The following is a 57,671-nucleotide window of genomic DNA, read 5'->3' as shown; positions in this document are numbered from 1 at the left end:
AAGGGGCTGATAGCTGTATTATGTAGATGTTTAAAACTGGCATTGTTTTCGCTTAAGCAATGCTAGTAATGAAAGATTAAACCAATAGTCGAGGTTTTTTTGACTATTGTACAAATCACAAATGGAATAAAATTATGCGTATTAAAAGAGTCTCAGAACCGTTCAAGCACTTGTCTGGTAAGTCTTTTAAGTTAATTTGTATAGATCTGAATAGGGAAAGTTCGAACCAAAAAACCACAAAATCACTCAATAATGTGGTTAAGTTTCCAGTCTCCAGTGAGTGTAAAAATTACAGACAAGAAAAGTAGATTTTTTAATCTATATCTAAAATATTGAAAAGGGAGCGAATGCTCCCTTTTTATTTTTTAAGTTTTATTCGTGTGCCTCAACAAACTATAAACCGTATTGCTTCTTCAGACTGTTAGCTCGAGAAACAATCTCTTCATCGGTGAACTTACGTTCTGCGAGCTTGCGTCTGCCTAGTGTATTGTTACCACTAGCAAGCAACACTTCCACGTAATTTAGATAAATTTCATTATTTGTCATCGAATCATTAATGACACGATCATAGTATCTCAACGCATCATCATATTTTTCTTGCTTCATTAACGCTTGTGCTAACGTATCTACAGCGTCGGGATTATTTGGATGTTGATCGACTGCTTGCTTCGCATATTTCTCTGCTTCTTTTAGACGTCCATTCTGTGTATAGAGATAGGCTAAATTGTTCAGCACAACAAAGTTATTAGGGTTAAGCTCCAAGGTTTTTTCGTAGGTTGCAATCGCATTTTGCTCATCACCGCTAATTTGACGTTCAGCGATCATCATTTTGACTGCAATATCATTAGGATAGGCTTCTGCGTGCTTTTGCAGTAAGGCCAAAGCTTCTTCTTTTTTATCCAACCTTTCTAAATTAACCGCTAACAACACTGCATTTCGACTGTTCGGAATTGCCTCATACACCGCCTTAGAATTATCTATAGCAGTCGAAAACTCACCATTAGCTACCTGCATTCTAGCTTTAAAACCTTTTGCTACAGGTAGCTCTTGTGTTTTCTCTGGAAGTGCTGCAAATGCTTTTTCGGCTTCTTCAAATTGACGAGACATGACCAGAAAATGCGTTCTTAACACTTCAACACTTAAATCATCTCTAGCTTCAAGAAAACGACTACTCAATTCAGCGCCTTCGACAAACTCACCTTTTGCATCGAGTAACAGCATTTTCCCCATATTGGCATCTTTACTATTTGGATACTTGGCCAACCATTTATCATAGTGTTGATTAGCATCTGCAATACCGCCTTTACCTAATAACGCTTTACCTTTTAAATTCCAGTATGAGGGTGGCGTATTGTCATCCTCCGGAATCACCTCAACGGTTGATAACACTTTATTCCAATTTTGTTCCGTTAAGTACATACGGCCGACTAATAGACTCAATTCAGGGCTTTGTGGTTGATTTTTCAGAGCAGCCAACGCAGGCTCCATGCCCTTAGCGTTTTCTTTTAATTGACGATGAGACAAATAATAGGAAGCAAGCGCAGGAATAAAGTCAGGCTTTTTATCTAAAATCGCCAACAACTTTTTATGCCCAGAATCCGTATCGCCTTTCATCAAATCTAAATTGGCGATAGCTAGTTTAACCAAGCCATTTTCGGCGTCTTTTGATTCCGCTTTTTGATACTGCTCTATGGCGGTATCAAAATCCCCTTGTTTGCTAGCAACTTCACCGGCCAGCATGTAACCCTTAAAATCTTCGGGGTTATTAGCAATCCACTCATCTGCCAACTCTTGGGCTTTATCATACTGACGAGTAACCAAATAAGCATTCGCTAGAGTGGCACGAGTCACATCCATATCTGGACTTTGTTCTAACGCATTCTCTAAATCGATAATCCCGCTGACATCATTTAGCGAAAGTCTTAATACACCTAAACGGGTCAAGTCTTCTGCAGAGCGACTAATTTCAGCTGAACGCGCCACCACTTCTTTGGCTTCGTTTAAATTACCCGCTCGAATTAATTCATAACCCGCTTTAGAAAACAGTTTAGCGTCGTCTTCAGTAACTTCACCAAACATATTTAAAACATCAGTGGCTTGATCAGACAACCCTAGTTCTAGTTGGCTAGCGGCTAACATTTTTAAGGCTGGATGATTAGGCGGCAATGAACTAGCAATGTAAGATAGATGGGTATTCGCCGCTTCAAAATCATTAAGCACATATGCTGCATAACCGGCAATTAATCGTAAAACTGGGTCTCCTCGACCACTTTGAATGGCTTTTTCCGCGTATTTTTGCGCATCTTCGTGTTTGTTATTAGCCGCGCTCACGACACTTTTTAATTGATTTAATAGCGGGTTTTCTTGGCTAATAGCCAGAAGTTGATCGATATAAGGTTCGGCTTCTTGAATCTTGCCTGAATCAACTAGTAATTTGGCCAATACAAAAACAATTTGCGTGTCTTCTGGATATACTTCCAAATAATTGACATAAACTTCTGCGGCTTTATCTGCTTGTTGCGTGCGCAGATACAATTGCCCTTGCAGTTTTAGCACATCCGCATTTTCGGGATATTGCTTCGCAAGTAACTCCGTTTTACTCAGCGCGCCATCAACATCTTGATTGAGCACATAACCGAACACTTCAACTAATCCGGTATAAACACTGTCAGCATTAATTGTACTGAGTTGTTCCAAAAGTAATTTAGCTTCAGCTTCTTTACCTAGTTGAGCCAGAGATTGGAGCTTGAAGAAACCTACTTCAATTTCTTGTTCTGGTGTCATGCCGGCTTCGGAGTGATCAATTTCACTCAATTCGGCATAAGCTCCAGTATTTTGATAAGCCTGAGATAATAAGGGAATAACATCAGATGCAGGTTGTCCATATTCAAGTGCGCGATTAAGTTCTTTTTCTGCACTTTCATATTGCTTCTGTTTTAGGTAAACCTTTCCTAATTCAAATCTGGCAGTTGGATTTTTGGGATCTGCCTGAACTGCACTTTTTAGCTCAATAACAGCTGATGTAAGTTTGTTTTGAGCGATAAATTCTTGAGCGGACGTTAGGTGCTCTTCACTGGTTTTCTGTGTACATCCTAGAATGAGGCTAACGCTTACTGCTATTAGTAACTTTCTCATAATATTAACTCTTCCTTAATCTCTATTGAGCTCTATGCTACAAGGCTTGATATTTTTTTAATAGAGGTTTTTTCGTTTAAAAACATGTAGATTAACATCGTTTTTATTAAATTTAATCTGTTAATGTTAAGTCGTGGTTAATGAGTCGTTAAATATCAATATTTTATTGCCAGAATTGAGTCCTTTGTTGGCTTAAAATAAGGTTATCTAATATACTACGGCTTTAAACAATACCGGCCTTTGGGCACTTTTCAAGATTGCCTGTTTAGCTGTAGTTAGCTGATGTCAGTTAATTACTTATCCGGTAACCAGGGATCATGAATGACCAGCACTACAGATATAACATTTAAAGAACTTAATCTACCCGAAGCGCTCTTGCAAGCTATTGAAAAAGTCGGATATGAGAAACCGTCTCCAATTCAGGCTGAGAGTATACCGCTAATATTACAAGGCCATGACCTGCTTGGTCAGGCGCAAACCGGAACAGGTAAAACCGGCGCGTTTGCATTACCGATGTTAGCTAACTTAGATATCGACGCTGACTATACTCAACTATTAGTATTGGCTCCAACGCGTGAATTAGCAATACAAGTCGCTGAAGCGTTTCAGGTATACGCAAGCTTTTCGAAAAAAATCCGCGTGTTACCTATTTACGGTGGTCAATCCTATGACAACCAGATTCGTCAGTTAAAGCGAGGCGTGCAAGTAGTAGTGGGTACACCTGGCCGGGTAATAGACCATATTAAACGTGGCACTCTTAAACTCGACAAGTTACGTTTTCTAGTATTAGACGAAGCAGATGAAATGTTGCGTATGGGCTTCATTGATGACGTTGAATGGATTTTGAGTCATGCACCTGAAACTCGTCAAACAGCGTTGTTCTCAGCGACGATGCCAGCGCCGATTAAAAAAATAACTGAACGTTATTTGAATAATCCAAAACATGTAAAAATCGCGTCAAAAGTGAGTACCGCAAGCACTATCAGACAACGTTTTTGTCAGGTAGCCGGACATCACAAGTTGGAAGCGTTAACTCGCATTATGGAAGTAGAAGAATTTGATGGCGTCATCATTTTCGTACGGACTAAAACCGCCACAGTCGAGCTAGCAGATAAATTATCTGCGCGTGGTTATGATGTTGAACCGCTAAACGGTGACATTGCACAGAATGCCAGAGAAAGAACCGTAGATCGTCTTAAGCAAGGTAAAATCGATATCTTAGTTGCGACCGATGTTGTTGCACGCGGATTGGATGTTGAGCGTGTCAGCCACGTTATCAACTATGATGTACCATATGATACTGAATCTTATGTACATAGAATTGGTCGAACTGGACGTGCTGGTCGTCAAGGTGATGCAATATTATTTATCTCGCATCGCGAAAAACGTATGTTATTTTCAATTGAAAAAGCAACCAAGCAAAACATTGAACAAATGCCGATTCCGTCGATTTCTGAAATCAATCAGACACGTCTTTCACGCTTCAAAACCAGCGTTATCGAAGCCATTCAAGACGACTCGATAGAAAGCTTGATACCCATTGTCGAATCGATTCAAAAAGAAACCGAAGCTGCGCCTGAGAAAATCATGGCGGCTCTAGCTAAAATCGCTCAGGGTGACGAACCTTTGATACTCAAAGAAGGAGACCGTCCTGACTTGAACGCAAAACCTTCGTATAATGAGCGTGAACGCGCACCTCGCAGCGGTAGAGAACGTGATCGCGGTCCTAGAGATGGTTCAAAAGGTCGTAGCAGAAGTAGCAAACCAGATGAAGGTATGCAACGTTATAGAATTGATGTTGGTCATACTCATGGCGCAAAACCAGGTAACATCGTCGGCGCGATTGCAAACGAAGCAAATATTAGCAGCAAAAATATTGGTGCAATTGAAATCTTTGACAGCTTTAGTACGGTTGACTTACCAAAGGGCATGCCTGCCGATACATTTGGGGTTCTTCAGAAAACGCGAGTTGCTGGGCAACGTTTAGCAATACGTGAGTGGAGTGAAGAGCCACCAAAACGTAAAGCACGCAAGTTCGACAAACGTTAAAATAATAAACCCGCTGTTAAGGCGGGTTTTTTGATTTAATTTCTAAATAACCAAAAGAACTATCATCTGTTTTTTAATACTTTTGTTATATAAGGAATTTCAAGCAGAATCTAGCTGTAAATAATTTTAGTAGGTAAACCAGATGCGTTATTTCCCCATTTTTATTGATACTCAAGAACTAAATTGTTTGGTGGTAGGCGCTGGGGAAGTTGCCGCGCGTAAAATTGAATTGCTACTCAAAAGTGAGGCCAACATTACAGTTGTTGCTCCATGGGTATGTGGTACGGTTTCTCAGTTTGCCGAACAAGGGTTAATCACCGTTCAAAACCGAGAGTTTGAAAACGCCGATATCGAAGATCGCGATATTGTTTTTGTAGCTACAGATGATAGCGAACTAAATAAAGATATTCATCGCTTAGCAACAGCTAAAAAGATTCTGGTCAACGTTGTTGATAATACGCCTTTGTGCAAATTTATTACGCCATCTATCATCGACCGTTCCCCCATCGTTATCGCCATTAGTAGTGGCGGTGTAGCGCCGGTCTTATTGCGTTATTTACGTCAGAAATTAGAATCTTACATTCCGCAAAAAATTGCTTTGCTTGGGCAGTTTTCAGAAAAATTCAGAGAAACGGTTAAACAGAAACTATCAACCGTCACTTCACGCAGATATTTTTGGGAAGAGGTTTTAGATGGCACTATCGCTGAGCAAGTGCTAAATGGCAATTCACAAAAAGCTGAGCAAATGTTTGCAGAGACGCTAGCCAACCATGAGCAGCAAAAAACTCATGGTGAGGTATATCTGGTTGGTGCAGGCCCCGGCGATCCAGACCTACTGACATTTAAAGCTTTACGTTTAATGCAAAAAGCGGATGTTGTCGTTTATGACCGCTTGGTCTCCAAAGAAGTACTTGAGTTGGTGCGCAGAGATGCTGAAAAAATTTATGTGGGTAAAGCTAAAAGCCAACATACTCTGCCACAACAAGATATCAATGTGCTGTTGGCTGATCTGGCCACGGAAGGAAAGCGTGTGGTGCGCCTAAAAGGCGGAGACCCTTTTATTTTTGGCCGTGGTGGAGAAGAAATTGAAACGCTGGTTAGCCGAAATGTAGCATTTCAAGTCGTGCCTGGAATAACAGCAGCGACTGGCGCGGCAAGTTATGCAGGGATTCCGTTAACCCATCGAGATCATGCCCAATCTGTGGTATTTGCTACAGGTCATTTAAAAGACAACACTATCGATTTGGATTGGCCTGCATTAGTACAAAAAAATCAAACCATCGTGTTTTACATGGGGATCACCGGCTTGGCTATTATCCGCAGTAAATTAATTGAACACGGTATGCCCAAAGATATGCCAATCGCCATGGTTCAATCTGCGACAACCGATAAACAAAAAGTCGTCACCGGTAATTTGGACACTATTCAAGAATTAGCGGAAAGCGCTGATATAAAACCGCCCTCACTTATCATTATTGGTACTGTAGTAAGATTACGCGAAAAACTAAACTGGTTTAAAACTGAATAATCGAAAGTCATCATCAGAATTTAACTTCACGCGTAATTTTAGCTACTATGGCTTATCCCGAATCTAGGTTATTTACGCATGATAAAAAGATTGGCTATTGTATTCTTGTTAATTTGTACAGGGTGGCACTTTCAACTTCATGCGCAACAGTTGCATTTTAATCAGTTTGCCGATGGTTCAAACCTGCAATTTAGTTACCAATGGATTGATCAATTCCAGCAAGCCAAAACGCTACAGTTTTCGATAGACAAAGACGCTGCTCACACCCAGTACAAAAACCAAACTGCCTTTAAACCAGATATTGCTCAGCGATACGTATATGTTGAACTGATGAAACAAGCTCAAAAAGTACATCCTAAAGAAGCGCGCATCAATATTCACCAACGTGGTGACCGCATTGAAATGCAAGTGACAAGCCGCTCTCAAGAGATGTTAGAAAAGTGGCAGTTATTAATGTCTCAAAAGCAACAAAGTGCATTTGATGAATATTTACAAGACCATCACTTTACGCGTTTTACCAATCATGTCGGCGAAGAAGGGGTCATACCCGACCACATTCGTTATATTCAGGAAAGTATCCAAATCGTACTACCCGCTGCACAGGCGATATATGAACAACTAGAGGAAGGTAGTGACACCCGTGGTTATGTAAATCTTCTACTGAGTTGGATTCAAACCATCCCATACAATCAATTAAATAATCGCGTGGATTCAAATGGTGCCGGCTTTTTCACTCCAATTGAAGTACTAACCAATAACAAGGGCGATTGCGACAGTAAAGCCACTCTAACGGCCTCATTAATGCGTTCTTTGCTGCCTGACTTAAGTATGGCTATGGTTTATTTACCCAATCATGCATTGATTGCAGTCAACTTAGGTATTCGTGAAAACGAGCACACCATAGATATCCGTGGTGCAGAGCATGTTTTAATCGAACCTACAGGCCCTGCATTGGTTACTATTGGCCAAGTATCCGACGAGACATTAAGACATATCGTTAACGGAACCTACAGTGTAGTAATGATTCCGTAATGATATATCCGCTTTGGCTCCAGTTAAAAACCACTGTAAGTTTGAGCTAACTCAGACAACTCTTTCGCCGCACCTTTAATGAAAGCTTCGGTTTTCGTCAAGGTTAACGAAATACCTTTTTCTTTAATATAGGGTACCGTAAGACATGCGATAGCATTTTCGCTGTTTCCCATATAAATAGGAAAAGATAGATCGACTAAACCGGGAACAATCGCACTATTCACTCTTGCATGCCCTTTCTCGCGCACATCTTGTATTGATTTAAGGCAAGAAGATTGATCAAACTTCGGATCTTTGTCGGCAATAATCGAAAACGCAGTATCACGCCGAACGTCGGTCATCCAAGCGAGTAACACGTGACCTGAACCAGTTTGATGTAAATCCAAATGATGGCCCACCCTAACAGATAATCCGACCGACGCTGGACTATCGACACGCGCAATTACCACCATACGCTCTTGATTTGCCACAGCGATATGACAAGACTGCATGATATCTGCTGACAATTGATGCATTACTGGAAAAGCAGCTTCGATTAACGTACCTACCGGCGGAACTTTCATGCCTAGATCAAATAACTTATTGGTAATATGGAAAAAATCACCACCTTCGTTTCTGGCCAAATAGCCCCGCTTTTCTAGTGCCGCAATCATGCGATAAATCTCACTTTTGGATCTGTCCAAAGTGGCTGATATTTGCGTCAACGACATAGGTTTTTGTAGTTCTGCAAGTAGCTCTAAAATTTCAAACCCTTTTTCCAGTGCAGGTGCTGAATAACTACGTTTCTTTTTATCTTCCATTTACTCACCCTTAATTGATGCTTTTATATCGCCACTGATTAGCGAGCTATTTTCTACTTTAAATAGTATCAAACTGCAAAACATATTTAACATACAAAATTTCAGCATTTTTGCTTCAATCCCTCTAGTTACATGCTGCTAGCGTAAAATACCCATTGAAAAGTAATTTAAATAAATTGTAAATCTATTGATCTATATTAGATAAACTGCCTATAATTGAAACACTGTTTTATATATAAATCCTCGTTAAATTGATTTTCAACTGTGCCTGGGTATTAAAGTGAAGTGTGCTAATGATGAATTACATCAAATTGGAGGCTAAAAAATGAAGGGATTTCTTCGAAGTGATGGCCGTAAAGGAATTAGAAACGTCATTGTTGTTGCTTATCTAGTTGAGTGCGCGCATCACGTAGCGCGCCGTATAGTTGATCAAAGTGCTAATAGTGATGTGCAATTAATCGGCTTCCCTGGTTGTTACCCCAATCAATATGCGTTAGAAATGCTGCAACAATTAGGGACTCACCCAAATGTTGCTGGCGTCGTTTTACTATCTTTAGGTTGCGAAGGTTTTAATCGCGAAGCGCTCAGCCAAACGATTAAAGATAGCGGAAGACCTGTGGAAACCATTGTCATTCAAGAAAATCACGGTACACAAAAAAGCATCGAAAAAGGCGTGGCGTGTATTCAGCAAATGCTCAAACAAGTTGAAACCGTCGAAGTTGTCGATATGAACGTTGATGAACTCATTATCGGCACGATTTGTGGTGGTTCTGATGGCACGAGTGGTATTAGTGCCAATCCAGCGGTTGGCCATTGTTTTGATAAATTAATTGCTGCCAAAGCAACTTGCATTTTTGAAGAAACAGGTGAACTGATTGGTTGTGAACAAGTTATGGCTAGCCGCGCAGTGACACCTGAACTGGGTGAGCTAATCACTCAATCTGTTGAAAAAGCCGAAAGCTATTATACCGCAATGGGCTATGGTTCATTTGCTCCTGGCAACGCCGAGGGTGGACTGACGACACAAGAAGAAAAATCCATGGGGGCTTACGCTAAATCTGGGGCATCAAAAATTCACGGACTGATAAAACCCGGCGATATACCACCAAGCCCTGGGCTGTATTTAATGGATGTTGTGCCAGACGGTGGGCCTAAATATGGATTTCCTAACATTTCTGATAACGCTGAAATCGTCGAGATGATAGCCTCAGGATCACACATTATTTTATTCACAACAGGCCGTGGCTCAGTTGTTGGATCAGCTATTTCACCCGTCATTAAAATTTGTGCGAATCCAGAAACGTATCAAAACTTGGCCGATGACATGGATATCAACGCAGGGTAAATTATTGAGGGCAATGCGTCAGTTGAAGAGGTGGGCAACGATATTTTTGATTTAACACTGGCGGTTGCCAATGGTGCTCAATCGAAATCTGAAGCGTTAGGTCATCAAGAATTTATTCTGACTTATAAACAATTTGAAGCAATTGGCCCAGCATGTTTACCCGTGGCCCAGCGTTAAGCTAATCACATCATTTACATAATTGAAACAGGATCTAAAGATGGCAATTGATAGTCAAGTAAAGCGAACAATTGGAACGACATCCTTACAAGTAAGTAAGCTTGGTTTTGGCGCTGCTACTTTGGGAAATTTGTATCATAAAATTAGCGATGAAGACGCTCAAGAAGCAGTTGAAAAAGCAGTTTCGGTAGGAATTAACCATTTTGACACAGCTCCTTTTTACGGCTTTGGTTTAAGTGAACGTCGAGTTGGTGACGCACTGCGTGAAGTTGATGCCAATAGCTATGTGTTATCCACCAAAGTTGGCCGCTTACTAACTCCGTGCGCTTCAGCAAGTGACAAATTTGGATTTTGTTCACCGATGCCATTCGATCCTGTATATGACTACTCTTATGACGGCGTAATGCGATCTTTTGAACACAGTATTCAGCGTTTAGGTTTGTCGAAAATAGACATTATTTATATGCACGACATTGGCGAAGTAACTCACGGTGAGCAACATCCAGAACTGTTTAAAATAGCCATGGAAGGGGGCTATAAAGCAATGGACGAACTGCGCTCTCAAGGATTAGTTTCAGCCATCGGCCTTGGCGTAAATGAATATCAGGTGTGTGAACAAGCTATGGATCATGGCCGATTTGATTGTTTTCTACTAGCTGGGCGATATAGTTTATTGGAGCAAGAAGCGCTACGAAGTTTTTTACCGCGCTGCGAAAAAGAAAACGTATCTATTATTCTCGGTGGCCCATACAACTCAGGTATTTTGGCCACTGGCGTGAAAAATAAAGATAAGATTGCGCATTATAATTATGCTCCTGCGCCACAGGAGATTATTGAAAGAGTTAGTCGCATTGAACAAGTCTGTGATGAATTTGGCGTACCCTTGGCATCCGCCGCGCTACAATTTCCGTTAGGCCACCCGGCTGTAGTCAGTGTCATTCCGGGGTTAAGCTCTGCTAAACGTGTGGCCTCCACACAAGACTCTATGCATATGTCGATTCCAGACAGTCTTTGGACAACCTTGCAAGAACAGCAGTTGTTGCACCCAGAAGCCCCTTTACCGACTAATGCAGACTTATAATGAACACTCAACGTATTGATTCTCATCAACATTTCTGGTTGTTGTCGCGAGGTGATTATCAATGGTTAACACCGCAACTCGACACCTTGTACCGGGATTATTTACCGACTCATTTAATCGATTTAATGCACCAAGCAAATGTACATAAAACGATTGTCGTGCAAGCGGCTGATAGCGTTGCAGAAACACATTATATGTTGGAGTTAGCAGGACAGCATGACTTTATTGCAGGTGTGGTTGGCTGGATAGATATGCTCGCCGATGAAGCCGTTCCCCAACTACAACAACTTGCTGGCAATGCAAAATTTAAAGGCATCAGACCAATGCTTCAGGATATTGAAGATCCTGCTTGGATCTTAAATAAAAAGTTAGATCCTGTATTCAAAGCGTTGATAGCAAACGGCTTACGTTTTGACGCTTTGGTTAAACCCGTACATTTACCTTATTTAGTGACGTTACTAGAACGTTACCCTGAGTTAAAAGTCGTCATAAATCACGGAGCTAAACCAGATATAGCCAGCGGAGATACGACACTATGGTATCAATCGATACGCACGATATCTGAATTTAAAAATGTGTATTGCAAATTATCTGGGTTAATAACAGAAGCAGGCGAGCATACCGAATACAAGCGCATTTCTCCTTTTATGCAACACCTCTATGACTGTTTCGGTGCATCACACTTAATGTATGGGAGCGATTGGCCAGTGCTAAATTTGGCAGCTGATTATCTAACTTGGTCTGCCTATGTTGAACGTTTTATTCAAGACTTTGATAGCACAGAACAACAGGCAATTTGGCATGACAGTGCCGCGAAATTTTACGACATAACAAAATAACTGAATATGCGATGGAGTACTCTATGCAACGATTAAAAAACAAAGCTGCCATAGTCACCGGCGGAGGCAGTGGCATCGGTGAAGCCACCTGCTTGCGACTAGCAGAAGAAGGTGCGCTAGTTTGGGTACTCGATCTCAATCAACAGGCTGTCGAAACCGTTGTCGCAAAAATAAAAGATGCTGGCGGACAGGCGCAAGCCGCAGTTTGTGATATTGCAGACAATCAAAAAGTAAAGGCGGTATTTGACGATATTCTGAGTCAATCAAGCATTGAGATTCTAGTCAACAGTGCAGGTATTGCACATGTGGGTAATCTTGAAGGGACGACTGAACAAGACCTAGACAGGCTCTATCAAGTCAATGTTAAAGGTGTATACAATTGTATGGCGGCTATTGTACCTGCCATGAAAAAACAGAAACAAGGTGCCATCGTAAACCTTGCATCAATTGCTTCTTCTGTTGGGATTTCTGATCGCTTTGCATATTCGATGACCAAAGGCGCAGTGTTAACCATGACCTATTCAGTAGCTAAGGATTACATTCATGACGGCATTCGATGCAATGCCATTGCTCCGGGCCGCGTGCATACGCCTTTTGTAGACAATTTTATCGCTAATAATTATCCAGACAACCAAGCCGAAATGTTTGCAAAGTTATCTCAAACACAGCCTATAGGGCGAATGGGTAAACCATCTGAAATGGCGGCTCTAATTGCTTACTTGTGTTCAGATGAATCGGCATTTATTACTGGGGTGAATTTTCCCATAGATGGCGGTTTCGTCACACTTAATAATTAACCCAGGAGTAATTATCATGGGAACTAAAGCAACGACCATCACCCCTGAACTGAGTGCCGAGGTATATCAAACCAAGCAAGACAAAGTTGTCTCATCAGCAATTTTACTGCCGTTTATTTTGATAACCTGTTGCTTCGCCTTGTGGGGATTTGCCAATGATATAACCAATCCCATGGTGGCAGCATTTCAAAAAATATTTATGACCGGAGCGACAGAAGCGACTTGGGTACAAGTGGCTTTCTACGGCGGCTATGGTGCGATGGCAATTCCCGCCGCTCTTTTTATTCGCCGATTTTCATATAAAGCCGGTATTTTGGTGGGTTTGGCGTTATATGCCATAGGTGGGTTATTGTTTATTCCCGCCAGTGGTATTGGCGAGTTTTTCCCATTTTTGATTGCTTATTTTGTGATCACCTGTGGTTTGTCGTTTTTAGAAACCACTGCAAACCCCTACATTCTCTCAATGGGATCAGAAGCCACTGCAACAAGGCGATTAAACTTAGCACAAGCCTTTAATCCGATAGGCTCGTTGATTGGAATGTTCACCGCCTCACAGTTTATTTTGGCGCAATTAGATGAGCGCAGCAAAGCTGAGAGAGCGTTGTTATCTGCAGAACAATTTGACGCCGTAAAATCAAGTGACTTGAGCATCATCAGTCAACCTTACATCATAATTGCAGTGGTAATTGCGATTATTTTTATCAGTATCGCGTTACTCAAAATGCCTGAACAAAAACAAGTCGCCGTGGATGACGCTAGTGTAGGTGGTATTTTCAAGCGTCTAGTTGCTAACAAACGATATCGAGAAGGTGTCATTGCGCAGGTCTTTTATGTGGGCGCACAAATAATGTGCTGGACCTTCATTATTCATTACGGCACTGAAGTATTTATGGGAGAAGGAATGTCTGAAAAAGACGCTCAGATTTTATCTCAGCAATACAATATTGTAGCCATGATTATTTTTTGTTTAAGCCGTTTTATTTGTACTTTTTTAATGAAGTTTATCAATCCGGGACGGCTTTTGATGATACTCGCCTTTTGCGGGATTCTGTTGTCGGCAGGTACAATTTTTATAGGTGAACGCACCGGAATTTACTGCCTCGTTGCTATCTCTGCATGTATGTCTCTGATGTTTCCGACTATCTATGGAATCGCGTTGCAAAAAATCCAAGGCGACGATGCCAAGTTCGCCGCGGCGGGTTTAATTATGGCAATTGTCGGCGGAACCTTCTTACCTATGTTGCAAGCGAGCGTGATTGACAATTGGAGCGCAGCAAGTATTAGCGCAGTAGAAGCCTCGTTTGCTTTGCCGTTAATTTGCTTTGTCATTATCGCCATTTTTGGCTATCGAACCTACAAGGTGCACAATGTCTGATAAACCAAATCGTTATTGTTTTGCGTTGGATCTTAAAGATGACCCAGAGCTTATCGCGCGCTATAAACAATACCATCAACCAGACAATATCTGGCCTGAAATTACTGACAGCATTCGTCGTTCAGGTATTACTGCCATGGACATATTCTTAACCGGCAATCGGCTGTTTATGATTATGCAAGTGAATGACGATTTCAGCTTTGAATTGATGGAACAGGTTAACAACAGCACACCTCGAAGTGGCGAGTGGGAAGAGCTTATGTGGACCTTCCAACAAGCCTTACCTTGGGCCAAACCAAATGAAAAATGGCTACTAATGGAGCAGATCTTTAGCTTGCCAAGTACCTCTTAGCATAACCGAATTTTAACTTTTATAAGGAGCACACATGAAACTTCTCAGATACGGACAGGTCGGACACGAAAAACCAGGCTTGTTGGATAATGACGGACAGATCCGCGATCTAAGTCAACACATTGATGATATCCATGGCACGACACTTAGCCCCCAAAGTCTGCAAAAACTAAAGAACATAGACATTAACAGCTTGCCAATTGTGCAAGGTGAACAACGTTTTGCTGAACCTGTCAGTCGGGTTGGTAAGTTTATCTGTGTGGGACTAAACTATGCTGATCATGCGGCTGAAACTGGTGTCAGCGTCCCTTCTGAGCCTGTATTGTTTATGAAGGCCACCTCATCAATTACGGGTCCCAACGACGATGTAATGTTACCTAAAGGTTCGCAAAAAAGTGATTGGGAAGTTGAGTTGGGCGTTGTTATTGGTAAAGAAGCCAAATACGTCAGTGAGGAAGACGCATTAGATTATGTTGCCGGTTTCTGCGTGATCAATGACTTGTCAGAACGCGAATATCAAATTGAACGTCAAGGACAATGGTGTAAAGGCAAAGGCTGTGACACGTTTGGTCCATTTGGCCCTTATTTGGTAACACCAGATGAAGCAGGAGATGTAGACAATCTGTCTATGTGGCTTGAAGTGAACGGCCAACGCATGCAAACAGGTAACACCAAAACCATGGTGTATAAAGTTCCCTTTTTAATCCATTACATTAGTCAATTTATGAGTTTGCAACCGGGCGATATCATCAGTACAGGAACACCTCCTGGAGTGGGCTTGGGAATGACTCCGCCGCTATACCTTAAAGAAGGTGATGTAATGAAATTAAGCATTGAAAACTTAGGTGAACAACAACAAAAAGTGGTCAGCTACCAAGGCTGATATCCACCGATGTTATCAATATCCAAACTAAAAAATCCGATGTATACATCGGATTTTTTGTTTCTTTTGGTTCAAATCTACAGGCTAACGAACCAAGTAATCAGGTAAGTCTTTTACCGAAGCACAACGCAATTGATTCATGGTCTGCTCCAGTTGTTTCTTCAACATATTGATGGTGTGATAACCGCCTTTTTCTCCCAATGCGCCAACGCCATAAACGAATGAACGGCCTAAAAATGTAAAATCCGCACCTTTGGCTAACGCACAGGCAATATGAGAGCCACTGCGAATCCCACTATCCATGAATATTTTTATTTTATCGCCGTATTTTGCTGCAATTTGCTCAATAGTCTGTACTGGACTTTCACCAGCATCTAATTGACGCGCACCATGATTGGATAATACAACCGCATCAGCACCAAGCTCTATTGCCAGTTGCACATCAGCCTCGCTCACCAGCCCTTTAACCACTAACGGCCCCTGCCACTGGTCACGAATCGGTTTAAGTCCTTCAATATCCACCCTGCCCATGACAGTGCTATTCATAAATTCAGCGAGTTGATCCACTGGCATGTTTTTAGGCATATAGGGTTTTAAGGTTTGCATTTGTGGCTCACCAGCCAATGCTGTGGCGAACAGCCATGCTGGACGTTTAATCATTTGTATAATATTACGCAAATTCATTTTAGGTGGCATTGATAAACCATTGCGAATATCTTTAATTCGGTAGCCAAAAGTAGGCACATCTACCGTCACCACTAAAACCGGTACTCTGGCAGCATGAATACGCTTCATCAAATCTTCACGAATATGATCAACAGTAGGGTTATACAGCTGAAACCATGCACGGCCTTCAGACACTTCCGACACTTTTTCTAAGCTGCTAGATGATACTGTACTGAGAATATAGGGAATATTCAGATCTGCAGCTGCTTTGGCTAATATTTCTGGTGCTTTCGGCCACATTAAGCCTTGTAAGCCCACAGGGGCTATGCCGAAAGGCAGATCATATTTATGACCAAATAATTCGGTAGTTAAATCTGACTTATCGAACACTTTTAACAACTCGCTACGCAACTGCACTTGTTCAATTGCATTTTGATTCCTACGCAGACCTACCTCGTCAATGCATCCACCTTCAAGATAATCAAATGCAAAACCTGGCATACGCTGGCTGGCACGTTTTCTCAAAAAGTTAGAATCAGGATATCTAGGATCAAAAAAAGATTTATTCATGGTTTATGTCCAGTTGCATGTTTTGCTCAAACCAGTTAAGTTTTATAAGGCAAACAATAATCCATATATAAATCAAAAACAAGAGAATAACATTATATTTACACCCTGAGTAAAGCTATACCAACGATATAATCAGCAGATTAAGCATTGATGGATGAACATAGATAACCGCGATTCTTGCTGATGTGGTAATAAGAAATTAGATTGATGTACAATGTATTACCTGTCATTTTATATATGAACAGATATATAAAAATTAACATTTAAATAAACGTGGAGAACGCTTTTGGCTCGCAGTATTCTGACCTTCTTATTTGTATTCATTGCGTTTCAACAATTTGCTAATGCAAATATAGCCAATAACCACGCAATCGATAAGAAATCTGGATATTCAGTAGAGGCTTGTAGCAGCTGTCATCAGGACCAGCATAAACAATGGTTAAAATCAGATCACGCAAAGGCAATTGCAGAAGCCACGTCTAAAACCGTTTTGGGCGATTTCAATCAGGCTGAAGTAACCCACTTTGAAGAAAAAGCACGATTCTACAAAAAATCGGACCAATATTGGGCAGATATAGGCCAACAATCCCCGCTCAAGAGCTACCAAATAAAATACACCTTTGGACATTACCCATTGCAACAATATTTGGTAGAAACGGAAGCAGGTAAATTACAAGTTGTGCCATTTAGTTGGGATTCTCGCCCCAAAGAACAAGGTGGCCAGCGCTGGTATCACAATTATGCTGAAGAAGAAATCAAAACCGCAGATAGGCTACATTGGCTTCAACCACTGCAAAACTGGAACGGAATGTGTGCCGATTGTCACTCTGACGGACTGCAACGTCATTATCAGCCAGCAGACAATACATTTGACACCCAATGGAAGAATATCAACGTAGGCTGTTTGTCATGCCATGGAGAAATGCAAGATCATGCAAATAAATCAGCTCTGAAACAAGATACCGTTTTATCTGGATTCGTCGGTAATTGGTTACTCAAGCCCGACCAAAAAGTGGCGCAATGGCACGGACCAAAACGTGACAATCAATTTATGGATAGCTGTTTTGCTTGTCATTCTTTGCGCTCTCCGTTAACCGATGGTTTTAGCGCCGATAACGCGTTTTTAGATCAATTTTCACCGCAACTTTTACTTGCCCCTATGTACCATGCCGATGGGCAAATTAAAGAAGAGGTGTATGTTTATGGTTCTTTTTTACAGAGCAAAATGTTTGCCGCTGGGGTTAACTGCTTAGATTGCCACGACCAGCATACGATGAAGATCAAGATCCAAGGTAATGGGTTGTGCTTACAGTGCCACGCCGCCGAAGAATTTAATGTTGAAGCACACCACAATCATCCAGCAGAAAGTGAAGGGGCACAGTGCGTAAATTGTCATATGCCTGAAACACGCTACATGGGAGTAGACGACCGCCGTGATCACAGTTTTAAAATCCCTCGCCCCCAACTTGCTCAACAGTTTGGTACCCCAAATGCGTGTACCACTTGTCATCAAGATCAGGATGACCAATGGGCAACGAAGCAGCTAACTGACTGGCACGGAAAACCTTCGCCTATCTCGGCCAACATGCATAATTTATACGCATTGCAGGCAGGCCAGCAAATTACTCCACAACAGCATATGGCGTTAATTGAAGACCAAAGCATCGCGGTGATTTCAAGAGCTTCCGCTATCGCTTTACTTGGCATGGCTCAGCCAGACATTGATGTACCTTTCCTAGCCAAGCTGCTAAACAGCGAAGAAGCACTATTTAGATTAAGTGCAGCTCAAGTAGCCAGTAATTTATCAACTACTGACAAAAAACGAATATTAATGCCATTGCTTGAAGATCGGTATAAAGCAGTGAGAATTGCCGCAGCCCGCAGTATGTTAAGTGTACCTCTACCGGACAAGGCAAAAGCCAGTTTCGATAAAGCCTTTGATGAATTGTTAACGTCGTTAAGCGTTAATTCTTGGCGAGGTGAAGGTCGCGCAAATAGTGCCGCAATTTACATGGATACAGGACAGTTCGATATAGCTGTAAATGAGTTACAACAGGGCATCAATAACGATCCTTATTTTCCGGGAAATTATCTTGGACTAGCTGAAGTATATCGGATGCAACAACAAGACGAAAAGTTGGTTTCATTGTACAAAAATGCACTTGAAAAGTTACCTAAGGCAGCCGACATTCACTATTCCCATGCCCTGTTTTTAGTCAGGCAAAAACAATATGAAACAGCCTTAGATGCATTTAAAACTGCATACCGACTAATGCCAGACAATAGCCAGTATTTATACGCCTATTTATTGTCGATGGATGGTTTAGGGCAAAGCAAACAAGCTCTGAGTAACTTAAAACGGATATTTAAACGCTTCCAAGGAAACCAGCAACTACTCGAATTGGGATTGTACCTTTCGCAAAAAAATCAGGACCGTCAAAGCTATAATTGGTTTATGCAAAACAGGTAATGTATAGCAGAGTAAGGAAATGGGGGCATTTCCTTACTTGCAGATTGCGACCATGCACTTTTAACTAAAACCAACTCGCTACTTAACCACTTAGCAATTCAAATCAATAACCTAAGGTTGATGCATTGGGTCGTCTTGGGTCTGATGAACCAAATAATAGCCCATCTTTAATAAGAATCGATTGGGTGCTCCCCATCGTATACGTTTCTTTTATTTTTTGTCCTTTTTGTTTAAGAAGCTCAAAGGTATCACGGTTAAATCCTGGTTCTACTTCCAATAAATCTGGGATCCATTGATGATGTATTCGGCGTTGATTGGTAGCTTCGGCGATATTCATTTCGTGATCAATCACATTAGAAATCATCTGCGTGACCACATTGATAATTCTGCTTCCACCTGGGCTACCGGTCACCAAAAATGGCTTATTATCTTTCAACACTATGATCGGAGACTGAGAACTGACGGGGCGTTTCCCAGCTTCGAGTTTATTTGCTTTGCTGGCTATAAAACCCTTAGCACCTTCAATTCCAGCACGTACTGAAAACGTGTGAATTTGGTTATTTAATAAAATTCCCGTACCTTCAATCACTTTACCGTTACCAAAAGAATAGCCAAGTGTATAGGTATTTGAAACCGCATTACCGTGTCTATCAACAATAGAAAAATGAGTAGTGGAAGGGCCTTCATCAATCAAGCGTTGGCCTTTGAGTTCCGCAGCATTAATTGACGAATCCAATGAGATAGTAGCGGCCAAGCCCTGTGCTCTTTGTTTATCTGTTAACCAATTGACAGGAACCTCATTGAAATCGGGATCAGCGATATAAGTCCCTCTATCAGCAAAAGACAATTTCATGGCCTCCGCCATGACATGCAGGGTAGAACTGCTTCTACCCCATTGCCGAATAGGGAAATTTTCCAAAATGTTAAGCATTTGAATGATCGTAGCGCCGCCTGAACTTGGTGGGGGCATTCCTACAATAATATAACCATGATAACCACTATTTAACGGTTGTTTGATTTTGACTTGGTAGTTAGCCAGATCTTGAATATCGATATGACCACCGTGCTTTTCCATATCTGCAACTATTTTTTCAGCAATTTCACCTTGATAAAATGCAGCAGCTCCGCCGCTTGCAATTTGTTTGAGAGACCATGCTAAATCCAGTTGTTTAAGCACATCTCCTTTTCGATAACCACTTCCATCACTTTTATAAAACGACCTAGCCGTACTATTACTTTCCGTTAACCAATCTTTTTTGGTTTCTAAAATTTGTGCTAAATCATAGTTAACAATAAAACCTTGCTCTGCTAAATCGATCGCAGGTTGTAACAACTGTTTCCAGGTTAGCTTACCGCTACCAAAGATTTGCCAAGATTTATACATTCCGGCGACCGTTCCCGGCACACCCGCGGCATGCCACGAAGTTGCCGAGACTCGATCTTTTTTACCATCTGCAGTTAAAAAATGCTGAGCAGTAACACCCGAAGGAGCGGTTTCTCGGTAATCTATGGCGTAGTTTTTTGCCACATCTGCTGAGTGATACAGCATAAATCCACCGCCGCCTAAATTACCAGCTCTTGGTAAGGTAACAGAAAGCGCAAAAGCCACGGCTACCGAAGCATCAATAGCACTCCCACCTTGTTTTAATATATTGAGTCCCACTTCAGTGGCAATTTGATTCTGTGTAGACACCATGCCTAATTGCCCAATCACTGGGTGGAATACATCTTGATATCTAGCAATGCTAGTCTGAGAAAGGTTGTAGGGCTGCTCAATTGGCTTTGCAATTGAATGAACGGTAAAGCTCAGAAACACACTAGCTATTATGGTTTTTATCTGCATTTTATTTCCTCGAAAAGGCCTAAGTTTGCACTTAGGCCTGACTAATGAGTTCAAATAAACAAATTAAAAACTATAATTTGCACTGGTATAGAAATATCGTCCTCGACTTGAATGTAGTGAACCATCATAGCCAAAAGTGGTATCCGCCAAAGGAGGTTCTTTGTCAGCGATATTATTGATACCAAATGTAAAGCGTAGCCCTTCGTACCCCATAAAGTCATTTCGCGTAACAGACAAATTTACCCGAGTCTGAGACGGCATATTATAAAAAATAGTCCCTGTATCGACGACCTTGCTGACACTGGTATTGAGCACATCACCGACATATTTAGCAAATACACCCGCTCCCCATAAGCCATCAGTTGATTTCCATTTTAATGAGGCTGTAGCTTGCCATTCTGGGATACTGCTTGTGCCAACAATGTCACCTACATCAGAACCCAACACGTCTTCTGGAGCGCCAGCATTCACTATCGTTAACGCATCACCACCAGCAACTTGATCAAATTTCAGTGTTCTGGCGCCATTTAGCATAGCTTCAAACTTACCCGACGAAGTATTTAATACATAATTGGCACTAATGTCGTAACCCGTAATCGTCCGCGTATTTAAGTTTTCATATCGACGATTTATTTGGATTATCTCACCTAGCGGATTATCTTCATCTGCTTGACCTCGAATGACATCTGGATTCGATGAACCATTTGCTCTTGCGATTAAATCTAGACGAGATATATTTTCGTCACTTAACACACCCACTGTGTCGTTTGTTTCTACTTCCCACCAATCATAGGTTAAGGTCAAACCATCAATCGGTTGCAAGGTAAATCCGACACTAATATTTTCACTTTTTTCCGGTTTTAATTCTGTATTACCAGCAGTGCTCAAGTTGTAGTTACCGTTTCCAGGTCCACCATCTGACAAAGTAGTGGTATTAACAACCACATTGCCATTTTCATCTAGTGAATTCTCTGCAAAGTCATCGACACTTGTGGTGAGGGTTGCACCTGGTGAGTTAAGTTGAATTAAGTTTGGCGCTCTGAATCCCTTTGAAGCAGCAGCTCGAACTTGGAATGATTCGACTGGAAACCACGATAACGCGAGTTTTGGTCGAGTGATACTTCCGATGTCACTAAAATTCTCGTAACGCACAGCTAACTGCATATCTAAACTGTAAACAGCAGGAATATCAGCGAGTAGAGGCAATGCAAGTTCACCAAAAGCAGAGAACACTTTTCGTTCGCCTGAAACATCTAATCTAACACTACTTCCTTGCAAACTACTTAGATTAACAGGGTCGGCGTTTCCTTCAACAAACGGAATTGTGCCATCAAAATTATCACTATTATTTTCAACTAATTCTTCTTTTCTCCATTCAAAACCCACAGCAATACCTGCATCACCACCGGGTAACTCAAATATAAACGGATGGGAGGCTTTGAAATCCACTAACGTCAACTTGGTTTTTGCACTTCGCTGAGCAGTCGTAAGAAATGGGTCAATACTAGATTGGGGATTCGGGCTTAAATCAATGACACTGGAAGGATCATTCGGATTCACTCCGGTGAAAGGGTTATAAGCATCCGGAGTATCTAAACTCAATTGCGCTAATAGCAATGGAGAGCTGATACGATTACTCATATTATCATCAGTTTTAGCTTCGCTGTACAACAACCCGCTGTCCCAATCCCAATTGTTATAAGTACCACGAAGACCATTTAAGAATCGAAAACTAGTACTTTTCACTTCGACTTGACGGGGACCGACATCAGTAGGACGAATAATAAGATTATAGGCCAAGCCTTCTTCTGGAACGATAGACGTATCCAGCCCAGCGATACGATTAGGGTTTACACGTCCATCATCGAAGGTAACCGGACCAAAGGGATTCCAGTAGCTATCTGCTGGCACGTCAAAAGTACCGTTACTTAATATTGCAGACTGCTCCCACTGGCGTTGTGTTTTCGAGCTGTAATAAGTTGACTCATTATAATATTCGATATCGTCGTTTAATTGATGTGTAAAATTGATATACAGATTCAAGCGATCAATGTCTGGAACAAGCGTTCGGTCTTCATTGCGATTTGGACGTAAAGCGCGATCATGGCTGCTAGCATCCTCAAGACAGACGTCGCCTAAAATACCAGCGCCACTGGCTAACGCACCGCCACCGCAGGTGCTAGCGTCTTGTTGATTTCCTGAGTCAGACAAATAAGTGACGGGGCGAATAATGTAATCGTCTATACTGCTATCAAGTCCAATAAAGTGTAAATCTGCCCACGGCTCCAAACTAGAACGGTTGTCAAAATCGGTATCGCCAGCAAACTCTTCAGGTGCTCTTGAGCGCAAATCTTGATTGCTAGAGAAATCATTTTCAGATGCCATTACCCCTTTATTTTTAGCGTAGTTCGCACTAATCAATAAAAAGCTTTTTCCGTCATTGAACTCAAACCCTTTGTTACCTGAAATCGTGAAATCGTTTCGGTTTGTGCCTTGTTCAGCTCCGAATCGCACATTAAGGTTAGCGCCTTCAAAATTCGTTTTAGTTACATAATTAACTACACCAGCCACAGCATCTGCACCATAAAGTGCACCCGCGCCATCACGCAGGACCTCCACGCGAGCAAGTCCTGAAACGGGGAGCGTATTTGAGTTTACAGAGGTAACTGGGACTCCGAAATTGGTTTGCGTAATAGGATGATTTACCATTCGACGGCCATTTAACAGAACGAGTGTATTCCCCTCCCCGATGCTTCTAAGGTTGACCGAACCAATATCGCCACGAGCGGCATTTGTGCCTGTATTACCGCCACGAGTGCCGGTAAAACCGACAGCACCAATCTGTGGAATTGAACGCAGTAATTCATCTCCGATTAGGGCTCCAGTTGTGGCAATATCTTCAGCATTAAGCTCAGTGATAGGCAGTACACTTGTCATTGTGCTGCCTTTAATATTGGACCCAACGACAGATATACGTTCTACTTCTTCAGATTTATCCTCTTGAGCATATGCACAAGAGCTGGCAATTAAGTAACCGCTAAAAGCGATAACCATTGACTCCGATATTTTTTTTAGTTTAAACATTTGTGTTTCCCACTTGTCGGTTTTTAATCAAGACATAGTTAATACTTGTCTTTGTTCGTTGTCCTTCTAACCTAGAGTGCTGTGCGTTCAATGACCAATAAGATTGCTTTTACCATCCATAACTGTTGGCTATAGGTAGTCAAAATGCAGGCTTTTTTGGATAGCTTGGAATGGATAATTTGCAGAATATTTATATGAATTATCAGATAGATAAATAATCAAAAAGTAACAAATGAAGGTTTATTAAAATGAATTCCTACGAATAAATGTTAACCAAAAGTTATGACTTTGCCTATTTTATGCATTTTATTAGTACCTAAAGTTGGTAGATAGTTAGTTCAAACAAGGAGAACACTATGCACCATTCTAAGCCTGAAGTTGTAACCCAAACAAACAATGAAACCGACATTCCCGAAGCAAAGATTGAAGTTAAAGAAAAACCTAGATGGGTTGAACCTGTTGTACTGATAGAACAGGAAGAAGACAGTGCCTATTTCATTTTAGGTTACAATTAACACCCCTTTAAATCGTAATTTTTGGCCCATAACCTGAGTCAGAAAAACAATGTCACTCAGTCAATTGGATTAGTTAATCATAGATCCTGATGGCCATTTCACACGAGCTATAATCCTGTCTTGCCTTTATAAAAAATCAGTAAATAAATTACCGATTTTGCCTCATCTTTATCTCTATTCCTAATTTCACAAAATCACGTAAAGCTTCCATAGTTTACTATCGAAGCTTTACGGTTTTCTGATTGATTACTGAGGTTTAGCTAGAAACTTACCAGCAAGTTTATGCCTAAATTCACCATTTTGAATAACCAAAGAACCGTTAACCCATACTGAATCTATTCCACTTGAAAGTTGATTCCAAATTGAAAAATCAGCATTGGCCTTATACTCTTTCGGGTCCCAAATAATGATATCTGCTGCATAATTTTGTTTTATCAAGCCTCTGTCGGTTAACCCTAAAATATTGGCCGTTTGGCTTGAACTTCGCATGATAAATTGTTCCAAAGATAATAATCCCTTCTCCATAACATAGGTTTCAAACTTCTTTGGAAAACTTGCATACTTTCTTGGATGTCCATTGGTTCCATCTGAAGAAGTCACTACCCAAGGTTGTTGCATGAAACGTTTTAAATCCTGTTCCGACATATTAAACGAAGCGACTCTGATTCCGCCTCTTTGCACCAACTGCATCGCAGCTTTTGCGGGACTCATGCCTAACTCTTGTGCGAGTTGTTCCAGCGTTTTACCGACAATAGATTGGTCTTCAAATGCGGTAACTAACAACGATTCAGGTCCACCACGTCGACGGATATTTTCGGTTATTTCTGCAATTAATCTTGATTCCAACTCTGGGTCGTTTAAACGGTCATAGAATGCTTGTTGAGAGTCAGCCATTACCCATTTTGGCATAATGGCATTATGTAATTTAGTACCTGATGCAAGCCAAGGATACTGATCAGCACTGATGCTTGAGCCGTTATTTTGAGCTTGGTTAATAATATTAATAGCTTGTTCACTCAGTCCCCAAGCGTCAACACCTAGCGCTTTGATATGAGCTAAATGCAGATGAATACCTGCAGCGTCGGTTATTTCTATCGCCTCTTTTAAAGCAGCAATAAATCCAATATCAAAGGTGGCTTCATCTCTTAAGTGCGTGTCATAAATGCCATTAAATTGATTAGCGACTTTGGCTAATTCGATAACTTCTTGAGTCGATGCATAACTACCTGGTACATAATATAGGCCCGTTGATAGCCCCAGAGCCCCTTCTTCCATAGCGCCTTTTAAAAGCGATTTCATTTGTTCGATTTCTGCTTGGGTTGCGTGGCGGTCCTGTTTCCCCATAACAGCTTGGCGAATAGTGTTATGCCCAGCAAACATAGCTACATTGGTTCCAATTCCATTTTGTTCTAACTTCGTCGCCATCTCAGATATGTTATAAGTGCCTCCACCATCATTACCATTAACCACTGTAGTGACACCTTGGGTAAGATAATTTAGATTAGCGTTCTGCTCTTTACTAAGCAGTTCTTGAGTAGTGTGGGTATGCGGATCAATAAAACCAGCGCTGACTATTTTACCAGATGCATCGATGATACTTGTGGCTTCAATATCAGGTTTGTCATTAGAAGGGAATATGGCACATATTTTCGTTTCGCAAATAGCAACATCAACTAATTGTAAGCCAGACCCATCCCCTAAAAATACTTTCCCATTTTTTATTAAGTAGTCCGCTTTGAGTTGTTCTGTTTCTGACGATTGACAGCCTGAAACAGCCACTAAAATTACCGCAAAACTTACGATATACCGATATAATTTATTCACCATTTAACTCCTTATTATCTTGTAACATCGTTTCCATCAGCGTGTTCGCAGCATCCGAAGCCAATTTTTTAATGAACGTTCTGTCGGTGTTGTCGCCCATTTCATAGGTAATAGCGTGTGCCTGATAAAAATCCGCAAAATACTGTTTGAATACGCCTTTCCCAGGGTTGTTACCCGTTTTTTGGATTACCGAAAAGTCTGCATATTTTGCATCTAGTGAGTTCAACCAATTATTCACCAAATAAGGTTGTTTCACCCCGTAATCACTTGGCATAGTGTAAAACACATCATATCTCGTGGAATGAAAGTCAACTGCCATGTTCAAGGTCGCCCCAGATTTTACAATCTGTTGCAAGTACTCATGAATAGCGCTTACTTCAGGTTGTGCAAAGGTTTTCCAATCTCTATTTAAATCCACTCCATTTGCATTATGCCGCCAATTTCCGATTTCAACGCCATCAGGGTTAATATTTGGCACAATCAATATATTGAATTGAGAACGGAATTGTTTCGCCAATTTGGTATCTGCTAGGACAGTTTCTACAAAAGGGAAAAGGGCTAACGCACCGGTAATCTCCGGAGGATGCATTCGTCCAAGTAAAACCAACCATTTATTGTTATCGCTTTTAATAGACTCTATTTTGTAAATCGGCCTGCCCTGAACTGATTGCCCTAACACCTGATAATGTATGTCTTTACTACTCTTTAATTGAGTTGCCCAATCGACATAAACTTGGTTATCGATAATTTCTTGAGCGGCAATATAAGTGGGCTTAGGACCAGCGCTAATAGTTAGTGACCGGACGTCCTCATCGTCTTGATATTCCAGCAATGACCAAACCTTTAAATCTGTACTCACTTTGGGCAGGTAGCGGTGTTTTTTGCCATCCACTTTCATATTGATTTTTATTTCAGTTGGCTGCGTCGCAACAACTTTAAAGGCATACCAGGGGCTAGAATTGATAGGTTTATTTTCTGGTTTTAGCACGATATTAAATACCGTATCACTAACTTGTTCACATACATCTAGGCGAGCGGAAGGGAAATCATTCAAAAGTCTCACCTCACCTATATTACATGCGTTAACTTCACCATGATTGTTCAACGCTTCTTTTTCAAAGGCAAGAACGTGGCTGCTGAGCAAGTTAGAAAACAATAATAAAGAGAAAACCAGTACTAGTTTATTCATTCGATCACCTTGGTTTGCAATAGCTTTAGACATCATTAATCGATTAGGCATAGCTTGGATGGATAAACAAATCATTACAATTGACGGATTGTAGCCACCTCATAACCTTTGTCTATGCATGCTGTCAATAATTGCAACTTACCTAAACCAGCTTAAATGTTAAGTTAAATTTCACATCTTGTTTTTACTGAATTTGTGAAGGGCGGTAATTCCCATCAAGTATCTTTGGGGCTGCTGCACCCCGCACATCTTGAAGGTTTATGGTTAGATATGAATATTAACGTTAGCGTAATAGAAACCTTACTGGTCGCCTTAGTCATATTATTCTTAGGTTATTTTTGTAATAGTAAAATCCGCTTTTTGAGAAATAACAATATCCCCGAACCCGTTGTTGGAGGCATCATTTTTTCAGTTTTGTCGGGAATGGCTTATTTTGTATTTGATTTCCAAATTCAGTTCGACATGAGCTTTAAAAGTCCGCTGATGACAGTATTTTTCACTACTGTCGGCCTGGGTGCTAGTTTTAGCTTGTTATTAAAAGGCGGCCCAAAGGTAATCTTATTCTTAGCGATCGCATCAATATATTTAATTGTGCAAAATGCAGTAGGGGTTTCTTTGGCTTATGCAACCGGACTACAGCCATTAATGGGTTTAATTGGTGGTTCTGTTACGCTTTCTGGTGGTCACGGAAATGGCGCCACCTATGCTGATCTATTTATCCAGCAATTCAATATGCATAGCAGTGTATTTGAGTTAGCCATGGCAACTGCAACCATAGGGTTATTTTTAGGCGGTCTGGTAGGTGGACCGGTTTGTAAAAAGCTAATTAAAAAATATAATTTAAAGGCGGATGAATTTCATGAAAGCCTGGACGACACCGTCACTTTTAACCCTGAAGATCATGATTTAGTTACACCGAAAAAAATGATGGAAACACTTTTTTTCATTTTGCTGTGCATGTCTTTAGGTCATGTGATGCATCTAACACTTGCTGATATCGGTATCATTCTACCCGCCTTTTTGTTGCCGCTACTGTTTGGCGTAGCGGTTACCAATATTTGCGAATTGAGCAAGCTCTATAATATGAGCAAAGCATGCATTGACCTTTGGGGCACTATGGCCCTTTCCATCTTCTTAGCCATGGCATTAATGTCGCTTAAAATTTGGGAGCTAACAGCCTTAGCTGGACCAATGCTGTTTATAATTTTAATCCAAGTCGTTGTATTGATGTTATTTGCTTATTTTGTCACTTTCAGAGTCATGGGCAAAAACTATGATGCGGCAATTATGGCGGGTGGGCATTGCGGATTTGGTTTAGGCGCCACCCCTACTGCTGTTGCTAATATGGAAGCGTTGGTTTCTAGGCACGGCCCTTCTCCGCAGGCATTTTTAGTGGTGCCTTTAGTCGGCGCTTTTTTCATCGATATTACGAATGCGTTAGTTATTCAGTTCTACATTGCATTCATCACATAATAAAAATGTGGGCCTGTTGGCTCTTTATTTTGTGGGTAAAGCCAGTCAGAATGTGGAACAGCAAAGCTAAACTTAACTCAATAAGGTTATACATACATTGCGATTAAGACACATAGAAGTATTTCATGCTATTTATACAACTGGATCAGTTACGAATGCAGCTAAAATATTGCATGTGTCGCAACCCTCTGTCAGCAAAGTATTGACGCATGCCGAGATGCAATTAGGCTTCAAACTATTCGAGCGCATTAAGGGACGACTATATCCTACCAACGAAGCGGAATTGTTATTTGACGAGGTAGAAAAAATCTATCAGCAAATGCGAACCGTCAATAACACAGCGAAAAATATCCAACGCTCAGGACATGGCAGTATTCGAATGGGGGTTACACCTGCATTGGGTTTTGATGCGATACCTGAGGCGATCGTTAACTTTTTACACGACTTTCCGAATGTAAACTTTGACGTTAAAACTGTTCACAATGATGAGGTGATGCAAGCGCTTGTCGAACATAAATGCGATTTTGCACTTTTGTATTCACCTAAAAAAATGGCCAGTGTGGCGGCAACGAAATGTGCAGACTCTGAACTGGTGATTATGTACCCCAAAGAATGGTTTTCTGAGCTACCTAAAGAGCTAACTTTAGCGGCGTTGGCTGGCAGAGAATTTATTGATATTTCAGACAGTGGCCCTTTAGCAGATTTGCTTTGGAGTAGAATCATGGAAGAAAAAATTCAATTTTCTTCTCATATGAAAGTGCAAACATATTTTATTGCTGCTCGCATGGTAACCAAAGGATTAGGGTTTTGTGTCGTCGATAAGCCAACCGCACTGGCAAATACAGCGGATAATATCGCGATTGCCTCGTTTGCTCCTAAGCTTAAGTTTGACGTGACTTTATTGCACTTAGAAAATCGAAAAATTGCTAAAGTTGCAGAAGAATTTATCCCATATTTAAAAGACACTATTGCCATAGATTAAGCTAAAAAGTTCCCGAAATATTGATATTTCGCGCACATTTTTATGACCAGGTAAGCTGAGGTATAACTTTAGGCTATTCCAATCAAAAGGATTGCTAATATAACTAGCAAAGGGCTTAGATTATATTTCTTTAGAGTGCTTTTGTTGGCGAGTGTCAGCTAACAGCAAGAGATGTAATTTTAAATTAGACCTTTAAAAGGGAGTCTGAAGATGTTCAAAAAGCAGAATATTGTTCAGCTTGCGATAAAAAACAACATACTGAATGATGAAGTAACGGCGATAGGCGTATCAGATTTCGACGGCCTAAAACAAACCGTTGCTGATTTAAACTCTGCGTTTCCAGATCCGTTTTTTCATACGTTTGCAGTGAAAGCCAATGCGCTTGTTGAAATTCTAAGAGAGCTGAAATCACTTGGAATGGGTGCAGAAGTAGCCAGTCCTGGTGAACTTCTGATAGCACAAAAAGCAGGATTTGAAAGCAATGAAACTATTTTTGATTCACCAGCAAAAACCCTATCTGACTTATCCCAGTGTATCGAACATCACATTTCGATAAACATAGATAACTTGCAAGAACTTGAACGAGTAGATCATTTAAAAGCTAAGTTTCCCGATTCTAAATCAATCATTGGTTTTAGAATTAACCCGCAAAGTGGATCGGGCAGTATTTCTTCGACAAGCACAGCGACAGCAACATCAAAATTTGGTTATGCCCTTGCAGATGGCAACAACCGCGAGCAATTGATGGATATTTATAAACAAAGACCGTGGTTAACAAGCCTCCATACCCATTCTGGCTCGCAAGGATGTGAACTAGAGCTTATGGCCCTTGGGATTAAAGAGCTAGTGTTGCTAGCAGAGGATATTAATCAATACGTCGGCTTTCAACAAATTAAACAACTGGATATAGGAGGGGGATTACCGGTCAACTTTGCAAGTGATGACGTGAATCCAAGCTTCCAACAATATGCAGATGTTTTGAAACAAACCGTTCCATTACTTTTCAGCGGCAAATATAGAGTGAAAACAGAGTTTGGTCGTGCAATTACTGCCAAAAATGGCTTTATATTAACGCGTGTAGAGTATACAAAATCCATGGGAGGTCGGCATATTGCAATTACACATGCTGGCGCACAAATTTTAACCCGCACCGCTTTTTCCCCCAACTCTTGGCCCCTCAGAGTTTCTTGTTTCGATTCAAAGGGACAAATTCGCACTGAAGAGAACACCGAAACGGTTCAAACGGATGTGGCAGGCCCATGTTGTTTTGCTGGTGACTTGGTTTGTGAAGACAAGCTATTACCTAAATTAGAAGCCAATGATTATGTTTTAATCCACGATACAGGCGGCTACTATTTTAGTAATCATTTTGATTACAACAGTCTTCCGAGAGTTTCTGTTTATGCAGTGCGAGAAACAGAGCATGCACTAGATATTTCATGCATCCGTAAACAGGATACACTTGAGCAAGTACTCGCTCGTATGTAATGTTACTCTGCCCTTGACGGCATATTCTAATATTTCGTCAAGGGCAGATTTGGTCTGTTCAAACCTCGTTCAAGGTGTAACACGCTAACTCCCCCGCCCTTACATCTTTTGCGCGTACTGAAGCGTTTTATCTAATGCTGATTTTAAGATAAATAGCATTTCATCGATTTCGTATTTAGTGATAATCAACGGAGGGCAAAATGCTAACGATGTCCCAGCTACCGCTCGGGTTATCATGCCTAACTCCTGACCAGCTCGCATGGCAAATGCTACCACATCAGCCGTTTGCGCAGGTGTGCTGCTAGCAACAAGCTCAACCGCAGCGATCAAACCTTTTCCTCTTACTTCACCTACGATGGAGTGGCCATTAAGGGTTTGTAATTGATTCTGCATGTATTGACCTATTTCATTGGCATGCGCAAACACGTTATCGCGCTGATAGATCTCTAGGGTTTTTAATGCAACAGCGCAGCCAACTGGATGACCAGAATAGGTGTATCCATGTCCGAATACACCGACTTTTTCACTCGACTCTATTATCGGAGCATACATTTCACCACTGATAACAGACGCGCTTATAGGGATATAGCCTGAAGATAGTTGCTTCGCAAAGGTTAGAATATCTGGAGATTGAATACCCATAGCATTACAGCCAAAATCTTTACCTAAGCGACCAAAACCAGTAATAACTTCATCGGCCCAAAATAGAATATTGTATTTAGCCAGAATCTCTTGGACTTTTTCATAGTAGCCTCGGGGCGGCACTATCACGCCACTTGCACCTGTGACAGGCTCAGCGATGAAAGCTGCAATAGTGTCAGGACCTTCATCAATTATTAATTGTTCAAGGTTAGCAGTTATGCGATCAACAAATTCAACTTCTGTTTCACCTTCGCGAGAGCCATGATAATAATGGGGAGCATCGGTGCGTAAAATACCCAATGCAGAAAAAGGTAAGTCAAAGTTGGTGTGATTGACTGGCAAGCCTGTTAAAGATGCAGAAGCAACCGTTACTCCATGATAAGAACGCTCGCGGGCAATTATTTTGTACTTTTGCGGCTTTCCAATTGCGTTGAAATAATAACGCAGTAATTTTATATTGGTGTCATTCGCATCACTTCCCGAATTCCCAAAAAATACTTTAGCGTCTTTTGTCGGCACCATATCACTGATTTTTTCAGCTAAATCAATTCCTACCTGATGAGTCTTGCCACCAAACATATGCGAGTAAGACAATTTACTCAATTGTTGGCTTGCCGCATCAATCAGTTCTTGATTGTTATAACCTAGCGAAGTGCACCACAAGCCTGACATGGCTTCTAAATATTTTTTGCCCTTATTGTCAAAAACATACACACCATCACCTTTCTCAATAACGAGATTAGGCTGGCTTTTTAGATTACTGGCTGGATAAATAATACTTGTCATAATGTACTCAAGTTTAGCTCATAGCATTGAATGATGTGGTTAGCACATGTTGTCATGAATTTAATTTAGAACACTATTAAAACGTATATAGTTAGAACATTAAATATCAAACATTCAACGTTTAGTTTGATATATTTCAAACATAAAAACGCCTATGTGCAGAAACAAGTTAAACTAATTTATACCGAACAAGATTTAAACACTAGCTTATCACTCAACAAAAAATTGGAGATAATTCCAACCGTTGTGCCACTAACAAAAGCCATAAATTCGTAGACCTGACCATCTGGAAAAATGGCTAAACAGAATACAAAAACCGTTAAATTGGGTATCAATGTGACTACAGCTGCCGCCAGAGCAAGTGCATATTGTTTAATAAACGATGGGTGTCTGCGCGCTTTAAACGTAATGAGTCGATTACCTAAAAACGTTACTGCAACTGCGATGAAAAATGCAATAATCCGCGCATTGAATGGCGATAAGCTCAAACCATAACAGCAAATTAAAAAGACGATAGCATCAACCAAAAATGCTCCTCCCCCCACTAAAATGAAGCGTATTTTAGTTAAGCTAATTACGGACATAAAAACAACGCCTTGAGTGCGTTTTGGGATTGTAAAGTACAGCTAGACTTAAGTGCTTGGGCATTTTTAACGTTATTTGGAACAATAATGTATGCTGGTTTATTTAGCGCTTTTAGGTCGAGTATTGAAGTTAACGTTTTAATTTTGCCTTGGGTATAAAAGCGGCTAGAAAAGCTTGGCTTGTTAACCGCGTAAATAGGGTAAGTTTGCTTAACAGATTCAACAAGACCTTTGTCACTTTTACGCTCTATTAAATCAGGGATCTCCGCGAATAGAAATACCACTAGTAACACCGGAGTGATTAAACTGATTAAGATCATAGGGCGTGTGATTTGCGTATGAATTCTAGCAATTAACAGAGCTAAAGCGGGAATACCTGGCAGCACGTAAATGGCTAAAATATTGCCTGAGAATGTAAATAAAATCATCGGGCTGATAAGCCACAGCACAAAATAACTTGTCCAATTGTCGGCTTTTGATGCCTCCTTCAAGGCAATTCGATTTTTTTTCAGCGTTAATATTACGGACAAATAAATTGACCACGGAAACGCTATCAAAACCCAGTAAAGCCAAATAATTCCTCTTGGTTCACTATGTGCAGTGCCGTACAGGTCCCCTTCCCATCCACTTTGCACGAAACGCAACCAGTGCTCACCCACAATGAAATAGTTGAAAAAGCCTGGCGTTGCTCGTTCCGCCAACACATACCAAGGTAGCGAAACAGCAAGCATTAAAATCAATCCGGATAGAACAGGAATGCGCCTTACTAGCTCACATAAACCCTTTTTAACGCCATAATTTAATCCTAACCAAGGCACAATTACTAAGCCAATTAGCACAATGGTAATTGGCCCTTTTGCCAATAGTCCAATTCCTAATCCAATAAAACCAATGTAGGCATAAACTTTAGTGGTATGCGCCCAAGTCAATGCAAATCCGCCTAATGCCAAGGTTATCCCCAACAACAGAAAAGCATCCGTCATAACCATGCCACTGGAGGCGTAAAACCCCAACATAGAGCAGGTTAGTAGCACCACGACCTTTGCATTTAGTTGCAATCCCTTTGCTAAAATCGACAACACAAATAAAGTGAAAGCACCTGCCAGCAAATGCGGCAGTCTAAGAGAAAACTCAGAAACTCCCAATATACTGGCTGAAATAGCACTTGCCCACGTGTGAAGCGGCGGTTTTCCCCAAAACGGAACGCCATAATCAAATTGTGGTGTAATCCAATTTTGGGTTTCCAGCATGATGCGAGCAATTTCGCCATACCTTGCCTCTGTTGTATCCAATAACGGATAGGCACCTAACGAAATAAGTCGAACTAGAATGAGAACAAATATAAATGCCCAAATTGGTTTAATAATTCGCTGCACTAGTTATTTACTCTAGCGCTGCGAAGTGATTTCACGTTGGCACTTTCGGTTACACTGCAAGTCACTTTTTGATCTTGAATGATATATTTAGGTCGATTTTTAACCTCAGTGTAAATACGACCAATATACGTTCCCATAATGCCCACTGTTAGCAATTGAAAGCCACCTAAAGCTAGCATCGTTACCATTAAAGAGGGGAAACCCGCAACAGACTCACCAAACAGCAATGTTTTAGCGACGATAATACCGCCATAAATAAACGCCGATGAGGCCACCAGCACACCTAACCAAGTAGCTACTTGCAACGGTTTAGTGCTGAAGGAAGTGATACCTTCAAGGGCTAAATTAAGCAGTTTGAAAAAAGGCCATTTTGATTCTCCACAATAACGAGCATCACGTTCGAAGTGTAGTGTGACAGTAGAGAATCCGGGCCATGATAAAATGCCTTTCATATAAAGGTTTTTTTCAGGCATCGCATTAATCACGTCAACGACCTGTCTGCTGATTAAGCGAAAATCGCCGACATTTTCTGGAATTGGTATATCTGATAACCGATTAAGTAATTTGTAAAAACATTTTGCCGAGAATTTTTTGAACCAGCTTTCACCTTCTCGTTTTGTGCGGCACATATTGACTACATCTGCCCCCTTTAGCCACATTGACAACATGTTTTCAATCAATTCTGGTGGGTCTTGTAGATCAGCATCAATAAGGATCACTGCATCCCCAGAGGTCGCTTTTAACCCTGCCGATAGAGCGGCTTCTTTGCCAAAATTTCGACTAAATTTGATGATTTTTCGTTCTGTGGTGAACAGCCCGTAATTATCAATAATCTGACAAGTATCATCGACACTCCCATCGTCAACAAACACTAGCTCAATTTCACAGGTTAAAGCTTCAACAGCGGATTCTAATCGTTTTAAAAAGTCATCTATTACACAACTTTCATTGTAAACAGGGATCAGAATTGAGAGACGCTTTGTGTTGAGTAATCTATGTTTCATAACTACTTCAGAATATTGCTTTTTGATGTGGTTATTCTGCACCGTCAATCTTAAGGTTAACTGAATTTTTATTGAAAAATAAACAAAGTCGCAGCCACCTAAAGCTAAACCAAAAGTCAGAATAATTTAAGATTGTCTTAACCGATTCTTAAGTCATAACACTTACCATAGTTTTCTTTCAAATACTGTATTAATGCACTACATGGATTTTAAGTTCAAAATTGTGAATACGATATTTTCGTCAATGTCGAAAGCATCAATTCAGTCTGTCATACTTTTCTTAACCTTTTGGAATGTACTTGCCTACAACATACCGTTTGTTGTTAGTGTGTATAACATCGTAGGTCATCAATCGCTGTCCGCTGTATTGTTATTGAGTTTCACTATCTTTAGCTTATGTATCTTAAACATGCTGTTTTTAACACTTATAAGCATTAAGCCTTTGTTTAAAGTTCTAGTGGTTATGCAGTTTTTAATATCAACAATACTGTTATATTCCAATGCAACGGGAAAACAATACAACCCGTTTGCTTTTGATTTTTATGAGTGGCTCGAAGGGTTAGGGCGTTTTTTTACTTTTCATTTTTTGTTGATGCTGGTGTTTTTAGTTTGCTTACCAAGCTTTACACTGCTTAAAATTCAGATTAAATGGGGGAGCTTAAAAAATAATATTATACGATGGGTGGGGTACTCTAGTATTAGTATATTAATACTGTGGTGTTGCTTCTACCTATTTGAAACTAGGTGGTCACCGGTTTATCATGAATCAAGAAGCTCATTGCGCAATATTGTACCTTTCCATTTTTTAGACAGCTCACTAAAATTTATAAAGCAGCAGTATCTTAACCCAATTTATGACTTCACAATTATCGATTCTTCGCCCACCATCCCATCGTCGAAGAGAAACACAACCGTTGTTTTAGTCGTAGCTGAATCGGTACGTGCCGATATGTTTTTGAGCCACACAATAAATCCACTAATCCAATCCATAAATACACAAGGCATAACAATTGAAGCCTGCAATACGTATCACACGTCCTCGCTCCAGTGTATTTTTTCGTTTCTGTCAACAGAATCTTACTCAGATTCAAAAGGAAAACATCAGCAAAATTTACTCGACATTATGTCCCTTGCCGGAGTTAACATTTATTGGTTAGCTAATGAAAACCAATGTGGGGACCTGTGTATAAAAGCTAGTATTGAGCGAGTCCCATTCGACTGCCAGAAAAAGGACTGTAGCGACGAAGAATTGGTAAATATGCGATATCATCGGGTATTATCTGAATTATCTCCATCAGAACCAAATTTAATTATTCTACACTTAAAGAATATCTCGTCACCGTTATATTCTAAATCTTATCCTAAGTCTGTAGGGAGCAATCATCCCACCTGTGATACTGCGTTGGTATCTCAATGCACTGACACTCAACTTATTAACAGCTATAAAAATTCTCTAAATTACGTAACACAATTATTGATTGACATTAATAGTTACCTAGAAGAGTTTCAGAATAAATATCCAACTGTGGAAACCGCGTTAGTCTTTACATCTAATCATGGAGAGTCATTAGGTGAAGGTGGTTTGTACTTTCATGGTGCACCTAAAAATATCGCGCCTAAAGAACAATTAATGGTACCGCTTTTGCTTAGTGACAGCCGACTTAATAGTGATTGTATCTCAAAAAGTGCAAATGGGTTCACCCATGATCAAATTGTCCATACGCTGCTACACAAATTCAACATTGCAACCAAAGCATACAAAGCCAATGCTGATATTTATACAACCTGTGAGCAACATTAATAAAATGCAAAAAGTTATTTTAGGTTTAATGTTGATTTTAAATGTCAGTTGCAGTTTAGATCCAACGCCTGTAGATAAGGCTACAAAAGATGCCAAACATGCCGTGGTATTTGATATAGATGGCACACTAACCCCTAATAACCTCAGCATCTATACCGCTCGTTGCGATGCGGCTCAGGTGGTAAGTCAATACGCGGGTAGAGGATACAAAATAATTTATTTAAGCGCCCGAAACAGGTACTTTCAATTTAATATACCTGCCTTTTTGCGCGACAACGGCTTCCCAAAAGGCAGCATTCATGTACCACAGTCAGGCGCTGATAGAGATGATTTTGCTGCATTTAAACTTTCGATTCTGAAACGCTATGTTAATAACGGTTGGAAACTTTCTGCAGCGTACGGTGATTCTACAACCGATTTTAATGCCTATATTGATGCAGGTATAAATAAAAACAACATCTATGGACTTAAACGAGCAGGCGAAAAGCACTGCGAAACAGGACAATGGACACGATGTTTGGATTCTTGGTCGACGCTTTTAAATTCTAGGGTTTTGCAAAAGAGACTCAAAACCAATGTTTCAAAAATTGAAGATTGCAACACACCACAATACTAATGCAACAATCATGCTTATCATAACCAGAGCAGAGCCCAGATCTTTGGCTAATCCTGATAATGGATGAATATCTAAACTCACTCTGTCTACGACAACTTCAATAGCAGTATTTATGATTTCCATTAACAACACAAATATAACTGATAAAATTAACCCGAATTGCATTATGATATTTTCGGTAACATAAAAACTACTGGGAATGGCAATTAACAGCAACATACTTTCTTGTCTGAAAGCAGCTTCATTCTTCATCAGCCATTGTATTGCTCGCAACGAATTTAAAGTTGCCAAATAAATTCTACGTATTCCTTTAGGTTTGTTGTCGCGGTCAAATATCATTTGGTTTCCTCATTGGTTTGGATCCCATAGCCCTGTTTAAATGCAATACGGCTATCGCCTTTGCACTTTGCGATTAAATCGTTATGCTTCTGATACAATTTGCTTTGAACTGACAATACTCCTAACAACGTATCAAAAAAGTTATCGTGAGAAGCAATTAGTTGTGCTTGATTTTGCAAACAATCCAATGAGAAACTCGAGTTTTCCGGATCTTGCCAAAAAAGCAGTGGAACATGTGTTTGCTCAGCAGGAGCAAACGCGTAGGGCAATCCATGCAAATATACACCTTTTTCGCCCAAAGACTCTCCGTGATCCGACACATATAGCATGGTCGATTGACTACCAGTACTTTCATCTAGTTGCAGCAATCTAGATATAACTTGGCTCACCACAAAATCAGTATAACTAATGGTATTGTCATAGGAATTAACCAACTCTTCATTGGTACAATTTTGTATATCACTGCGTGGACAATCCGGTTCGAAAATTCGCTTGTTAGTTGGGTATCTTCGGTAATACGTTGGTCCATGCGATCCCATCATATGCATAACAATTAACGTATCTTTATGGGTAATATTTTTTAGTTTTTTATCAAGTTCAGTTAACAAAATTTCATCTAAACAGTATTCACCGTCGCAATACTTACTTTGAGAGTCCGGACTTATTTCAATATGACTAATGCGGTTACAAACTCCTTTGCAACTACCGTTGTTATTGTCTATCCACAAGACATCAACTCCTGCCAAATGTGCTACATCTAAGGCATTCTGCTGAGAATTAGCAATTTGTTTATCGTATTCACTTTTCGATAATCTAGAAAACATGCAAGGAACAGATACGGCAGTTGCAGTGCCGCAGGATGAAATGTTTAAAAACGAAACTATCTCCAGATCTTTAGTAAAACGATTCGTATCCTTTTCATATCCATTTAAAGAAAAGTTTTGCGCACGTGCTGTTTCGCCCAAAAGCACAACCGTAACTCTAGGGTTCCCATTTGACGATTTTAGAAATGGTGTACTATCTAATTCCAAAAACTCTCTAGGAGGCGAAAAAAAGTGCCTTGTGGCATATTTGTAGCTCGCATCAAAAAGTTTAAAAGGAGTGATGTAATGTACTAAATCCCTATTGTTCCTACCGACAGACGCGTAATTTGCGAAATATGAGAAGCCAATCAAACCAACAATAATAATGCAAAGCCCAATTACTTTACTCCTATTAATACAAGCTGTCAGGATGGACTGTTTTTTGATTTTCGCAAGGGCAATAAACAACGCAGGTACGACACCAAACATTAATATAAACACGATGGCAGTAAGGTTTACATAGGAAAAAGCTTCTGCGCTATCGCTTTCGACAACATTTTGAACCATTGCAAAATCAAATACAGTGCCATAATTCAATGTGGCATAGGCAATAATCGAAGATATCACTACCATCGCAATCAACACAGGTTTTAGAAAACCACCAATCGCAATCATTGACTGAATAATATTGAATACACAAATAAATAATACCGGTACGCTTATCAAAAATAAGACGTTGTAGTCAGCAGAATTTACTATAGCGGAGAAAGTTTTTGCTAAAAAAGGATAGTTAAGAATCAACACCAAATAACAGGAAACGGCCAAAATCAATTTATTTGATGAAATTTGGCGAAAGTTTGAAACGATATTTTGCTTTTGTAGAGAGGCAGACATAACATTCGACTAACGATTACTGATAGTTGAATGTTAATAATCATCCCTTAAGATTGCCTGATTGCTGACTGATTAAAAACTAAAGTTTTGCTGAATTAACTTCAGAATTTGTAAACTCAATTGCATGCTTTTTTCATTCACTTTCTAATGTATACCACTGTTTATCGTAAGCCTTGCTACCAAACAGAGCGTGACCTAATGCTTGTTTTCCCAAAACCTCATTACTCTGGCTTGATGAAAGTGTTTGTGTTCGATGATCGTATGTAAAATACATTGGCGTTTTATGGGGCTGTAAGATAGCCACTTGATTATTTACCATATAAGCAAAGTTCTTATCGAATTGCATCATTGCTCGTTCGGACTGATTCTGTTTGTTTAAATCGAAACCGAGCATTGGATGTTTTCCTTCAATCCCCATCAAAGATAAAAGTGTAGGAGCCATGTCTATTTGACTCACTATTCGGTTATCCTGCCTGGTCGGAATATCTTTACCTAAAATGACGCCTGGTATATGAAACGATTTGATCGGAACCAATTCAGGCCCATACACTCTTGCATCATGATCTGCTATAACCAAAAATATGGTGTCATCCCAATAATTAGATTGTTTCGCCGTTTTAATGAAATTCCCAAGCGCATAGTCGGCAAATCGAATCGCTCGGTCGCGAGCATCTTCTCCTTCTATTACTGGCACTTTGTTATCTGGAATATCGAAAGGGTCATGATTGCTTGAAGTAAAAACCAAACTAAAAAATGGTTTACCAGAATCACTAAGCTGCGTTAACTCTCTATGAGCTTGATTAAACAGACTTTCGTCGCATGCTCCCCAAGAAGCAACAAATCCAGGATCTTGAATATCATCAAAATCTACAATGTCGGTAAAGCCATTACCTAGAAAAAAGCTTTTCATATTATCAAAATGGCTTTCTCCACCGTAGATGAATTGTGTTACATACCCTTTGCGTTTTAACAGCTCCGCGATCGTAAAAAAATTACGTTGCGACTTATCAAGTTTAACAACAGAGCGGGCAGGTGTTGGGGTAAAACCAGTAAGAATAGCTTCTATACCACGCACTGATCGGGTACCCGTAGCATATAATTGATTAAATGCCCAACCTTCCTGCATTAACTCATCAATATTGGGGGTTATTTTTTTTCCTCCCAAATGACTTACGAAACGTGCACCCAAACTTTCTTCAAGGATAATGACTAAATTCTTTGGCATGTTGTTATAACTGTGCTCAGGAACTTGCCTATGTAAAGTTGGTAACGCGCTAGAATTGAAATCAGCAGAATCGAGCTCACTACTACTGCGCACAATATTGATCACCTCTTCATCACTCAATTTTCCGTAAACATTTGCCGCATGCTTCTCACCTCCCAATTGTTTGAAAGCAAAAGCAACACTATATAGCGAATTTAAAGTCAATGAATTGATCAAAGGATCAGTAGAAAAATAAACCACAGAAGGATTAAGAGGTCGGTGGCCAAGGGTGCCTCTAGCCAACCCAAATAAACTAATCACAATTATGCATATACTTATTGCCACGGAGACGAGCGTTACGACTTTTGATTCAAACCTGATCAATTGACGTCGCTGTCTAATATCCTTCTGACGAGAAAAGACAAAATTGGATAAGATTAGTCGGTATAAAAATACGCATACAATTAACGATATTATTGTTAAAACTAGCGCAAATGTATGGCCTTGTACCAGCATACTGAAGACTTCTTTAGGATATATGAGATATTCTATAAAAAGTCGATTGGGACGAAGATCGTATTCCTGGATAAATGTGGGAGTCGCCAGCTCAAAAAAAGTTAAAATAAGTAAGCAAAGTAAAAACCAAAAACGTAAGACCTTCAGCCATATAGCATAATATTTGCTACAACATAGCAGCGGATGAATCAGCGCCGGAATGATGAGTAAATATGCCAACGTACTTAAATCAATTCGCAAACCATTCAATAAAATGGTTAACACTGTCTCAATCGATTCAACTCTGTGTAATTGCCAAATCATCAGCCCAACTCTGCACAAGAATAAAATCAAAAGTGCCAAAAAGATAAACTTGATTAGTGGTTTAAGAATTTGAAAAATTTGAATAGAGACTTGCATACTTCGCTCTGCCTACGAAAAGAGATAGCGAAGATAAAAAATGAAACTTAAGATTACCTTAATAATTTATGAAATTTGGCCCAAGAACATCGGTTTATGCTTTAATTCAGTATTCCTTAAGCTAACCTTAAGTTAACTAATTAATAATCAAAATTGAGAAAATTACCACTGAGTTAACATGAAAATATTATTAGTTGAAGATTCTATCTCACTTCGTCGAAGTCTAACTATCGGTCTTCAAAACTTGGGGTTCACTGTGGACGATACGGATGATGGATCCGAAGGCTTGAGTATGGCACTTACCGGTAATTATGATGTCATTATATTAGATATTATGTTGCCTAGCGTAGACGGGTTAACACTTTTAAAAACGCTGCGTCACAGCCACAACGATGTTCGCGTATTGCTGCTGTCAGCAAAAAGTCAGCCTGAAGATAGAGTAAAAGGATTACTGACTGGGGCTGACGACTATCTAACCAAACCATTTTCGTTTGATGAGTTACATGCAAGACTTCTTTCATTGTTACGACGTGGCTCTTTGCGTAAGAATTGTGACCAAATTGATCTTGCAGGTCTAACTTTAGACCTACAATTAAAGACACTTAGGTATGGCAAAACGTTGATTGATTTAACGCCTAATGAGTACCGTATTGTAGAGTGTATGTTTTCAAACCAGAATACAGTTGTTACTCCTGAGAAGCTCAGTGAACATATCGCTGGGCAATACGATGCTATTTCTAAAAATTCTATTGAGGCGCACCTGTCTTCAGCGCGCAAAAAAGCGAAAGTAGCCGGGGCTACTCTGCCCATACAAACCAAACGCGGATTTGGTTATATGGTAGTTGAATGACTAGTTTTTCTATCCGTAAACGGCTTGTACGCTCGTTATCTATTTCGCTGACATTAGTAATGATGGTGATTTTATTGGCCACTGATGTGGCTGTAGATACGTGGATTCATGCTGAGTTTGACAGAGCAATGCGTACCAAAGCCAATCTACTTAGTACCTTGGTTGAAGAAGACTTTGAGACCATTGAGTTTGATTTTGCGGGTGAATTTATGCCTGAATTTGAAGGAGAAACTGATCCTGAATATTATCAACTATGGCGCGACAATAAAATATTTGAACGCTCTGATACCCTAGATCTTTTTGCGATGAAATCACTACCATTAGTAGAGTTAAAGGTGGGCAAAGAATTAATTAACGATATAACCTTACCAGATGGACGTTCAGGACGTATTATTTATATACATTTTATGCCACAAGTTGATTCTGATGATAGAGATGTATATCTAGCGAAAATGAAACAATCTGGGAAGAAACAAAAGTCTATGACAATAGCCTATGCTATGTCTTCAGAAAAGCTAAATTTTATTGCTTGGTTAATTGATATTAGTTTTCTGGTCGCTGCAATTTTGGTGGCGATTATGGTTGGCTTTTTAGTTAAGAGAACCGTCAATAAGGGATTCAAACCACTTGAAGAGTTTACACAGAATATAAAGCAAGTAAGTTTAGCAAATAAAGAAACTGAACTTAGTTTGAGTGTAGAAATAGAAGAGCTTGTGCCTATACAGCACAGTATAAATAGCTTTATAGTTGAAAACCGTGCACTTTACATAAAAGAACAACGACTTACCTCTGACATCGCTCACGAATTAAAGACACCAATTGCTGAATTGATTAACCTGACTGAAGTATCCATAAAATTCCCCAATGATCCCACTTTAAATAGTAGTTATAAACCCGAAGTTCTAGAGATAAGTAAGCGTCTTCAGGCCGTTGTTGATAACATTTTAATGTTTCATCGATATACCAATGAACATTTTGAAAAGCATGATGTATTTAACGTCGAGCAAGTTATTCGCAGAATGGTAGAAAAAAGTAATCGTGATATCGAAATAATAATAGACGATGGCCTCGAACCAGTTAATTGTAATTTGTTTGCTTTTGAGTCCATATTCCAAAACCTAATAAACAATGCACAAAGCTACAGTCCAGAAAATTCAAAAATCACGATTCGTTTAAGTTTATACGCAAATAACGAACTTCAAATCTCGATTAGCAATCAGTGTGAACCAGTATTATCGCAATCAGATTTAGACTACATTTTCGACCCTTTGTGGCAAAAAGACTGCGCGAGAACGAGTACTGAAAATTATGGTCTTGGATTAGCAATAGTAAAAACTTTTTGTAATGCCTTAGGCGGTAAAATAACCGCACGTGTTACTGACGATGAAGTTACTTTTATGGTGACAATACCAGTATAATTTCAGTTGGAGTTAAGCCAACTATCAGCCAACCATAAGCATTTCTTAAGATCAATTTTATATAGTATGAGCCAACTTATCAGGTGTTGTATATGGCGCATACTTTTCGAATTTTTAAGCAAGCCTTCTTGCTAGTGACAACCTTATCTTCTAGTCAACTGGTATGGGCTACTGAGAGCTGTGATCAAGCCGAAAAAATTACTTTTGTGGTAAATGATATTTTCGATTTGACTGAACAGGATACTCTGTTTTTTCATCGTTGGGCTAACCTGCTACACATTATAAGCAAGAAATCTGCACTGCAAAATGAGATAGCTTTTTTCATTGATAAATGTGAGATTAGCGATGATGATTTATTGGAATTAGAAAGGTATTTGCGCTCTAGAAAATATCTTCGTGATGCACAAGTTACTAGAGACGAACAAGACAATATAAAAGTCGAAACTTGGGATAATTGGTCATTAATGCCCACCGCTGATTTTGGTCGTAAAGGGGGGGTTAATAAGTACTCAGTCGGCATTCAAGATCGAAACTTGTTGGGTTTGGGCATTGATGCTGAATTTGAATATTTTAGTGATGAACAACGAACAGGATACAAATTAGATACGCAGATACCCCTTTTTATGAAAAACAATATGAACGCTAATTTGCGATTCTCCAGTAACGACGATGGGCAATCTCAAGCAGTGTTTCTTAATAAAGAATTTGCCGGGTTTGGCACCGCATATGCGTTTAATGTGGGTTTTGATAATTTCCAGCAAACCGACACGCTATTCCAAAATGGATTAGATAGTGCACGCTTTCAACATCAAAAAAATTCATACTTAGCGCATGGACAGTGGCTTGTTCAAAACAATGCTTCAGAAACGCTGCGAATGGGGATGGGATATGCCAATGAAAAACATGACTTTACTACCCTGCCTAATACGTCACCAGACCTTCAAGCTTATATGCCATTTAATCGGCAATTTACTTATCCATTTATATCCCTTGAGTATTTAACAAAAGACTACCGAAAACTAACCAATATTAATCTTATCAATCATATAGAAGATTTTAATCTCGGCTGGCATATATCCGGCCATCTAGGTTCAGACGTAAGCAATCGAGACAACGCAGCTAGCGCGATCTGGCGTTCACAGCTGAGTAAAGGACTCGATGTCTCATCTGATGCATTCATTTACATGACGGCGCAATTCGATGGGGAATGGTATAACACCGAAAATCAAGCAGACAGAATGCGTTTAGCACTATCAACTGAATATTTTCATAAACTCAATGATGATTGGGGTGCTTACGTTAAAAATCTAGTTACATTGAGTAAAAATCAGTTTTTAGATGCACCAATTGTTTTGGGGGGTGAAAATGGTGTTAGGGGCTTCCCATTGCAATATCAACATGGTCAGCACAACGCAGCACTGAGCCTCGAAGCCCGTTATTACCCACATATCAATATTTATAAATTAATTGAGGTCGGCGCTGCGGCATTTATTGATGTCGGTAAATCATTTGGCAGCAGTGAACTGCGCAATTTTGATAATTCAACTCTGGCATCTTTTGGATTAGGTGCACGTTTTTATTCCACCCACTCCAGTGATGCGCAAGTGATCCATGTAGATATTATCAAGCCCGTGTCGAACGATAAAAATGTTAACGGCGTCGAATTTCGCATTACGGCCAAACATGCTTTTTAGGCATACCAATATTAGGAAAACTTTCACGTGAACAACATGACAATTAATCGGGTACCGCAAATCATTATTTTATATTGGATCATTAAAATAGCCGCTACTACTCTTGGTGAAACTGGTGCAGATTTATTTTCAATGACCTTGAATCTTGGTTATCACTTTACCATCCTGATTTTTATTGGATTATTTTTGGTCTGCTTACTATTTAAATTAAAACAAGCTAAATACGCACCTACGCTTTATTGGATTACATTTACTAGTTCTGCTATCGCGGGGACAGCAATGTCTGATTTTATTGACCGAACAATGGGCCTGGGCTACCTTTTGGGCTCTACATTATTGTTTATTTTGCTTATCTTCACTTTAATCGCTTGGTATCAAAAGGAAGGCTCAATCTCAGTAGAAAGAGTTAATACAAATTCTTCTGAAGTCTTTTATTGGATAGCTTTTCTTGTCGCTAATACACTTGGCACCGCTGTTGGAGATTACATGGCGGATGATTTGTCATTGGGCTTTATCATTAGTGCTGAAATTTTAGCAGGTATATTGATTTTGTGTGCAATATTACACTACGTCACTCGGTTATCAGGTCTGGTACTTTTTTGGATTGCCTTTGTGTTAACTCGCCCATTTGGTGCTACATTTGGCGACTTTCTAACCAAATCTCATTCACAAGGCGGTATTGAGCTTGGCACAACAAGCAGCGCCTCTGCTATTTTTTTAAGTATTTTAGTTTTAGCGTTAGTTTTTGAACAAGTTCGCGTAAATAAGCTAGCGCAAAGTAAATCAGAATAGCAATACAACCACTAAAGATATTGTAATTTATTTAAACTACATAGTGAAATTATTCACCCCTTAAATACAGATTAACGTCTACGTTGAAAACTTGTAGTTACAGGCAAAAAGCTAGTATTTATTCAGGTATTCTTAAGCAAAACTTAAGATTGACACTATATATTTTTTGCATTTACTTTTGAATAGTTCTCAATTGATTTGTAATGTAGACGAAGCGTTCAAGTTTCTTTGAGAATAGGAATAATCCACCTGAAAAAGTTATTCTTCACTCTAAGCTTAATACTTGCACACTTTACTAATTTGGTTTGCGCTGAAGAGCCTCTACGTTCAACAATAACTAAATTTTACGAAGTAAAACCAAGAACGTTAAGCTCAGTTACCAATGAATTTTCCTTTCACTATCAAGTTGATGAGGAAGGCATTTATTTTAGCGCGCACATACTCAATCCTGACAACCTAGCAAATCGGTCGGAAGAAAATGATAGACCCTTTGAAAATGAGCATATACGGATCTACATCGCGCCAAACAAAAACAGTGTTAATGCATACGTGTTTGCGATTAATCGACAAAACGTATTTTACGATGGCACTTACAATGCACAAACTGGTGAAAATTTGGATTGGAATGGGCGTTGGCAACATCATGTTGAAAACTCACTAGGACGCTGGACTGCAATTGGATTTATACCTTGGAATAATTTCACGTTTGCAACTCAAACACCCCGTCAAGAAATCCAGTTACTAGTATCAAAACACAGCAATAATAATCGTCGTATCCTTTCAAGTTCATCAACTCATTCAGGGTTCACTGAGTTTTTGAGCAGCTTTACAACGCTAAATATCCTAACTAGTAATAATCAGAACGTAGAGATATTTCCCTATTATTCGTTCAATCACACATTAGAAAACGATAGCAACAAACACCGAGTTGGTGGAGATTTATTCTGGCAGAGAAATCAAAGTGAAACAATTGATCTCACCATAACCCCAGATTTTGGCCAAGTTGAAGCCAATGATTTAGTGATTAATTTTTCCGCTATAGAAACATTTTTTAGTGAACAGCGTCCCTTTTTTACTCGCAATCAATCGAACTATGATGTGTCAGCCCCCGAAAATTTAATTTTAGTACATACTCCGCGAATCGGTGGCCAATCTAACATAGAAGATGTTGGAGCAAGAGATATAAATGCTGCTGGCCGATACACAAAAGCAATGAAATGGGGAACCATGTCACTTCTAGGAGCCAGTGAAAATGACGAAAAAATGCTTCAGGGACGTGATTTTTTGCTCGCTAGAGTAAAGTTTAATCATGAAGATAGTAGTTTTGGTTTGAGCAGCAATTTAGTCGAAACACCAAGTATCAATAGACGATCCATTGTGTTGGGACTGGATTACTTTGCACAGGTTTCTCCCACGCATAGTTTATCGTTGGGAATTATAAATTCTAACATTCGCGGTGCGAATGAAAGCAGTGATGTTGGTCTATGGCTTGAAAGCAATGCAGAGGTCAATGAAACCCATATCCATAGTATTTCTGCTTTTGTTTATGGAGAACATCTTGATATTAGTGATGTAGGTTATGTGCAACGGATTAATAGAAAACAATTCGAATATGAGTACACTTATTTAGTAAATGATATGAATGAAATTCCTCTTGAGGAAATTGCTTTTAATACCGAAGTAGAAGTAAAAACCAACTTTAAAAATGAAAAGCTTCCATTGGTTTGGGGATTATCAACTGAAATGACCACCACAAAAGACGATCTTTTTGAGTTTGGTATTGAATTGTTTACGTTTGGAAAAGATGACACGCTTACTCGTGGTTTTAACTCAACTAATATAGATATGGGCTGGTTATTGGAAGGCGTTTACGAGTCACGAGAGTTACCATTTGGACAAATAGCACTGGAAGCTATCTATGGTTCAGAAAATTGGTCAGGTCGTTTTTCCGAACTTATGATGAGCTTTAATACGGAGATAGCGACAGATATATTTGGAGAATTTGTGTTTGAAAAATATCATTCACAAAGTTGGTTAAAATGGGAAGCGGAGAACCAAGTAAATGAATATATACTCGATGAGCTCACGTTAGATGTAAGATTTGATTACAAATTTTCAGAAAAACATGAATTGCGACTTAGATTGGAATTAATTGCAGGAAAAGCCCAAGGAAAACAGGCCTATCAAATACAAACTAACGGTACTAGAAAAGAAACCGAACGAACGGATGATTTTTCGTTTTCAGAAGCTGCATTTCAATTTCGATACAAGTATTCCTTGTCACAGCTAACTGCCGTTTATCTGAGTTATACATTTGGTGGCGAATTTGAAAATGAGAAATCGACGTTATCACACCGTACACTTATTTCAGACGCAATTTCAGCAAAAAATGAACACAATCTATTTTTTAAAATCAGGTGGGAAATGTGAGAGTTTTCTGTAGTAATTCTACACATATCCTACAGTTCCAAAGAGCAATTTCAATACATTGAGTTTCCGCATGAAAAGCAGCAACTTTTAGCAAGGAAAATAAACGTATCTTCCTTGCTAAGTCTTTTTCAAATAAGTGACCTAAAAGTTACAAATTCTCTTCTGCAAATTCAGCCAATCGGCTTCGAACGACACCGTCTAGATTGATGGTTGCACTGCCTGAAAAGTTTTTGAATTTCTCAACTAAATAGGTTAAACCTGACGTGACGGCAGACAGATAATTGCTGTCAATCTGCGCTAAGTTTCCGCCGCAAATTAATTTAGTACCTTCTCCACAACGAGTAATAATCGTTTTAAGTTGAGATGCTGTTAAATTCTGGGATTCATCCAAAATCACGATGGCGTTTTGAATACTACGTCCACGCATAAAGTTCACCGATTTGAACTGAATATTGGCTTTTTCCATGATGTAATTCATTGAGCCTTTAACGTTCTCATCATTTTTATGCGGCACTTCTAATGAATCGGTAATTGCCGCCAACCAAGGTGCCATTTTTTCTTCTGTTTTTCTAAGATCTATACCAAAGTTGTCAAAAAGTTATATTAGTAATTTAGGAGAGTTCATTGTTCTCCTTATTTATTACTGATGTGAAGAAAAGTAACTAGCTGAACGCCCAAAGTTTGAACCTTTGCACCATCTAAAATAACATTAACCCAGTATTCGAACAGCACACTTTCATCCTCTAAACACAGTTTGATTTTTGATTCTCATTTTTATTTTTTGCTTCTAAGTTAATTAGCAATTAAAGATGCTAACAAAAAATGGACGATGCCCATTCAAAACTAGCGTCAGGCGATGAGTCGTTTTATTATCGAGTTCGAGGAACACCTCGAAAAGCAAATTAACTAAATGCCAGTAACACCGAATCTGTTACAGGGTCAATTTGAATCACCAAAAATGCACCAATTATCATCAACTTAATTTAATAACTCACTAGCAATTCTTTTTTAAATTCAATACCTTAGTTGTTCTGTTCTCGTTTACCCTATATAAATAGCTAAAATTATTATTGGTCGCAGTATAAAAACCTTTAAATTAAACTTGATGTGCATTAACATTCATCATTTGATTATTACGTTAAATTAACTTGCGATTGAATAATTTACCATTTAGAACATTTGTTGTTGCACTTTTAGTGGCTTTTATAAGTCAATCTTTTGCTGCTCCAATGCACTGTGCGACAGATGTTTCTGACAATGGTCATAAATCACATAAAAGTCTAATGAAACATAATATGCATGCTGATGATAATATGTCTCATCATCAGGAATCTAAAAAAACGAGTTGTTGTAGTAATGGCTGTTCATGTGCTGCCAATGTTTGTTCTTCATTATCTTCCGTTCCAAATTACAATATTTTCCGCTTACCTATTGCTAATCAACATAAAATTAGTCAACTTTTTGCTGCGCTAATCAAACCTGATATGGCATCGCTTTTTAAACCCCCAATATTTCCCTAGCCTAGGATCAGTGCGTCTAAAAATTGCTTTCTTAAGCAATTGATACCAGCACGACAATCTATCTTCTTTATATAAATTTAAAGACAAAAATATTTCATTGACTATGCCCGATGAAATAAGAGGCAAATTAAATATCACAATGAAAACTGCTGGCGTGCGCGCGCAATCTATCACACATGGTTCACCTAAGGTGGCGCAGAACAAATTTTTATACGGGAATTTTATATATGAATAATTCAATGGCAATGCTCAAAACCAGTCGTAAATATCACAAATGGCTGATGCTGTTTTTAGGCGTGCAGTTTGTAATTTGGTCCATTACAGGAGCCTATATGGTTTTTTTCGATATCGACTATATCCATGGCGACAGCCTAGTAACCAATCATCAAACCAAAATATCACCAGATGAGATTCAATATTCGCTAAAAGATTTACTCAATGATTACCCACACGCTGAACAAATTAGTATGGGAACGTTCATCGAGGAAAATGTTTATCGCTTTGTAATTGAGGATATGTCTTACTTGTTGAGTGCCACAAATGGCCAACTTTTATCACCTTTAAATCAGGAAATGGCGGCCGCTGCTGCAAAACTATATTATAGTGGGGATGGACAGATTCAAGACCTTGAATTAATTATAGAAAATCCACCTTTTGAATTAAGTACTCGGTCATTGCCAGCTTGGCGAGTGAACTTCGACAATTTTGGTTCCCCCTCTATTTATGTATCTGCACAAACTGGTCAATTAGTCGGAAAACGCCATGAGTTTTGGCGACTATTTGATTGGATGTTTCGCTTCCATATTATGGATTACGGTGATGCCGAAGAAATCGATAACTTACTACTTTTCTGGACAACCATATTCAGTATTATTGCTTGTATTTTGGGTTTAGTTTTGACCTATTTCAGAGTCTTTAAAAAGAATAGTGATCTCAAAGTAACAGCACATGAATCTGCAACACCTGATAAAGGAGTTAACTTATGATGCCCTGGATAAGAAAAATACATAAATGGGCATCAGTTGTCGTTGGTATACAATTTTTATTATGGCTAAGTAGCGGTATCTATTTTAATTTAATGGATCATCAAAAAGCCGCAGGGAATACATACCGTTCACATTCGAAAATCGAAGTTAAAGTTGCCCCTCAAGAGCTACTAGAACCATCAATTGTATTATCTGACTTTCCGCCCAGCGTGGAATTAACGACGACGAGTTTACTCTCTAAACCAATTTATCAGCTAACACATAAAAAAGGCTTGTACGCTAACTTTGAAAATAGCTACACACTTGTTGATGCCTATACAGGACGTCAAATATTGATTGATGAAGATATGGCCAACGCTCTGGCAAAAGAATCATACAGCGGGCCTGGTACAATTCGTTCAACGACGTTGTTGCACGGATTAATCGATGATTTCCCAAAACAAAAAAATCCAGCTTGGCAGGTCGATTTTGATGATGAAGTCCAGACCAGCGTTTATATAGAAAGTGGCTCAGGTCGTATTGTTGGACATAGTGATGAAGACAAACGCTTGGCAGACATCTTTTTTATGTTGCACTTTATGGATTATACCAACGAAGGCAGTTTTAACAGTGTGCAGATGATCCTCTTTGCATTTGTGACCTTATGGCTGTCGCTAAGTGGTTTCATCTGGACCATCGATTTAGGGTTTCGCGGACAATACCAGCTTAGTTGGTTTGCGAAAAAGCGAAAAGTAAAACTCTTCGATAGGGATCGTAAGAGTATGGGCACCCTATCATTCTCTACGCATGTTAACTTACTCGATGGTTTGGTTGAACACAACATTATTTTGCCTTCAACTTGTGGTGGTGGTGGCACTTGTGGACGCTGTAAGGTAATGATTAACCCAGCGGTCAAGTCTTCTTCCGCAGATGAGCTTCATTTTACAAAAAAAGAATTAGCCGAAGGATTTCGTTTGGCGTGTCAGCATTTTAGTAATGATATTGATCATATGACACTTATGGACGTCACAAACGCACAAAAACACACTATGGAATTAACCGAAACACGTTTTATTAGTCCATTTATCAAGGAGCTTAAATTCAAAACCAAAGGACGGGATAGTATTGTATTTAAAGCTGGGGCTTTTATGCGATTTTTTATCCCTGCCGCCAAAAGCCATTCTATTCCGGTTAATATACCTGAAGCGTTCAAACCAGATTGGCAACATGTAGAGGAGCGAGTTTTTGAGCACGATGCCTGCACTAGAAGTTATTCATGTGCCATGTCTTGTGCAACAACAGATGAACTAGTATTTACAATTAAGTTTCAGCCCGCTCCTAACGATAGCGTACTTCCCGGAATTGCATCCCATTACCTGTGTAACCTCCAGCCTGGAGAAACCGTGGAAGCACTCGGCCCTTTTGAGGAATTTTTTGTTAAGCAAAGAAGTGAAAAAACAATGGTTTTAATTGGTGCAGGATCTGGGATGGCACCGTTACGAGCAATAATAGATGAACAAATAGGAATATCGTTGCAATCATTTGCATCCAATCGAGAAATTTACTTTTTTTATGGTGCTCGGAACGAAAATGACTTGATTTACGCCGATGATTTTTATTTCTTGGCAGAGCAAAATGAACTTTTTCATTACTTTCCAGTTTTGTCCAAACCAGATAATAATTGGTTAGGCGCCGCGGGATATGTACAACATATTCTACAGCTAAACCTTGACAGTTTAGGTGATTTAAGCGAACTGGAGTTTTATGTTTGCGGCCCACAAGGATTAATGGATGAGGTTATTTCCATGTTAGAAAGAAAAGGTGTAAAAAGCGACGATATCAGATTCGACTTATTCAAGTAAGTTAATTTGGCGATCACAATTCGATTATACTTAAATGGAGGCTTTTTTGTGCTTAAGCTTCCATATTTTAATGCTGTTTTTAAACATTATTATTGGGCACACTAGTTTATTCTACTAGGCGGTAACTGGTAGTTAATTTGAATCTATCTGCTGGGTGGTAAAGCACAACGAAACTAATTGGATGCCCATTGGAATAGGTGCTACGAGTTACTTTAAGGCAGGGAATATGGTTGTCCAAGTGCAGATTATGTTTGAGAATTTTTGTTGGCATGACAGCTTCAACTGAAATTTCTGCTTCGGTAAGGGGCGCTACGGACGCTAAGTATTGATGGGCTGTTATTTTACTAAAATCTTGATGCAAAAAATCTGGCACTTTGTCAGCATTGATATAGCGTTCTTCAAGCTGAATTGGGATGTCATTTTCAAAATGAATAACGATAATTTTATAAACAATTTTAGATGGCAATGAGAATGACATTGCAATTTCATCATTAGGGACCATAGTTAATTTGCTTAGGACAGTCATCTTATGACAGTGACCTCTGGACAAAATCTCATCTGCGATATTTTTTATTTCTAACAGCGAACTTTGAGGTTGAATCGATTTAACAAATGTTCCCACGCTAGGGGTTCGCTCGAGTAAGCCTGAATCAACGACCTTGTCTACTGCCTTCCTTGCTGTCATACGACTTGCTGAAAATTGAGTCGCCAAATCCGTTTCAGAGGGTATTTTGTGCCCTTCCGACCACTTCTTCGACTCAATTTTATCTTTAATGAATTCAGCTATTAACTTATATTTGGGTTGTATCATAAGGTTCAATTATTACCACTCTATTAACTTAGTTGTTCAACCTGTTTCAAGGTGCCGCGAAAATATTACTACTCATTTTAACCTTTCATTCCCTAACATTGGTAGAGAAACTAGTTTATCCCCTCTAAATCGCCACTGAGCAGGAATTACCCTGCAGTATATACAACAAACATCCTAAAAATTATAAAATCTCCATTGATATTATTGAATATTTGAGTATTTTATAGTATACAAGAATTGCTGTATATACCGGAATGGTATTATATTAAAGTAACAATAGGTCACTAGCTGATCAAATTACCACACATAAAAAGCACGAGGAATGATCACTATGAGTAACAAAATTTTAGAGCCATCTCATATTATTACTGCCATGATTGCTGCCGGAGTGGTCATCACTCCCGCTTCAGTTTTTGCACAAGAAGTAAGTAAAGTTGAGCGAATTGAAATTACCGGCTCCAAGATAAAAAGAGCAGATATTGAATCAGCAAGTCCTGTTTCTATTATTACAGCAGCTGAAATTAGTATGTCGGGTATTTCCAATGTCGAAAACTTATTACAAGAAATGTCTTTTTCAGCCGGAGTAGCAGGAAATGCAACCAATGCGTACTGGACAAGTGGTGGGTATGGGACTGCGCAAGTTAACCTCCGAGGATTGGGCATAAAACGCACACTAGTATTATTAAATGGCCGTAGGGTTGTGGGAGGCGGCACCGGGGCCAATAGCTCAGTCGATTTAAATATGATCCCGACATCTATGATTGAGCGCATCGAAGTACTTAAGGATGGTGCATCTGCTATCTACGGCGCCGATGCAGTAGCTGGTGTAGTCAATATTATTACTAAGAAAGAATTTGATGGTGCCGAATTATCCGTCAAAGCGGGTATAACCGATGAAAAGGATGGTGAGAATCAAGACGTCAGTCTTACTCTAGGCGGGAACTTTGATCGCGGCAATGCTGTACTTAGCGTCAACTACTCAAATACATCAGCTGTGCGTCAATCCGATCGTATCGAGTGTTCAAAGTTTGGTACTGAAGATGGCACCTTTGAATGTTTTGGTAGCAGCACAACAGAAGGCGGTAGAGCGCTTTTATCCGATGGATCGCAAGTACAATTTAACCAAAATCCGGATACAGCTAATTATGGAGATGATTTTGGCCCCTACGATTCGTCAATACATAGTTTTAAATACATCCCTTACTTAAATGCAGTAAGCCCGATGGAACGCATTAACATTTCGAGTTTTGTTAATTATGAGCTCAATGATTCATTGCGATTATTTACTGAAGCTATTTACACAAAACGTAAAGGGGAGCAAATCGTCACGCCAAGAAACGGCTTTGCCGGTATAACAGTTGCCGCAGATTTCCAATATAACCCAACTGGACAAGATCTGGAATTTCAACGGCGCAGAAATACTGAATTAGGCGCACCTTTCTTCTTTCAAGAAACCGATACAATCAGGATTGTAACAGGTCTCACCGGTTTTTTGAAAAATGGTTGGGAATGGGATATTGCGTTTAACTATGGTCGTAATACTGGTACAGATGGTTGGACGTTTGATATTGATCCTGATCGTGCTGCTCAAACGTTAAATGACAGTATATGTACTTACGATAATAGTAACGGTATTCCCTGTGGCGATTGGTTTGGGGTCAATGAACTAACACCAGAAGTAATTGAATACGTGAAGTATCGTCGAGAAGGGACTGGAGGTAATGAAATGCGTACATGGACAGTTAACCTTAATGGCGACTTGGTGGAACTGCCAGCAGGTACCATGGCCTTTGCCGTTGGTGCGGAGAAACGTTCTGAAAAAGGTTGGCGAGATCCTGACTCTACAGTATTGCGTAATGGCTTGGAAGACCCTATTAGTGGTAGTTATGATGTTTCCGAAGCATTCATCGAACTTTCTGTTCCGCTTTTAGCAGATATGTCATTAGTGAAAAAGTTGACTGCTGAATTAGCCGCACGTTATTCAGATTACAGTACCGTAGGCGCTGAAACGACTTATAAGTTAGGTGTGACCTATGAAATTAATGATGAAATTATGATACGGGGCGTGCAATCTACTTCATTTAGAGCACCTGTCATTACCGAACTATTTGGCGGTACTAACGGTGAAAACTTACGCACTATAGATCCTTGTGAAAACGCCACCGGAGTGATTGCCACCAATTGTCAGGCTGCTGGCGTGCCAGCTGATTTTGTTCAGGACGGCACAACAATATTGACGTCTGTTGGCGGCAATCCGAAACTAGGAGCAGAATCTGCTGATACCACGACAATTGGTATCGTATGGCAACCTAAATTTGTTGAAGGCTTATCCACTACCTTGGATTATTTCAATATTGAAATTCAAGACGCGATTACCTCTGTGAATGGCTCAGATATGCTGAAACTTTGTTATCAAGATCCTAATGGATTTTCACAATTTTGCGATACTTTTACTCGTCATCCGGTTACCAAACAAGTTAGTGAATTAAATCAAAGACCTGTCAATGCAGCAGTAGAAAGAGTAACTGGCCTAGATTTTAATATTGAGTATCAGTTTAAATTGTTGGACTTAGATGCCCGTTCGTCTCTCGATATTACGCGTTTACTCAATCATGAAAGTACACCGTTTGAAGGACAACCAACCATAGATAAAGTAGGTTTTATCACCGAAGATCAAGGTAGTTATACTGAATGGCGAGGTAACTTGAGCTTCTCTGTTATGACTGAAAATTGGACTGGAAGTTATTCTTTGCGTTACATAGGTGGTGCTGATGATGTTAATGGTGGAGACTTTGACCCTCTTGGTAAATCTGTTGATGCAATTACCTATTCAGATATTGCGGCATCATATAGAGTCACTGATGGTCT

The 57,671-nt window shown here is 39.7% G+C and carries 40 protein-coding genes and 2 pseudogenes (1 of these 42 running past the window's edge); 26 read left to right on the top strand and 16 right to left on the bottom strand.

Features of this window, described 5'->3' with window-relative positions; translation table 11 throughout:
- Window positions 1–393: 393 nt before the first annotated feature.
- Complete coding sequence (prsT, locus tag GLIP_RS20825; RefSeq protein ID WP_008846711.1) at window positions 394–3,135, bottom strand: XrtA/PEP-CTERM system TPR-repeat protein PrsT; 2,742 nt, start codon at window positions 3,133–3,135, stop codon at window positions 394–396.
- Between the two features lie 321 nt (window positions 3,136–3,456).
- On the opposite strand from prsT, the gene GLIP_RS20820 reads away from it, so the two are divergent.
- The 3 genes from GLIP_RS20820 (at window position 3,457) to GLIP_RS20810 (ending at window position 7,744) form a co-directional block, all read left to right on the top strand.
- Complete coding sequence (locus GLIP_RS20820) at window positions 3,457–5,184, top strand: DEAD/DEAH box helicase (protein ID WP_008846710.1); 1,728 nt, start codon at window positions 3,457–3,459, stop codon at window positions 5,182–5,184.
- A gap of 142 nt (window positions 5,185–5,326) precedes the next feature.
- Window positions 5,327–6,712: a siroheme synthase CysG gene (cysG, locus tag GLIP_RS20815; RefSeq protein WP_008846709.1), complete on the top strand. Its 1,386-nt coding sequence runs from the start codon at window positions 5,327–5,329 to the stop codon at window positions 6,710–6,712.
- 78 nt (window positions 6,713–6,790) lie between these two features.
- The gene (locus GLIP_RS20810) at window positions 6,791–7,744 is read left to right on the top strand and encodes a hypothetical protein (protein ID WP_008846708.1); all 954 of its coding nucleotides are present in this window, start codon (window positions 6,791–6,793) and stop codon (window positions 7,742–7,744) included.
- Window positions 7,745–7,767: 23 nt separating this feature from the next.
- Here the strand turns inward: GLIP_RS20810 and GLIP_RS20805 are convergent, their stop codons facing one another.
- Complete coding sequence (locus GLIP_RS20805; RefSeq protein WP_008846707.1) at window positions 7,768–8,544, bottom strand: IclR family transcriptional regulator; 777 nt, start codon at window positions 8,542–8,544, stop codon at window positions 7,768–7,770.
- A gap of 325 nt (window positions 8,545–8,869) precedes the next feature.
- On the opposite strand from GLIP_RS20805, the pseudogene GLIP_RS20800 reads away from it, so the two are divergent.
- From GLIP_RS20800 to GLIP_RS20770, 7 genes and pseudogenes are all read left to right on the top strand, one after another.
- Window positions 8,870–10,066, top strand: a pseudogene (locus GLIP_RS20800) (UxaA family hydrolase).
- 40 nt (window positions 10,067–10,106) lie between these two features.
- Entirely contained in the window at window positions 10,107–11,147 is a 1,041-nt protein-coding gene (locus tag GLIP_RS20795; RefSeq protein ID WP_008846704.1) for an aldo/keto reductase, read from the top strand.
- Window positions 11,147–11,986, top strand: coding sequence for an amidohydrolase family protein (locus GLIP_RS20790; RefSeq protein ID WP_008846703.1), 840 nt, complete (start codon window positions 11,147–11,149; stop codon window positions 11,984–11,986). The genes GLIP_RS20795 and GLIP_RS20790 overlap by 1 nt, the downstream gene beginning before the upstream one ends.
- Before the next feature lie 23 nt (window positions 11,987–12,009).
- Complete coding sequence (locus GLIP_RS20785; RefSeq protein ID WP_008846702.1) at window positions 12,010–12,783, top strand: SDR family NAD(P)-dependent oxidoreductase; 774 nt, start codon at window positions 12,010–12,012, stop codon at window positions 12,781–12,783.
- A gap of 16 nt (window positions 12,784–12,799) precedes the next feature.
- The gene (gene fucP / locus GLIP_RS20780; RefSeq protein ID WP_008846701.1) at window positions 12,800–14,158 is read left to right on the top strand and encodes an L-fucose:H+ symporter permease; all 1,359 of its coding nucleotides are present in this window, start codon (window positions 12,800–12,802) and stop codon (window positions 14,156–14,158) included.
- A complete protein-coding gene (locus tag GLIP_RS20775; protein ID WP_008846700.1) occupies window positions 14,151–14,510 on the top strand; it encodes an L-rhamnose mutarotase in 360 nt (119 codons plus the stop codon). The genes fucP and GLIP_RS20775 overlap by 8 nt, the downstream gene beginning before the upstream one ends.
- A 34-nt stretch (window positions 14,511–14,544) precedes the next feature.
- On the top strand, window positions 14,545–15,393 hold the full coding sequence (locus GLIP_RS20770; RefSeq protein ID WP_008846699.1) for a fumarylacetoacetate hydrolase family protein: 849 nt from the start codon (window positions 14,545–14,547) through the stop codon (window positions 15,391–15,393).
- An 84-nt stretch (window positions 15,394–15,477) separates the two neighbouring features.
- Here the strand turns inward: GLIP_RS20770 and GLIP_RS20765 are convergent, their stop codons facing one another.
- Complete coding sequence (locus tag GLIP_RS20765; RefSeq protein WP_008846698.1) at window positions 15,478–16,629, bottom strand: alpha-hydroxy acid oxidase; 1,152 nt, start codon at window positions 16,627–16,629, stop codon at window positions 15,478–15,480.
- Between the two features lie 286 nt (window positions 16,630–16,915).
- Between GLIP_RS20765 and GLIP_RS20760 the strand changes: the two genes are divergently transcribed.
- Window positions 16,916–19,099, top strand: a complete 2,184-nt coding sequence (locus tag GLIP_RS20760; protein ID WP_008846697.1) for a multiheme c-type cytochrome — start codon at window positions 16,916–16,918, stop codon at window positions 19,097–19,099.
- A gap of 103 nt (window positions 19,100–19,202) precedes the next feature.
- On the opposite strand, the gene ggt is transcribed toward GLIP_RS20760, so the two are convergent.
- Together ggt and GLIP_RS20750 are read right to left on the bottom strand one after the other, a co-directional pair.
- Window positions 19,203–20,942, bottom strand: coding sequence for a gamma-glutamyltransferase (gene ggt / locus GLIP_RS20755; RefSeq protein WP_008846696.1), 1,740 nt, complete (start codon window positions 20,940–20,942; stop codon window positions 19,203–19,205).
- A gap of 63 nt (window positions 20,943–21,005) precedes the next feature.
- The gene (locus tag GLIP_RS20750) at window positions 21,006–24,026 is read right to left on the bottom strand and encodes a TonB-dependent receptor domain-containing protein (protein WP_008846695.1); all 3,021 of its coding nucleotides are present in this window, start codon (window positions 24,024–24,026) and stop codon (window positions 21,006–21,008) included.
- Window positions 24,027–24,382: 356 nt separating this feature from the next.
- Here GLIP_RS20750 and GLIP_RS22015 point away from each other — a divergent pair, with 356 nt between their 5' ends.
- Window positions 24,383–24,541, top strand: a complete 159-nt coding sequence (locus GLIP_RS22015; RefSeq protein ID WP_008846694.1) for a hypothetical protein — start codon at window positions 24,383–24,385, stop codon at window positions 24,539–24,541.
- A gap of 246 nt (window positions 24,542–24,787) precedes the next feature.
- Here GLIP_RS22015 and GLIP_RS20745 read toward each other — a convergent pair whose 3' ends face one another.
- Window positions 24,788–26,368 carry an N-acyl-D-amino-acid deacylase family protein gene (locus GLIP_RS20745; RefSeq protein WP_008846693.1) on the bottom strand — a complete coding sequence of 527 codons (1,581 nt, stop codon included), beginning with the start codon at window positions 26,366–26,368 and terminating at the stop codon, window positions 24,788–24,790.
- Window positions 26,358–27,554 (bottom strand): M14 family metallopeptidase, encoded by a 1,197-nt coding sequence (locus GLIP_RS20740; protein ID WP_153886390.1) that lies wholly within the window; start codon window positions 27,552–27,554, stop codon window positions 26,358–26,360. Before GLIP_RS20740 ends, GLIP_RS20745 begins: the two co-directional genes overlap by 11 nt.
- A gap of 270 nt (window positions 27,555–27,824) precedes the next feature.
- On the opposite strand from GLIP_RS20740, the gene gltS reads away from it, so the two are divergent.
- The 3 genes from gltS (at window position 27,825) to GLIP_RS20725 (ending at window position 31,497) form a co-directional block, all read left to right on the top strand.
- On the top strand, window positions 27,825–29,027 hold the full coding sequence (gene gltS / locus GLIP_RS20735; protein WP_008846691.1) for a sodium/glutamate symporter: 1,203 nt from the start codon (window positions 27,825–27,827) through the stop codon (window positions 29,025–29,027).
- A 97-nt stretch (window positions 29,028–29,124) separates the two neighbouring features.
- The gene (locus tag GLIP_RS20730; RefSeq protein ID WP_008846690.1) at window positions 29,125–30,009 is read left to right on the top strand and encodes a LysR family transcriptional regulator; all 885 of its coding nucleotides are present in this window, start codon (window positions 29,125–29,127) and stop codon (window positions 30,007–30,009) included.
- 210 nt (window positions 30,010–30,219) lie between these two features.
- Window positions 30,220–31,497: a type III PLP-dependent enzyme domain-containing protein gene (locus GLIP_RS20725; RefSeq protein ID WP_008846689.1), complete on the top strand. Its 1,278-nt coding sequence runs from the start codon at window positions 30,220–30,222 to the stop codon at window positions 31,495–31,497.
- Between the two features lie 99 nt (window positions 31,498–31,596).
- Here GLIP_RS20725 and GLIP_RS20720 read toward each other — a convergent pair whose 3' ends face one another.
- The 4 genes from GLIP_RS20720 to GLIP_RS20705 form a co-directional block, all read right to left on the bottom strand.
- Complete coding sequence (locus GLIP_RS20720) at window positions 31,597–32,925, bottom strand: aminotransferase (protein ID WP_008846688.1); 1,329 nt, start codon at window positions 32,923–32,925, stop codon at window positions 31,597–31,599.
- A gap of 179 nt (window positions 32,926–33,104) precedes the next feature.
- A complete protein-coding gene (locus GLIP_RS20715) occupies window positions 33,105–33,509 on the bottom strand; it encodes a GtrA family protein (protein WP_008846687.1) in 405 nt (134 codons plus the stop codon).
- Window positions 33,500–34,885 (bottom strand): ArnT family glycosyltransferase, encoded by a 1,386-nt coding sequence (locus GLIP_RS20710; protein WP_040523711.1) that lies wholly within the window; start codon window positions 34,883–34,885, stop codon window positions 33,500–33,502. Before GLIP_RS20710 ends, GLIP_RS20715 begins: the two co-directional genes overlap by 10 nt.
- Window positions 34,885–35,889 (bottom strand): glycosyltransferase family 2 protein, encoded by a 1,005-nt coding sequence (locus GLIP_RS20705; protein ID WP_008846685.1) that lies wholly within the window; start codon window positions 35,887–35,889, stop codon window positions 34,885–34,887. Before GLIP_RS20705 ends, GLIP_RS20710 begins: the two co-directional genes overlap by 1 nt.
- Window positions 35,890–36,082: 193 nt before the next feature.
- Here GLIP_RS20705 and GLIP_RS20700 point away from each other — a divergent pair, with 193 nt between their 5' ends.
- Both GLIP_RS20700 and GLIP_RS20695 read left to right on the top strand, forming a co-directional pair.
- On the top strand, window positions 36,083–37,690 hold the full coding sequence (locus GLIP_RS20700; protein WP_083880153.1) for a phosphoethanolamine transferase: 1,608 nt from the start codon (window positions 36,083–36,085) through the stop codon (window positions 37,688–37,690).
- A gap of 4 nt (window positions 37,691–37,694) precedes the next feature.
- Complete coding sequence (locus GLIP_RS20695; RefSeq protein ID WP_008846683.1) at window positions 37,695–38,306, top strand: LNS2 domain-containing protein; 612 nt, start codon at window positions 37,695–37,697, stop codon at window positions 38,304–38,306.
- Here the strand turns inward: GLIP_RS20695 and GLIP_RS20690 are convergent.
- The 3 genes from GLIP_RS20690 to GLIP_RS20680 form a co-directional block, all read right to left on the bottom strand.
- On the bottom strand, window positions 38,271–38,645 hold the full coding sequence (locus tag GLIP_RS20690) for a diacylglycerol kinase (RefSeq protein WP_008846682.1): 375 nt from the start codon (window positions 38,643–38,645) through the stop codon (window positions 38,271–38,273). The two genes, GLIP_RS20695 and GLIP_RS20690, sit on opposite strands and share 36 nt — an antisense overlap.
- Window positions 38,642–40,342, bottom strand: a complete 1,701-nt coding sequence (locus GLIP_RS20685; protein ID WP_008846681.1) for a phosphoethanolamine transferase — start codon at window positions 40,340–40,342, stop codon at window positions 38,642–38,644. The genes GLIP_RS20690 and GLIP_RS20685 overlap by 4 nt, the downstream gene beginning before the upstream one ends.
- 133 nt (window positions 40,343–40,475) lie before the next feature.
- Window positions 40,476–42,365: an LTA synthase family protein gene (locus GLIP_RS20680; protein ID WP_226992265.1), complete on the bottom strand. Its 1,890-nt coding sequence runs from the start codon at window positions 42,363–42,365 to the stop codon at window positions 40,476–40,478.
- A gap of 274 nt (window positions 42,366–42,639) precedes the next feature.
- Here GLIP_RS20680 and GLIP_RS20675 point away from each other — a divergent pair, with 274 nt between their 5' ends.
- The 5 genes from GLIP_RS20675 (at window position 42,640) to GLIP_RS20655 (ending at window position 49,645) form a co-directional block, all read left to right on the top strand.
- A complete protein-coding gene (locus GLIP_RS20675) occupies window positions 42,640–43,311 on the top strand; it encodes a response regulator transcription factor (protein ID WP_008846679.1) in 672 nt (223 codons plus the stop codon).
- Window positions 43,308–44,729, top strand: coding sequence for a sensor histidine kinase (locus GLIP_RS20670; protein WP_008846678.1), 1,422 nt, complete (start codon window positions 43,308–43,310; stop codon window positions 44,727–44,729). Before GLIP_RS20675 ends, GLIP_RS20670 begins: the two co-directional genes overlap by 4 nt.
- A gap of 92 nt (window positions 44,730–44,821) precedes the next feature.
- Window positions 44,822–46,423, top strand: a complete 1,602-nt coding sequence (locus GLIP_RS20665) for a ShlB/FhaC/HecB family protein (RefSeq protein ID WP_008846677.1) — start codon at window positions 44,822–44,824, stop codon at window positions 46,421–46,423.
- Between the two features lie 36 nt (window positions 46,424–46,459).
- The gene (locus tag GLIP_RS20660; RefSeq protein WP_153886402.1) at window positions 46,460–47,215 is read left to right on the top strand and encodes a COG4705 family protein; all 756 of its coding nucleotides are present in this window, start codon (window positions 46,460–46,462) and stop codon (window positions 47,213–47,215) included.
- A 228-nt stretch (window positions 47,216–47,443) separates the two neighbouring features.
- Entirely contained in the window at window positions 47,444–49,645 is a 2,202-nt protein-coding gene (locus tag GLIP_RS20655; protein ID WP_153886389.1) for a DUF5916 domain-containing protein, read from the top strand.
- A 148-nt stretch (window positions 49,646–49,793) separates the two neighbouring features.
- Here the strand turns inward: GLIP_RS20655 and GLIP_RS20650 are convergent.
- Window positions 49,794–50,207 (bottom strand): annotated as a pseudogene (locus GLIP_RS20650) (PhoH family protein); the annotation flags it as partial.
- Between the two features lie 592 nt (window positions 50,208–50,799).
- On the opposite strand from GLIP_RS20650, the gene GLIP_RS20645 reads away from it, so the two are divergent.
- The 3 genes from GLIP_RS20645 (at window position 50,800) to GLIP_RS20635 (ending at window position 53,992) form a co-directional block, all read left to right on the top strand.
- Window positions 50,800–51,165: a hypothetical protein gene (locus tag GLIP_RS20645; protein ID WP_153886388.1), complete on the top strand. Its 366-nt coding sequence runs from the start codon at window positions 50,800–50,802 to the stop codon at window positions 51,163–51,165.
- A 227-nt stretch (window positions 51,166–51,392) separates the two neighbouring features.
- Window positions 51,393–52,151, top strand: a complete 759-nt coding sequence (locus tag GLIP_RS20640; RefSeq protein ID WP_008846672.1) for a PepSY domain-containing protein — start codon at window positions 51,393–51,395, stop codon at window positions 52,149–52,151.
- Window positions 52,148–53,992 carry a 2Fe-2S iron-sulfur cluster-binding protein gene (locus GLIP_RS20635; RefSeq protein WP_008846671.1) on the top strand — a complete coding sequence of 615 codons (1,845 nt, stop codon included), beginning with the start codon at window positions 52,148–52,150 and terminating at the stop codon, window positions 53,990–53,992. The genes GLIP_RS20640 and GLIP_RS20635 overlap by 4 nt, the downstream gene beginning before the upstream one ends.
- Window positions 53,993–54,098: 106 nt before the next feature.
- Here the strand turns inward: GLIP_RS20635 and GLIP_RS20630 are convergent, their stop codons facing one another.
- Window positions 54,099–54,803 carry a UTRA domain-containing protein gene (locus GLIP_RS20630; protein WP_008846670.1) on the bottom strand — a complete coding sequence of 235 codons (705 nt, stop codon included), beginning with the start codon at window positions 54,801–54,803 and terminating at the stop codon, window positions 54,099–54,101.
- 331 nt (window positions 54,804–55,134) lie between these two features.
- Between GLIP_RS20630 and GLIP_RS20625 the strand changes: the two genes are divergently transcribed.
- Window positions 55,135–57,671, top strand: partial view of a TonB-dependent receptor gene (locus GLIP_RS20625; protein ID WP_008846669.1) — the 5' portion only. It continues 139 nt past the right edge of the window; 2,537 of the gene's 2,676 nt are visible here — the first part of the coding sequence; the start codon lies at window positions 55,135–55,137; its stop codon lies beyond the right edge, outside the window.

Origin of the sequence: Aliiglaciecola lipolytica E3, from assembly GCF_000314975.1 — a bacterium.
GTDB lineage: Bacteria > Pseudomonadota > Gammaproteobacteria > Enterobacterales > Alteromonadaceae > Aliiglaciecola > Aliiglaciecola lipolytica.
Note: the sequence above shows the minus strand (reverse complement) of the source record. Positions and strands in the feature narration are given on the sequence as shown.

Excerpts from the sequence above, each read along its gene's own strand:
- prsT (WP_008846711.1), bottom strand. The coding sequence starts at position 3,135 with ATGAGAAAGTTACTAATAGCAGTAAGCGTTAGCCTCATTCTAGGATGT.
- GLIP_RS20820 (WP_008846710.1), top strand. The coding sequence starts at position 3,457 with ATGACCAGCACTACAGATATAACATTTAAAGAACTTAATCTACCCGAA.
- cysG (WP_008846709.1), top strand. The coding sequence starts at position 5,327 with ATGCGTTATTTCCCCATTTTTATTGATACTCAAGAACTAAATTGTTTG.
- GLIP_RS20810 (WP_008846708.1), top strand. The coding sequence starts at position 6,791 with ATGATAAAAAGATTGGCTATTGTATTCTTGTTAATTTGTACAGGGTGG.
- GLIP_RS20805 (WP_008846707.1), bottom strand. The coding sequence starts at position 8,544 with ATGGAAGATAAAAAGAAACGTAGTTATTCAGCACCTGCACTGGAAAAA.
- GLIP_RS20795 (WP_008846704.1), top strand. The coding sequence starts at position 10,107 with ATGGCAATTGATAGTCAAGTAAAGCGAACAATTGGAACGACATCCTTA.
- GLIP_RS20790 (WP_008846703.1), top strand. The coding sequence starts at position 11,147 with ATGAACACTCAACGTATTGATTCTCATCAACATTTCTGGTTGTTGTCG.
- GLIP_RS20785 (WP_008846702.1), top strand. The coding sequence starts at position 12,010 with ATGCAACGATTAAAAAACAAAGCTGCCATAGTCACCGGCGGAGGCAGT.
- fucP (WP_008846701.1), top strand. The coding sequence starts at position 12,800 with ATGGGAACTAAAGCAACGACCATCACCCCTGAACTGAGTGCCGAGGTA.
- GLIP_RS20775 (WP_008846700.1), top strand. The coding sequence starts at position 14,151 with ATGTCTGATAAACCAAATCGTTATTGTTTTGCGTTGGATCTTAAAGAT.
- GLIP_RS20770 (WP_008846699.1), top strand. The coding sequence starts at position 14,545 with ATGAAACTTCTCAGATACGGACAGGTCGGACACGAAAAACCAGGCTTG.
- GLIP_RS20765 (WP_008846698.1), bottom strand. The coding sequence starts at position 16,629 with ATGAATAAATCTTTTTTTGATCCTAGATATCCTGATTCTAACTTTTTG.
- ggt (WP_008846696.1), bottom strand. The coding sequence starts at position 20,942 with ATGCAGATAAAAACCATAATAGCTAGTGTGTTTCTGAGCTTTACCGTT.
- GLIP_RS20750 (WP_008846695.1), bottom strand. The coding sequence starts at position 24,026 with ATGTTTAAACTAAAAAAAATATCGGAGTCAATGGTTATCGCTTTTAGC.
- GLIP_RS22015 (WP_008846694.1), top strand. The coding sequence starts at position 24,383 with ATGCACCATTCTAAGCCTGAAGTTGTAACCCAAACAAACAATGAAACC.
- GLIP_RS20745 (WP_008846693.1), bottom strand. The coding sequence starts at position 26,368 with ATGGTGAATAAATTATATCGGTATATCGTAAGTTTTGCGGTAATTTTA.
- GLIP_RS20740 (WP_153886390.1), bottom strand. The coding sequence starts at position 27,554 with ATGAATAAACTAGTACTGGTTTTCTCTTTATTATTGTTTTCTAACTTG.
- gltS (WP_008846691.1), top strand. The coding sequence starts at position 27,825 with ATGAATATTAACGTTAGCGTAATAGAAACCTTACTGGTCGCCTTAGTC.
- GLIP_RS20725 (WP_008846689.1), top strand. The coding sequence starts at position 30,220 with ATGTTCAAAAAGCAGAATATTGTTCAGCTTGCGATAAAAAACAACATA.
- GLIP_RS20720 (WP_008846688.1), bottom strand. The coding sequence starts at position 32,925 with ATGACAAGTATTATTTATCCAGCCAGTAATCTAAAAAGCCAGCCTAAT.
- GLIP_RS20715 (WP_008846687.1), bottom strand. The coding sequence starts at position 33,509 with ATGTCCGTAATTAGCTTAACTAAAATACGCTTCATTTTAGTGGGGGGA.
- GLIP_RS20705 (WP_008846685.1), bottom strand. The coding sequence starts at position 35,889 with ATGAAACATAGATTACTCAACACAAAGCGTCTCTCAATTCTGATCCCT.
- GLIP_RS20700 (WP_083880153.1), top strand. The coding sequence starts at position 36,083 with ATGCACTACATGGATTTTAAGTTCAAAATTGTGAATACGATATTTTCG.
- GLIP_RS20695 (WP_008846683.1), top strand. The coding sequence starts at position 37,695 with ATGCAAAAAGTTATTTTAGGTTTAATGTTGATTTTAAATGTCAGTTGC.
- GLIP_RS20690 (WP_008846682.1), bottom strand. The coding sequence starts at position 38,645 with ATGATATTTGACCGCGACAACAAACCTAAAGGAATACGTAGAATTTAT.
- GLIP_RS20685 (WP_008846681.1), bottom strand. The coding sequence starts at position 40,342 with ATGTCTGCCTCTCTACAAAAGCAAAATATCGTTTCAAACTTTCGCCAA.
- GLIP_RS20680 (WP_226992265.1), bottom strand. The coding sequence starts at position 42,365 with ATGATTTGGCAATTACACAGAGTTGAATCGATTGAGACAGTGTTAACC.
- GLIP_RS20675 (WP_008846679.1), top strand. The coding sequence starts at position 42,640 with ATGAAAATATTATTAGTTGAAGATTCTATCTCACTTCGTCGAAGTCTA.
- GLIP_RS20670 (WP_008846678.1), top strand. The coding sequence starts at position 43,308 with ATGACTAGTTTTTCTATCCGTAAACGGCTTGTACGCTCGTTATCTATT.
- GLIP_RS20665 (WP_008846677.1), top strand. The coding sequence starts at position 44,822 with ATGGCGCATACTTTTCGAATTTTTAAGCAAGCCTTCTTGCTAGTGACA.
- GLIP_RS20660 (WP_153886402.1), top strand. The coding sequence starts at position 46,460 with ATGACAATTAATCGGGTACCGCAAATCATTATTTTATATTGGATCATT.
- GLIP_RS20640 (WP_008846672.1), top strand. The coding sequence starts at position 51,393 with ATGAATAATTCAATGGCAATGCTCAAAACCAGTCGTAAATATCACAAA.
- GLIP_RS20635 (WP_008846671.1), top strand. The coding sequence starts at position 52,148 with ATGATGCCCTGGATAAGAAAAATACATAAATGGGCATCAGTTGTCGTT.
- GLIP_RS20630 (WP_008846670.1), bottom strand. The coding sequence starts at position 54,803 with ATGATACAACCCAAATATAAGTTAATAGCTGAATTCATTAAAGATAAA.